Annotated in this window: 47 protein-coding genes; 31 read left to right on the forward strand and 16 right to left on the reverse strand. The window is 47.6% G+C overall.

Annotated features, from left to right (window positions below; translation table 11 throughout):
- A partial coding sequence (locus tag AC0J20_RS18010; protein WP_473021722.1) for an IS3 family transposase occupies positions 1 to 168 on the forward strand: 168 nt, incomplete at its 5' end.
- Positions 169 to 389: 221 nt separating this feature from the next.
- Here the strand turns inward: AC0J20_RS18010 and AC0J20_RS18015 are convergent.
- Positions 390 to 935, reverse strand: a complete 546-nt coding sequence (locus AC0J20_RS18015; protein ID WP_473022780.1) for a helix-turn-helix domain-containing protein — start codon at positions 933 to 935, stop codon at positions 390 to 392.
- A 145-nt stretch (positions 936 to 1,080) separates the two neighbouring features.
- Here AC0J20_RS18015 and AC0J20_RS18020 point away from each other — a divergent pair, with 145 nt between their 5' ends.
- The 4 genes from AC0J20_RS18020 (at position 1,081) to AC0J20_RS18035 (ending at position 3,642) form a co-directional block, all read left to right on the forward strand.
- Entirely contained in the window at positions 1,081 to 2,265 is a 1,185-nt protein-coding gene (locus AC0J20_RS18020) for a benzoate/H(+) symporter BenE family transporter (RefSeq protein ID WP_473022819.1), read from the forward strand.
- Between the two features lie 101 nt (positions 2,266 to 2,366).
- A complete protein-coding gene (locus AC0J20_RS18025; protein ID WP_473022782.1) occupies positions 2,367 to 2,888 on the forward strand; it encodes a DUF2975 domain-containing protein in 522 nt (173 codons plus the stop codon).
- 22 nt (positions 2,889 to 2,910) lie between these two features.
- On the forward strand, positions 2,911 to 3,120 hold the full coding sequence (locus tag AC0J20_RS18030; RefSeq protein WP_473022783.1) for a helix-turn-helix domain-containing protein: 210 nt from the start codon (positions 2,911 to 2,913) through the stop codon (positions 3,118 to 3,120).
- Positions 3,121 to 3,312: 192 nt separating this feature from the next.
- Positions 3,313 to 3,642 (forward strand): hypothetical protein, encoded by a 330-nt coding sequence (locus tag AC0J20_RS18035; RefSeq protein WP_473022784.1) that lies wholly within the window; start codon positions 3,313 to 3,315, stop codon positions 3,640 to 3,642.
- A gap of 112 nt (positions 3,643 to 3,754) precedes the next feature.
- On the opposite strand, the gene AC0J20_RS18040 is transcribed toward AC0J20_RS18035, so the two are convergent.
- Entirely contained in the window at positions 3,755 to 4,630 is an 876-nt protein-coding gene (locus tag AC0J20_RS18040; RefSeq protein ID WP_473022785.1) for an alpha-amylase family protein, read from the reverse strand.
- Between the two features lie 3 nt (positions 4,631 to 4,633).
- Positions 4,634 to 5,164: an alpha-amylase family glycosyl hydrolase gene (locus tag AC0J20_RS18045; RefSeq protein WP_473022786.1), complete on the reverse strand. Its 531-nt coding sequence runs from the start codon at positions 5,162 to 5,164 to the stop codon at positions 4,634 to 4,636.
- A 387-nt stretch (positions 5,165 to 5,551) separates the two neighbouring features.
- Here AC0J20_RS18045 and AC0J20_RS18050 point away from each other — a divergent pair, with 387 nt between their 5' ends.
- The 4 genes from AC0J20_RS18050 to AC0J20_RS18065 all read left to right on the forward strand — a co-directional run bounded on the left by AC0J20_RS18050 (position 5,552) and on the right by AC0J20_RS18065 (position 10,712).
- The gene (locus tag AC0J20_RS18050) at positions 5,552 to 7,369 is read left to right on the forward strand and encodes a family 31 carbohydrate-binding protein (protein WP_473022787.1); all 1,818 of its coding nucleotides are present in this window, start codon (positions 5,552 to 5,554) and stop codon (positions 7,367 to 7,369) included.
- 77 nt (positions 7,370 to 7,446) lie between these two features.
- Positions 7,447 to 8,523, forward strand: a complete 1,077-nt coding sequence (locus AC0J20_RS18055; RefSeq protein WP_473022788.1) for a hypothetical protein — start codon at positions 7,447 to 7,449, stop codon at positions 8,521 to 8,523.
- 64 nt (positions 8,524 to 8,587) lie between these two features.
- The gene (locus AC0J20_RS18060; protein WP_473022789.1) at positions 8,588 to 9,220 is read left to right on the forward strand and encodes a hypothetical protein; all 633 of its coding nucleotides are present in this window, start codon (positions 8,588 to 8,590) and stop codon (positions 9,218 to 9,220) included.
- Positions 9,204 to 10,712 (forward strand): hypothetical protein, encoded by a 1,509-nt coding sequence (locus AC0J20_RS18065; protein WP_473022790.1) that lies wholly within the window; start codon positions 9,204 to 9,206, stop codon positions 10,710 to 10,712. Before AC0J20_RS18060 ends, AC0J20_RS18065 begins: the two co-directional genes overlap by 17 nt.
- A gap of 16 nt (positions 10,713 to 10,728) precedes the next feature.
- Here the strand turns inward: AC0J20_RS18065 and AC0J20_RS18070 are convergent, their stop codons facing one another.
- The 6 genes from AC0J20_RS18070 to AC0J20_RS18095 form a co-directional block, all read right to left on the reverse strand.
- Positions 10,729 to 12,021, reverse strand: coding sequence for a sensor histidine kinase (locus AC0J20_RS18070; protein ID WP_473022791.1), 1,293 nt, complete (start codon positions 12,019 to 12,021; stop codon positions 10,729 to 10,731).
- Positions 12,022 to 12,051: 30 nt separating this feature from the next.
- Positions 12,052 to 13,419 (reverse strand): sigma-54-dependent transcriptional regulator, encoded by a 1,368-nt coding sequence (locus AC0J20_RS18075; RefSeq protein WP_473022792.1) that lies wholly within the window; start codon positions 13,417 to 13,419, stop codon positions 12,052 to 12,054.
- A gap of 73 nt (positions 13,420 to 13,492) precedes the next feature.
- Entirely contained in the window at positions 13,493 to 14,698 is a 1,206-nt protein-coding gene (locus AC0J20_RS18080) for an ABC transporter permease (protein WP_229527868.1), read from the reverse strand.
- Between the two features lie 10 nt (positions 14,699 to 14,708).
- Positions 14,709 to 16,025: an ABC transporter permease gene (locus tag AC0J20_RS18085; protein ID WP_473022793.1), complete on the reverse strand. Its 1,317-nt coding sequence runs from the start codon at positions 16,023 to 16,025 to the stop codon at positions 14,709 to 14,711.
- Between the two features lies 1 nt (position 16,026).
- Complete coding sequence (locus AC0J20_RS18090; RefSeq protein WP_229527866.1) at positions 16,027 to 16,743, reverse strand: ABC transporter ATP-binding protein; 717 nt, start codon at positions 16,741 to 16,743, stop codon at positions 16,027 to 16,029.
- Between the two features lie 41 nt (positions 16,744 to 16,784).
- Entirely contained in the window at positions 16,785 to 18,041 is a 1,257-nt protein-coding gene (locus AC0J20_RS18095; protein WP_473022794.1) for an efflux RND transporter periplasmic adaptor subunit, read from the reverse strand.
- Between the two features lie 437 nt (positions 18,042 to 18,478).
- On the opposite strand from AC0J20_RS18095, the gene AC0J20_RS18100 reads away from it, so the two are divergent.
- From AC0J20_RS18100 to AC0J20_RS18145, 10 genes are all read left to right on the forward strand, one after another.
- Positions 18,479 to 19,927 (forward strand): NAD-dependent succinate-semialdehyde dehydrogenase, encoded by a 1,449-nt coding sequence (locus AC0J20_RS18100; RefSeq protein ID WP_473022795.1) that lies wholly within the window; start codon positions 18,479 to 18,481, stop codon positions 19,925 to 19,927.
- A 17-nt stretch (positions 19,928 to 19,944) separates the two neighbouring features.
- On the forward strand, positions 19,945 to 21,231 hold the full coding sequence (gabT, locus tag AC0J20_RS18105; RefSeq protein ID WP_473022820.1) for a 4-aminobutyrate--2-oxoglutarate transaminase: 1,287 nt from the start codon (positions 19,945 to 19,947) through the stop codon (positions 21,229 to 21,231).
- Between the two features lie 36 nt (positions 21,232 to 21,267).
- Entirely contained in the window at positions 21,268 to 23,082 is a 1,815-nt protein-coding gene (gene pdxR, locus AC0J20_RS18110) for a MocR-like pyridoxine biosynthesis transcription factor PdxR (RefSeq protein ID WP_473022796.1), read from the forward strand.
- A 99-nt stretch (positions 23,083 to 23,181) separates the two neighbouring features.
- Positions 23,182 to 24,051 carry a carbon-nitrogen hydrolase family protein gene (locus AC0J20_RS18115; protein ID WP_473022798.1) on the forward strand — a complete coding sequence of 290 codons (870 nt, stop codon included), beginning with the start codon at positions 23,182 to 23,184 and terminating at the stop codon, positions 24,049 to 24,051.
- Positions 24,052 to 24,157: 106 nt separating this feature from the next.
- Positions 24,158 to 26,578 carry a TonB-dependent receptor gene (locus AC0J20_RS18120; protein WP_473022799.1) on the forward strand — a complete coding sequence of 807 codons (2,421 nt, stop codon included), beginning with the start codon at positions 24,158 to 24,160 and terminating at the stop codon, positions 26,576 to 26,578.
- 109 nt (positions 26,579 to 26,687) lie between these two features.
- Positions 26,688 to 28,331 (forward strand): tetratricopeptide repeat-containing sulfotransferase family protein, encoded by a 1,644-nt coding sequence (locus tag AC0J20_RS18125; protein ID WP_473022800.1) that lies wholly within the window; start codon positions 26,688 to 26,690, stop codon positions 28,329 to 28,331.
- A gap of 44 nt (positions 28,332 to 28,375) precedes the next feature.
- On the forward strand, positions 28,376 to 30,229 hold the full coding sequence (locus AC0J20_RS18130; RefSeq protein WP_473022821.1) for a serine hydrolase: 1,854 nt from the start codon (positions 28,376 to 28,378) through the stop codon (positions 30,227 to 30,229).
- A 32-nt stretch (positions 30,230 to 30,261) separates the two neighbouring features.
- Positions 30,262 to 31,449, forward strand: a complete 1,188-nt coding sequence (locus AC0J20_RS18135; RefSeq protein ID WP_473022801.1) for an MFS transporter — start codon at positions 30,262 to 30,264, stop codon at positions 31,447 to 31,449.
- A 137-nt stretch (positions 31,450 to 31,586) separates the two neighbouring features.
- Positions 31,587 to 33,764, forward strand: coding sequence for a serine hydrolase domain-containing protein (locus AC0J20_RS18140; RefSeq protein WP_473022802.1), 2,178 nt, complete (start codon positions 31,587 to 31,589; stop codon positions 33,762 to 33,764).
- Between the two features lie 514 nt (positions 33,765 to 34,278).
- Positions 34,279 to 35,196 (forward strand): LysR family transcriptional regulator, encoded by a 918-nt coding sequence (locus AC0J20_RS18145; protein WP_473022803.1) that lies wholly within the window; start codon positions 34,279 to 34,281, stop codon positions 35,194 to 35,196.
- A 15-nt stretch (positions 35,197 to 35,211) separates the two neighbouring features.
- On the opposite strand, the gene AC0J20_RS18150 is transcribed toward AC0J20_RS18145, so the two are convergent.
- Positions 35,212 to 36,090, reverse strand: coding sequence for a LysR substrate-binding domain-containing protein (locus AC0J20_RS18150; RefSeq protein WP_473022804.1), 879 nt, complete (start codon positions 36,088 to 36,090; stop codon positions 35,212 to 35,214).
- A 133-nt stretch (positions 36,091 to 36,223) separates the two neighbouring features.
- Here AC0J20_RS18150 and AC0J20_RS18155 point away from each other — a divergent pair, with 133 nt between their 5' ends.
- From AC0J20_RS18155 to AC0J20_RS18165, 3 genes are all read left to right on the forward strand, one after another.
- Positions 36,224 to 36,826, forward strand: a complete 603-nt coding sequence (locus tag AC0J20_RS18155) for a glutathione S-transferase family protein (RefSeq protein ID WP_473022805.1) — start codon at positions 36,224 to 36,226, stop codon at positions 36,824 to 36,826.
- 216 nt (positions 36,827 to 37,042) lie between these two features.
- Positions 37,043 to 37,474, forward strand: a complete 432-nt coding sequence (locus AC0J20_RS18160) for a nuclear transport factor 2 family protein (protein WP_473022806.1) — start codon at positions 37,043 to 37,045, stop codon at positions 37,472 to 37,474.
- Between the two features lie 12 nt (positions 37,475 to 37,486).
- Entirely contained in the window at positions 37,487 to 37,711 is a 225-nt protein-coding gene (locus AC0J20_RS18165; protein ID WP_473022807.1) for a tautomerase family protein, read from the forward strand.
- A gap of 91 nt (positions 37,712 to 37,802) precedes the next feature.
- On the opposite strand, the gene AC0J20_RS18170 is transcribed toward AC0J20_RS18165, so the two are convergent.
- On the reverse strand, positions 37,803 to 39,842 hold the full coding sequence (locus tag AC0J20_RS18170; RefSeq protein ID WP_473022808.1) for an SDR family oxidoreductase: 2,040 nt from the start codon (positions 39,840 to 39,842) through the stop codon (positions 37,803 to 37,805).
- 185 nt (positions 39,843 to 40,027) lie between these two features.
- Here AC0J20_RS18170 and AC0J20_RS18175 point away from each other — a divergent pair, with 185 nt between their 5' ends.
- Both AC0J20_RS18175 and AC0J20_RS18180 read left to right on the forward strand, forming a co-directional pair.
- A complete protein-coding gene (locus AC0J20_RS18175; RefSeq protein ID WP_473022809.1) occupies positions 40,028 to 41,260 on the forward strand; it encodes a hypothetical protein in 1,233 nt (410 codons plus the stop codon).
- A complete protein-coding gene (locus AC0J20_RS18180) occupies positions 41,257 to 42,042 on the forward strand; it encodes a transglutaminase-like domain-containing protein (protein ID WP_473022810.1) in 786 nt (261 codons plus the stop codon). The genes AC0J20_RS18175 and AC0J20_RS18180 overlap by 4 nt, the downstream gene beginning before the upstream one ends.
- Positions 42,043 to 42,119: 77 nt before the next feature.
- Here the strand turns inward: AC0J20_RS18180 and AC0J20_RS18185 are convergent, their stop codons facing one another.
- On the reverse strand, positions 42,120 to 43,163 hold the full coding sequence (locus AC0J20_RS18185) for an alkene reductase (protein WP_473022811.1): 1,044 nt from the start codon (positions 43,161 to 43,163) through the stop codon (positions 42,120 to 42,122).
- A 158-nt stretch (positions 43,164 to 43,321) separates the two neighbouring features.
- Here AC0J20_RS18185 and AC0J20_RS18190 point away from each other — a divergent pair, with 158 nt between their 5' ends.
- Positions 43,322 to 43,903 (forward strand): TetR/AcrR family transcriptional regulator, encoded by a 582-nt coding sequence (locus AC0J20_RS18190; protein ID WP_229527848.1) that lies wholly within the window; start codon positions 43,322 to 43,324, stop codon positions 43,901 to 43,903.
- Positions 43,904 to 44,033: 130 nt separating this feature from the next.
- Positions 44,034 to 45,068: a serine hydrolase domain-containing protein gene (locus tag AC0J20_RS18195; RefSeq protein ID WP_473022812.1), complete on the forward strand. Its 1,035-nt coding sequence runs from the start codon at positions 44,034 to 44,036 to the stop codon at positions 45,066 to 45,068.
- Here AC0J20_RS18195 and AC0J20_RS18200 read toward each other — a convergent pair.
- Positions 45,057 to 45,509 carry an Lrp/AsnC family transcriptional regulator gene (locus tag AC0J20_RS18200; protein ID WP_473022813.1) on the reverse strand — a complete coding sequence of 151 codons (453 nt, stop codon included), beginning with the start codon at positions 45,507 to 45,509 and terminating at the stop codon, positions 45,057 to 45,059. The genes AC0J20_RS18195 and AC0J20_RS18200 overlap by 12 nt on opposite strands.
- Positions 45,510 to 45,627: 118 nt before the next feature.
- On the opposite strand from AC0J20_RS18200, the gene AC0J20_RS18205 reads away from it, so the two are divergent.
- Positions 45,628 to 46,293: a glutathione S-transferase family protein gene (locus AC0J20_RS18205; protein WP_473022814.1), complete on the forward strand. Its 666-nt coding sequence runs from the start codon at positions 45,628 to 45,630 to the stop codon at positions 46,291 to 46,293.
- A 53-nt stretch (positions 46,294 to 46,346) separates the two neighbouring features.
- Here AC0J20_RS18205 and AC0J20_RS18210 read toward each other — a convergent pair whose 3' ends face one another.
- Complete coding sequence (locus tag AC0J20_RS18210) at positions 46,347 to 46,739, reverse strand: hypothetical protein (RefSeq protein ID WP_473022815.1); 393 nt, start codon at positions 46,737 to 46,739, stop codon at positions 46,347 to 46,349.
- 70 nt (positions 46,740 to 46,809) lie between these two features.
- On the opposite strand from AC0J20_RS18210, the gene AC0J20_RS18215 reads away from it, so the two are divergent.
- The 4 genes from AC0J20_RS18215 to AC0J20_RS18230 are packed head-to-tail and all read left to right on the forward strand — an operon-like array spanning position 46,810 to position 50,685.
- A complete protein-coding gene (locus AC0J20_RS18215) occupies positions 46,810 to 47,004 on the forward strand; it encodes a hypothetical protein (protein WP_229527843.1) in 195 nt (64 codons plus the stop codon).
- A 21-nt stretch (positions 47,005 to 47,025) separates the two neighbouring features.
- The gene (gene gshB, locus AC0J20_RS18220) at positions 47,026 to 48,054 is read left to right on the forward strand and encodes a glutathione synthase (protein ID WP_229527842.1); all 1,029 of its coding nucleotides are present in this window, start codon (positions 47,026 to 47,028) and stop codon (positions 48,052 to 48,054) included.
- Complete coding sequence (locus AC0J20_RS18225; RefSeq protein WP_229527841.1) at positions 48,038 to 50,020, forward strand: flavohemoglobin expression-modulating QEGLA motif protein; 1,983 nt, start codon at positions 48,038 to 48,040, stop codon at positions 50,018 to 50,020. The genes gshB and AC0J20_RS18225 overlap by 17 nt, the downstream gene beginning before the upstream one ends.
- The gene (locus AC0J20_RS18230) at positions 50,017 to 50,685 is read left to right on the forward strand and encodes a 2OG-Fe(II) oxygenase (protein WP_473022816.1); all 669 of its coding nucleotides are present in this window, start codon (positions 50,017 to 50,019) and stop codon (positions 50,683 to 50,685) included. The genes AC0J20_RS18225 and AC0J20_RS18230 overlap by 4 nt, the downstream gene beginning before the upstream one ends.
- Before the next feature lie 50 nt (positions 50,686 to 50,735).
- Here AC0J20_RS18230 and AC0J20_RS18235 read toward each other — a convergent pair whose 3' ends face one another.
- Together AC0J20_RS18235 and AC0J20_RS18240 are read right to left on the reverse strand one after the other, a co-directional pair.
- On the reverse strand, positions 50,736 to 51,428 hold the full coding sequence (locus AC0J20_RS18235; RefSeq protein ID WP_473022817.1) for a substrate-binding periplasmic protein: 693 nt from the start codon (positions 51,426 to 51,428) through the stop codon (positions 50,736 to 50,738).
- Positions 51,429 to 51,610: 182 nt separating this feature from the next.
- A partial coding sequence (locus tag AC0J20_RS18240) for a hypothetical protein (RefSeq protein WP_473022818.1) occupies positions 51,611 to 52,099 on the reverse strand: 489 nt, incomplete at its 5' end.

The raw sequence follows: 52,099 nt of genomic DNA on the forward strand, positions 1-52,099 counted from the left end.
ATCCACAAAGATGGCCCATGGAAAGGGCTGGAGCAAGTTGAACTTGCCACCCTAGATTGGGTTGACTGGTTCAACAATAAGAGACTGCTACAACCTATCGGTGATATTCCACCTGTTGAATATGAAGAAAACTATTATCGACAATTAGGCGAACATGCGGCAGCATAACTCAAACAAATCCGCCTTCGAATTTACCGGGGCGATTCAATTTCTGTTCCTCTATCCTGATTTCACTTTCCATTGTTACAAGCTGAGCGTGCCATCAGCGTTATTAAAGAATTAACATTATCCTTACAATGCATAAAGAATAATTACCCAAAAATATCCATACTCGATGATAACCCGATGATTTTTATGGTAATAAAGTTATGAAAAAGATTAAAAAACAATCAGCTGTTAACTGGATAACAAATGATATTTTGAAAAACCACGGTGTCTGAAAGTGCTTTGTAACCGTGTGCCTGATCACTGAAAAAGCGCACGCTGTTTCCGGTGTTAAACGTATGCCACTGATCATCAAAAAACAGGGCAAGTTCGCCTTGTAACACATGAACGTGTTCGATAACCCCTACGTTATGTGGACCAGAGCGTTGTTCGTGATACTGCGTCAGGGTGATTTCAAACATTTCCATACCGGAATCTGGCTGGTATGGGAACAGTGTTTTTACTCGCATGTTGCCGTCATTTGGAAAGGCACGTTCACTACTTCGCAATTCCATGGGGGTGGCAAAAAATGCAGAAAATGAGGACTCCAAACCGCTGGCAATTTTCCATAAAGTGGCGATGGTGGGGCTGGATTCCTGACGCTCAATTTGTCCCAGCATGGCTTTGGAAACACCAGTGAGTTTTGCCGTGGCATCAAGGCTCAAACCTTTCTGCTGACGCAGGGATTTTAAGTGTTGGGCAACTTCCTGCAAAAACTGTTTTTCTTTCATGATGCTTTTAAATTTGACTGATTTTTAAAATCTGCTGTTGTTATCGCTTGTGCGCTATAGCGTCCGGTGTTATTTTTGTTTGTGCGTAATAACGCACGAAGCATAGCATTATCCAACTCTTTTCAACATAGCAGCTTGCTTAAACATTGAGGTTTTGATGAACAATACAATCAGGAACAGTCACATCTCTGCTGGTTTTACCGCGGTACTGGTGGGCTATACCAGCTCTATCGTTATCATTATTCAGGCTGCGACAGCACTGGGAGCCAGCGCACAACAGACTGAAAGCTGGTTGTTGGCGCTGGGACTTGCCATGGGGCTAAGCTCCATTGGGTTGTCCTGGTATTATAAAACGCCCTTGCTGACCGCCTGGTCCACACCGGGAGCGGCTATGTTAGCGGGGGCCTCGTTTAATTATGAGATGCCGGTAATTTTGGGGGCATTCGTAACAACCGGGGCGATGGTGTTTCTGACCGGCTTGATTCGACCTTTGCGGGACCTCTTACAAAACGTACCACCCGCCATTGCAACGGCAATGTTGGCGGCCATTCTGTTACCTTTTTGTCTCAGTAGTTTCGCTATTGCTGAATCCGATACACTGAGTTTTGTTTTGATGTTCAGTGGCTTTTTACTGGCAAAACGCTTTGTTCCAAAATACGCAATGGCGATCCTGTTGCTGCTGGCGCTCATTATTACTTTTAACGGAGTAAATGGCTTCGGCATAGGGTTAGGCGGGCAGGGGATTAGCACCGAACTGGCTCAACCTGTCTGGATTACCCCTGAGTTTGACTGGTTAGCTGTGCTGAATTTATCTTTACCCTTATACCTGGTCACAATGCTTTCCCAAAATCTGCCAGGCATTGCTATGCTGAAAAGTTTTCAGTATCAGGCACCGGTTAAACCTGTTTTACTCGGAACCGGGTTAACTAACATGCTAACCGCACCTCTTGGGGGATTTAGTCTCAACCTGGCAGCAATATCGGCGGCTATCTGCATGACTTCTGATGTAGATACTGATGCAAAACAGCGTTATAAGGCTGTGCTTTGGGCCGGATTGTTTTATCTGTTAGCCGGAATTTTTGCTACAACCGTGGTAAACCTGTTTCTGGCCATGCCCGGTGAGGTGATCAAAATGCTGGCAGGTTTTGCATTGTTGGGCACCTTACTGATGTGTTTACAATCGAGTTTTAGTGATGTCACAGCAAGAGAGTCGGCCATTTTGACCTTCCTCATTACCTTATCCGGTATTCAATTGTTGGGCTTAAATTCGATATTATGGGGCTTAATTGTGGGGATTGTGCATTTAAAATTCATGAAGTCTTCCGGTTGAATTAAATTCATCTAGAACCTCTGATAACCTGATTTCGGGCTGTTTATTGTCATACTATCAGTTATTATTCATGGCATGATGATGCTATTGTTGAGAGTAAAATGACACAGAGATTGGCCGGGTTGGTTTCGTGGGGTTGTCAGATAATTTTGGTGCTTTCCCCCTTAATTGCCGCTTACCTGGTGATTGATATTCAGGCTTTTGCTTCGTTAGCACAGCAAACACTGAATCTGGCAATTCAATGGCACGGGGTTACGGATGTGCAATGGTATGCTGTGTGGGCGGCGACTTTCGCTTATTTTTGTGTTGGACTGGCGGGCCTTTATTATTTGCGCAAAGCATTTGTAAACTTTGCCAGAGGCGAGTTGTTCAATCTCGCCAACAGTCGCAATTTGCGTTTGTTTTCCCTGTTTTTACTGCTGCAGTCTTTGTTAAAGCCCCTTCATATTGCAATACTTAGCTTATTGTTATCCTGGCATCACCCTCCCGGGCAAAAGGTGTTATCGCTGATTCTGGGCAGTGATGAGTTTACCATGCTGGCGCTGGCGATTATTTTTTGGGTACTCAGTGATATGTTGGTGAAAGCCAACGCGCTGGAAGAAGAAAATAAGCAGTTTATATAGTGAGATGTGATAGAGAATCGTTATGCCAATCGTGGTAAATCTGGATGCCATGCTGGCAAAACGCAAATTTCGGGGCAAAGAGCTGGCGGCCAAAGTGGGTATCACCGAACAAAACTTATCTTTGCTGCGCACGGGTAAAGTCAAGGGCATTCGTTTTGGCACCCTGGAACAAATCTGCGCCGTCCTGGATTGCCAGCCAGGCGATATCCTGGAATACGTTGCTGAAGAGTAAGCAATTGCTGGTGACGCCTATTTAGGGGCGTAACAAGGTGTATTGTTAGCTAAAATACAGATTTCGGCTATCAATGTGAAAAACTGTACTTTGGTACAGGTTACTTATGATTTTCATCAAGGCATACTTTTTTCTGATAGTTACAATGCAATGTGTTTTTCTGTGGGTTTGGCTGAGAGGTAGGAAAGGCGAATGCACAAAATACTAATCTATTCATGCTCATTATTTAAAGACTGGACAGACGTTGAAGTTCGGAAATGGGAAGCTTACAAGCATCGGGGATTGATGCGATTTTTATTGGTAGAAGGCATGCTTAAATGGGGAGTTATTTCCTTTATTATATTTAGCCTCGCTACGTTTAAGTCTATCACCCTGGAAGCGGAAGAGCCTGTAACCTACTTCTTGTTGAGTTGTTTAGTCTGGGTTATTGCCTCTTTATGTTATGGTGCTTCAGTTTGGAGTGCTACCAACTATGCCTTTCATAGAAAAGCTAAACTTCCCATCGACAATTTAAACGAATAGTTACATGTACTTCAAAGCCAGGGCTTTTTTGCCCTGGTTTTGAATTAGCTATTCTGAAAACAAAAAAGCCCGGAGATAACCGGGCTTTTGGATCATTTCTTAAACAGAATCTTTATTCCATCAGCCACATTCTGGCACCGCGGCCAGGTAGGTAGAACTTATGCCATTGGCTGGTGATGTATTGCACATCGCTGCTTAAGGTGTCGCGGTAGTTGCGATACCACCACAGGTTGTCAGCCTGAGTATCTACCCAAACATCAATGCCATTACCGCACTTGTTGATACCGACTACGCCCTGATGATCGCGTTTAAACAGTATGTGGCAGTCGCTGTGGCTAGTCACCTGCATACCTGAGCCTTGCACACTGTTGTGGAAATCAATCATGCCGGCTATGTCACCGCGTTTGTACATGTCCTGCCAACGACCATTGTCGCCTTTGTCAGCACTTTCATTATGGTCTGAATAAATCATAGGTACACCGCCGTTGCGTCCCAGAATATAAGCATTGGCCAGGAATTCGTCGGTGGGATCTAATATCTGAAAGCGAAACCCGTCATTCAGCGGGATATCGTGGGTAATGCTAAAGGTAACGGCTTGCGAACCTGGCAGTGCCTGCCCATAAGCGCCTGGATCAACTAACTGGCTCATGGAACCACCAAAACCCAGAGCACTGCGCATTTGCGCAAATAGTGGGAAGTCGTATGCGGCGTGGCCCGTGCCACTCATATAAGGAACCAGAAAGTTGTCGTTGTCTGAGTTTCCGGCACCGCTAAAAGTAATCACTTCACCAAATACATGCACGCCATTTTTAATGTTTTGGTCGAATATCGCATTGATGTGATAGTTGGTCATGTGATTAACCGCATCTACCCGAAAGCCGGTTACTCCCATGTTTTTAAGGGTTTGCAGGTATTGTTTTTGTTGCGCCACAATCCAGTTATTTGGGTCCAGGTCCGGTAAGCCTGTATCACCGTTACCACCGCACAAGCGTCAGTATTGTACATGGCCCGGGTTGTTCCAGTCGGTAATACAGCCTGGATCGTGGAAATCCCAAGGGGCGATCAGGTTGTCGGTGAGATCACCAAACAGCTTGATAGAATTGTAATAACTTGCATTCTGAGCATATTCATCCAGCACCAGAGTGCCGGGGTAATTCAGGTCTGAGCGCAGCCAGGCTTCGTTAGCCATGTGGTTAAACACGATATCGGCATAGGTTTCAACACCGACAGACTGCAGCGCCTGTATCATGGCCTGAAAGTCATTGGTGTCCCCCAAAGGATTGTCGATAACACGGTAGTCTTGCGGCTGATATCGGCCCCACCATTCGTTCCCACTGGATTTATAGGCCGGAGATACCAGCACTTTTTTATAACCCAGATTGGCAATTTCCTGAGCTTTGGCGGCTACTTCGGAATATTCCCAGTTAAAGGCGTGGAGGATGACATCTGCCTGGGCGGCCGGCAAATAACATACGGCGGATATCACGATACCCGTGAGTAACTGTCTTAACTTTTTAATCATTTTCTAATCTCAATACTGTGATGTTTAATCCTGGTATCAAAAAAGCGAAGCCGCCGTGTGCACAAGGAAGCGGGACGTTTAATTTTTTGACCGGGTTAAGTCTGACCATTTCTGTACACTATTTGAACCGCATGCATACGTATTCATCACACAAAATTAACAATTAATTAACGTTTGTGTGAAGACAAGGATACTTAACCGTATGTTGTGATTCTTGATAAACATTGGTGGTGCCTGGCAGTCAAGCTGTGATCCGGGGAGGTTATAACGAAATTTTGTAAGTGCTTTATCAAAGTCACCAGTTCTGTTGAGGTGCAAAAAATTCGCCCTATAGTGTGTGCAAATGTTAATTAAATGTTTTTCAGGTGTTAATCGGAAGGGGGTGAAATGCATTGGTTTTACAATATCAGAAAAGTGCAACAAAGAACGGAAATGGTAGGGAAGTTAGGCAACCTCTCTGCGCCGGGACTATTGCTTTTGTGTTGTTTTTTATTTGGTCATAGTGTTAATGCGGCGCCGGAAGATGCAACTTTGGCACCGAACAACGGGGTACTCTTTTCCATCGGTCAGGATGTCGATAGCATCAATGATTATGTCGCTGATTTAGGGCAGCGCCCAGGCGGTGTTGCAAATTATGTTGGCATTGTGCAACTGGATGGGCTGTTTTCTGATGCGGATGCAGGAGCAGGGCGCAACAACGTTGCTGAGTTGGCTGCGGCGTTTCCTGATGCGGCATTAATTGTTGGTGTATCAATGAATAATCAGCTTGGCGCTGTTGTCGCCGGGAATTACAACGCCAATATTGATACCTTGCTGAATACGCTGGCAGGCTATGATCGCCCTGTATATTTGCGCTGGGCCTACGAGGTTGATGGTGTTCAGTGGAACACCAGTCATACCCCCGCGCGCATAAAAAGCTCCTTTCAGTATGTCCGAAATCGAATAGATGCCCTGGGGCACGCCGATAAAATAGCTTTGATATGGCAGGTTTCTTCCTATTGTTACAATCAGTACGAGGATCTGAATAACTGGTATCCGGGCGACAACATTGTTGACTGGATCGGACTGTCTTACTTCTCTCCACAAGACTGCACCAGTCTGAGCCGCGTTCAACAGGCGGCAGAGTTTGCCCGACAGAAAGGCAAGCCACTGTTTATCAATGAATCAACCCCACAGAGATATGACCTGGCGCAAGGCACCTATTCTGCAGACGGCGCAGGCGGCAGTAACCGGGTAAACAAGTCAGGGCAACAGATCTGGAACGAGTGGTTTTCAGGGTATTTTAATTTCATTTTGCAGGATTATGCTGATGTCGTTAAAGGAATAACCTACATCAATGCCGATTGGGATAGTCCGGAGCAATATCGCTGGGGCGGATACAGTAATGGTGTGTTTACCGGTTACACCGAAGGCTATTGGGGAGATAGTCGGGTACAGGCTAACAGCACAATACTGAGCAACTGGAACGCACAAATCAATCAAAGTACTTTTCTCAAAGCGGGAAGTAACCTGTTTACACAGTTAGGTTACGGGGAGAGTAGTGATGGTGGCAGCGATAATGGTGACAGTGGCAGCGGCGACAATGGCAATGGCAGCGGTGATAGCGGGAGTGGAAACCCGAATAGCGAATTTGGCATCAGTTACATCGATACCGATAGTTTTGTGGTATTTCACCGGGACAATGGGTGGACCGGAAACTGGCATTACCTTTGTGTCAACGGGGCATGTTACCCGGGGACACTCAGCAATGGCTATTATCAGTTGCAGTTCGACAACATGACCCTCGGCCAAAGTTACGATATTGAGTTTAAAGTTCAGGATGATGCGCTAAGTCAATTTATAACCAGTGATACTGTGACATTCACAGCCTCGGGGGATGCTGGCCAACCGGGGAATGGCGATAGCGGTAGTGGTTCAGGTTCCGGCGATAACGGTGAAAACCCCGCGACTGAAAGTGATTTTGGCATACGTTATCTGTCTGACAGCCGTTTTCAGATATTTCACAAAGACAATGGCTGGTCAGCCGCCTGGCATTACCTGTGTAGTGATGGCTATTGTGTACCAGGTGCGCAAAGTAATGGTGAATATGTCCGTACGGTAACGAATGCCATCCTGGGGCAATCTTACAGTATTGAATTCAAAGTCGAGGATGCTACGCAGGGGCAATACCTGATTTCTGATGTAGTGACATTTACATCACCCTGATAACCAGGGACAGAGTTTCAATTCATGGGGAAGCTAATTGCTCCCCGCTGTCTAAGTTAACATTAAAAAGGTTTTTTATGAGATTGCTTAAATTTGCAAGATATGGTGCTGCTTACGCCCTGGTATCGCTTGGCGTTTTGTTGAGTTTCAATTTAAATGCGGCGCAATGCCCACCCATTGAACTGGGGGAAAAACATCCCGCTGCCGCAGGTAAAGATATGTCTACTGAGCACACACAACCTTGGTGTGATGCAGTGTGCGTGAATGTGTTGGCCAATGGCACTGCCTGTAGCAATGCTGCAGGTCAGATAGTGACTACCATGGGGGTCTGTAATGATCCTTTGCAGGTGCGTGAATCTATCCTGGATATTGAATACAACCTGTGCATCGACATTGATCAGCAATTCATTGATCAGTCAGGCTATACCGGTCAACCGCCGGGAGTTAATTACACGATATCTGCGGCTGATGCAGCCCTGTATTTTGCCGCTTTATTTGCTGAAGATACGAATAATAATGGTGTCATTGACGGCAATGAGGTGACCACTGCTAAAAATCGAGGTTTAGGTCTGGTGGCAGAGCTGAACACGAATGGTGATCAGATCATTGATCGCAACGAAGCCAGTCAGGCAAAAGGAGCTGATCCTTGTCAGCTATTATCCACCGGATTTAGTTCTGGTTTGGCAACGGACGATATTTTGTCCTATATCGGACTTTATTTGGGGGATCCCATGGTGGACAAGTACGCCGGCGATCTCGAAGAACATGTTAAGAACAATATGCTGGCATTCACCCGCACATGGCAACCCAGTTATTGGAAAACCACAGCAGGCTCAACAATTGGTTCAAACCCCTCTGCGGTAACCGCCTGGTACGATGGACAATACAATGGCAGCCAACGGGTATGCGATCCTGGTTACAATGGCAAATTCAGTCAACTGGTTTCGGCAATGTCCGGAGGCAGTACTGGCGGTGGCAATAATGGCGGCGATACCGGTGGTGGTAGCAACGGAGATAGCGGCAATGGCGATAACGGCAATGGCGGCGATGGCGATTTTCCGGTGAGCAATAATTGCCCCTCTTCACATCCTCATTATTGCGCCAGCACAAACCAATGCTTTACACCGCAGCAAATGACTGACTATTGCTCATAAAGCCTCGAAAGCGTGCAAACAAGGACGTTTGTGCCCGATTGGCTTGGCCTTTTGTTGGTATTAAATGATGCCGCGATCAACTTCTAATCGGCGATTACTGACCATTGTAGGTTCCTCGTTGGGTTTGACCCTTGGCATTTGGTTGGCTGTCGGGTCACTAAAATCTTCCTGTTGCACGGCTGAAACAAGTTCCGTTAGTGCGCCTTTGCCGCTCAAAAGAGCGCAAGTCAATGATGCGGTTAATGTTCAGCGGCCCAGAGCTGATCTTGTGAAAACACCGCGGCATCAGCCTGAGCCTGTTGTGGATATCCGTACCGACGTTGAGGTGCCAATGGTGGACATGGATAAATTCGGTAATTACATCGCAACGCTGGCTGATTCCGGCGATGGTTTACAGCGATTTCTGATTTCAGACTGGCCAGTAGAATTTCCTGGTGTGGTCGTTGCAAATGGTCACGTGGTGGAAGGATGTATGTCTTATCAGTATTTTGTCCGCTGGCCGGGGAGCATCAGTCTGTTGGTTTTAGAAAACAATATTATGCGGCTGTATCATTGGGATTGCCGGTTTAATGTTGAGCTTCAGTCTTACGAACTGGAACCCGGGCCGCTTCCTTCGCAATGGATCAGGCGCAGTGTACGACAAATTCTTGAACACAGTAAATTTACCCGGGTGAATTTAAATGATGAATCGATTTAACTGGCAGGGTTTGGCACTATGCTTTGCATTGGCTTTTATCCAGGTTAGCAGTTCTATGGCGGCTGGTGAGCTTGATTATGCACCGGCTAGTGAGGCTGTCGTACAGAAACAACTGTACCATTCCGGTGGACATTTTTCTGGCGCTGAGCTTTGTCCTGCATCGGCCTTTGATACCATTACTCCGATAGCTTCGCTGCATTCGGTTAATGCAGAGCAGGCGCTGCCGATGACTATCACCGGAGTGGCAGAATTCATTGAACGCCATGACATCATCAGCGTAACAGGCTTGCTCGCACACTTACCCCGGCATTACCGCACACACTTTTCGTTGCTGGAACATACCCGGGCCACTGGGCAAGCTAATCTTGAGTTTCCGCGTATTGTTTTGTTTGGCACTGACGGGCAGTTTTTAATGAATGTAGGTACCAAACCCGATGACCCTACTTATCACCTGTTGGACGTGGCGCAATTACACAGTGAAACAGGTCATTGGGAGTTTTCAGTGTTTGACTTTTCAGGGAGTAAACCAACCTTGAAACGCAATGATCCCAGCTGTCAGGAATGTCATGGCAGCAGCAATGCGCGGCCTGTCTGGGGCTCTTTCTTGGAATGGCCCGGCGTGTTTGGTGACAGCATCATTGATGGGCCGAGGCCGGAAGCTATGCATCACACTCATGCTGAAAAAATCAATCGTTTAATTCAGGGAGACAGCAATTCAGAGCGTTTTTCATTCCTGGTTTGGCGACCGGAATCAATGCGTCGCGGTGGTGTTCGTTTTATTGCTGAACACGATTTCGGACCAGAGTTATTGGTATCCAATCTGGCGATGGGCAGCGCGACAGCCAAGGGGGCATTCAGACGTTTGACTCAGCATCAGGAAACGGCTTACCGCCAGGCAAGAAAAGCACTTTTACTGTCTTATTATCAGTTTCGTGATGCACATCCTCTTCGATTTAGTAAAGTGAATCGGGTTGAGGGCCTGCATGACTGGTTGCAACAGCGAAGGCAGTTAGTAGCGGATTTATTGCCCGCATCCCCACAATCTATTGTACCGCTGGATTTGCAACTTGCAACGTTGGGTCTGAATACTCAGGAGGCTTTTTCACTGGCCACCTTGCACAATAAGGAGCAACCAGCGCCTCTGTGGCAGACTGCATCGGCAGATCTATACGATTTATTGATGTTGCAGGTACTCGATGATTTGCGTCGTGTTGACCCGGAAATTATGGAAATACTGCAACAAGTTGAACCCTTTTATGGTGTTTTCCAATGTCCGGAAACGGTGCAAAATCTGGCGCAACTTATTGATTTTAAAATGTTGCACCTGTTCCAGTTGCAGGGCGAAGCGCGATATCAGGTACATCGGGTGTATTTCCCAAAAGACGTTGATGATGTTTATCAGCAGGTATTTTTACCTGTCGCTGATAAGTTAATTCCGTTACTACAAGAAGCAACTGGGCACCCTCAACAACAAGTAGCAGGTCTTAACTAAAACCATGCTCCACTAACTATATGCAAGGCAGGCTCACCCTGACGCAAAGTCCGCCTTCCTGGCGGTTTTGCAGCGCAATGTGACCGTGATGGGCTTCAGCAATTTCCCGGCACAGCGCCAGACCCAGGCCGCTGCCACTATTTTTGGTGGAATAAAACGGGATCAGGGCCTGAGAAAGCACTGATTCAGACATGCCTTTGCCTTTGTCTAACACTTCAATGACCACGCGGTTCAGCTTTTTCTCCAGACGCAGCGTAATGTCACCAGCTTCAGAACCAGATTCATGAGCATTTTTTAACAGATTTATCAGCAATTGCTCCAGTTGGATTGGGTCGGCGTGAAATACTAATCCTTCGGGGAAGTCAGCATTAAAAGACCATTGTTGTGACAATTGTTCCGCCAGCTTCTCAAATTCAACAAATTGCAATTTGGGCTCCGGCAGTTTGGCAAATTTGCCATAACCCTGCACGAAAGTGACCAGGTGTTTAATGCGCTCTTCGATGGTATTAAATACCCGGTTAAGGCGCTCATCCTGCACTTGCTCAGTGAGTAACTTACCGCTGTTCAACATAGAAGAGATCGGGCCAAGGGAGTTGTTTAACTCATGACTGATAATGCGGATCACCTTTTTCCAGACGGCCACTTCCTGGCGGCTAAGCTCCCGGGTCATTTGTTTTAAGATGTACAACTGATGTTGTTGGTTATTCAGTAAAAACTGGCCTGTGGCCAGATGCCAGGTTTGCTGTTCGTCAGAGTCATTGTTAATACTGAATAACCCCTCCTGCGCCTGGAGTATGACATTGCTGACTGCTTCCGGAGCATTGTTCAGTAGTTCTTCCAATACTAAACCTTCCAGTTTGGTATTGTTGATTTGGAAAAAGTGACGGGCGGCCCAGTTGCTGAAAACCACCTGCTGGCGGTCGTTGATCAGCAATAAAACTTCCGGGGAGTTTTGCAGTACTTTATCCAGCATTAATTCTCGCTGGTAAATCCAGTGTTTTTCGGCTCGGAGTTTTTCGGCGGTTTGATTGTATAATCGGCTCAGATTGCCCAATTCGTCGTTATCATTGTAGGACAACAAAGACGCATATTCGCCATCCAGAAAATTGAGTAACCCGGTTTCAAGTCCTGCCATACCCTGATTAAAACGACGCAGTGCATAGCCGCTTACTTGCCAACAAAAAAACACAATGCCAGTTAACAACAACAGCTTGTTGACAACTTGAGTCTGTAACAGATAAAGCGTCGGAATACAGGCGAACAGAGTGCAACAAAGTACTACCTTTTGCAGTTTTAGTTGTAAATTCATGTGCTGATTTTTACATCCTGAAGTACGGCGTTAATAGTCTATGTCAAATTTTTGCAGGCGGCGATATAAGGCCTGGCGGCTCATTCCAAACTGCTTAGCCACTCTGGCGACAATACCCTGATGCGCTTTCATGGCATCCAGTAAGTCCTGTTTGCCAGGCTCGGCCTGAGCGGCTACAGAAGTTGTCGTCTGATGGGTACTAAGCGGTGAATTCACGGTTTGAGTTGCAGGTTTTGACAGGGCAAAATCCTCAGCTTCTAATACACCGTCTGGTTTTAACACATCCACCCGTTTACAGGCGTTTTCCAGCTCTCTGACATTACCTGGCCAGTCGTAATCTGTGAGCTGCTTTTGCGCCGTCTTACTGATTTCCCGCCCGGGCAAAAAGTGGTTTATCAGGGGTAACACATCGTCGCGCCTGTCGCACAGGGCAGGCACATTTAGCTCAATTACGTTGAGGCGATAGTACAAATCTTCGCGAAAGTCGCCACTGGCTATCATACTGAGTAAATTGGCATTGGTGGCTGAAATCACCCGAACCTTAACATGTCGGGTTACCACTGAGCCTAAGCGTTCAAAATCGCCAGTTTGCAAGACTCTGAGCAGTTTAGTTTGCCCATCCAGTGGTAGGTTACCGATTTCATCTAAAAATAACGTGCCGCCATCCGCGGCTTCAAAACGGCCGATACGGGCTTTATTGGCGCCGGTATAAGCTCCGGCTTCTGCGCCAAACAACTCTGCTTCGATGAGTTCTTTGGGCAACGCGCCGGCATTGACTTTTATAAAGGGCTGCTGTTTCAGGGGGGATTGTGATTGTATCAGCTCAGCAATTTTTTCTTTACCGGTACCATTGGGGCCAGTGATAAGTACCGATACATCAGAGCGGGCCACCTGAATAGCCATATCGACAGTGCGTTGCATGGGTTCACTGGCGTAAATTAAGCCAATATCTTGTGCCGCCTGAACGGCATTTTGCTGTGCCTGTTTAACCCGGGCCAGTTGCGCCGATTGCGCTTTGGCTTTGCCCAGTTCAATCAGGTTGGCCACGCTGGTTAATAATTTACTGTCATCCCATGGCTTGGCGATATAGTCGGCCGCACCGGCTTTCACTAGTCCTATTGCCTGCTCCAGCTCGGTCCAGGCGGTGATCAAAATGATAGGCAAATGAGGGTTTAGCTCCCGCAATTGATAAAACAATGCAACACCTTCTTCGCCTGATGTTGTATCAGCGGAGAAGTTCATGTCCTGAATCACCAGTGTAATGCTTTGGTGATCCACGGCCTGAATGGCTTCTGCGGGACTGGCAGCGGTCACAGGTTGATAACCGTGCAGTTCCAGCATCAGTGACAGGGCATCCAGCACGGCGGGATTGTCGTCAACAATCAGTATCTTATCCATATTTCCCGGTGTTTACGTCTTTGTTTGTTGCCTGGCAGCGCCAGTGGCGTCTGGCGCTGCTTTTGAGGGCGGCTTAGATGCTACGAGTGGCGATGCTGGGCGAGATATTGGCAGCTCTTCTGGCGGGTACAATAACCGCTAAGAGACTGATCAGCAATACAAACAACGCGGTACCAACAACATAGGCATAATCTAGCGCAGGCAGGGAATAATGTGCCATTAACTGATGCGCTACCAATATTGCACCGATACAGCCAAGGACTAAGCCCGCCAGACACACCATGGTATTTTCCAGTAAGAAATAACGAATGATGTCTGATTTTCTGGCGCCGATGGCACGGCGGGTACCAATTTGTTTAGTGCGCTTGCTGATATTAAACAGGGTTAATCCAAAGATCCCCAGTGCTGTCACAGACACTAAAACGACTATTAACACAACCAGCATTCTCAACATCAGTGTATCAGACGCATTGTATTCTGCTTTGGCCTCATCTAATCCCTGTAGTGAAGTGATAACCCGTTGATTGTTTTCCTGCAGCATCAAATCTTCAATCTGTCGCATTATGGCGGCCCGCTCACCGGCATGAGCACGGACAATGAATTTTTGTCTGGCTGTTCCGTTAATCAGTGGAAAAATAACCACTTTTTCTGCCACGTTGCTACTTGGCCAGGGGGCGGTCATTTGCTCTACAATACCAATAATTTTAGCCGGAGCATTGCGCACGTAAAATACCTTGCCCAAAGCGTCTTCATCGGGAAACAGTTCTTCCGCCCAGGCCTTGCTGACAATCGCTACCGTAGGGAGCTTGTCGTAATTTTGGGCAAACACCACATCCTCTTCAGTAAAGTCCCGACCTGCTATGAGTTTGACACCCAAAGTTTCTATGGCGTTGTGATCCGACATGCTATAGGCGGCATTGGCAGAGCGGCCTTCTTCGGGCTCTGGCACAACACTAAAGCTGGAGCTTGAGCCACTACCGGTTAATGGCACCGCTGTGAAGTTCGCGGCATTGATCACACCCGGTATATTGCGTAGCAGGGCTTCGTCCAGTTCAATTTGTTGATTGTAATCGGCGTTTTCCTCAAAACTGGTGACCCGAAAATAGAACAGTTCTTCCTCCGGATAGCCTGTTTCTTTGTTCAGATAAGTCATCCGGTCATAAATGATGAATGCCGCATTACTGACTATCGCTGTGGTAATCGCGATTTGAAACAGCAGCATCAGTGCGCCTGCTTTGGAGCGCAACAGGGCATTAAAAATAGGCTTTAATTCAGACATGTTGGCTCTCCTATTGAGTTTTCAGGTAAGTGGCAGGCGTGGTTCTGCACACCAGCCAGGCTGGATACAAACCGGCTATGACGCAGGATGTAATGGCAATAGCCGGGGCGGCTATGAGCATGGTGATATCCATGGTGGCGAGTTCGGTGTAATAGTCCTGAGTCAAACGTACACCCCATAAACCCAGTTGCGAAATGCCAATGCCAACGATGCCACCCATCAGTCCCAGTAACGAGACTTCCACTAAGTGTTGATAGAAAACCTGGGTTTTACTGGCTCCCAGGGCACGGCGAACGCCTACTTCCGGAGCGCGACGTAAAAATTTAGCCAGTAGTAGTCCTAAAATATTGGCCAGACATACGGCCAGGAACATAAAGCTTAATCCGACTAAAATACGGTTATCTTCAGATACCACACCACGGTAATCCATAGTCTCCAACACATCCCGCAGAGCGTATTCCAGCTGGTCACGGTCAAAGCGACCTGATTTTTGTTGTTCCTGCATATAACTCATCAGGAATTCGCCATACTCGCGCTCTTCCTGTTCGCTGTTTAACTCAGCCCAAAACTGAATCCACAGATCCTCAGAGCGCATTTTTTGCTGAAAGGTGTTAGTTTCTTCACTTTTCCAGCCATTGGTGTTGCCCCAGGTGTCTATTTCAAAGGGAGCGATTAATGAAAAGGGCAGGAACAACTGCTCGGCATCGTGGAATGCGCCGTTATTGACATCATAAAACTTGATATTGAGTTTCCATTGCTTCATGACACCGACAACCAGATAACTGCGGTTATCCAGATAGATCATGTTGCCAACAGAGTTAGCGCCTCCAAATAAACGATTGTTGATTTCTTCGTTTATTACCACTACCGGTGTGGCATTGTCTTGTTGTTCCAGTGTCCAGGGGCCACCATGCACAAACGACAGGTTGAACATGTCAAAGAAGTCGCGATTGGTCATGCGCGCAGTTTCAATAAAGGGTTTAACCTCCGGTGTATTCATATGAACCGAGAAACCGGCTTTCATACTGGGTACTTTGCGTGCAGGAATGGGCGCATTGCTCAATGCCACGGCATCCTGATAGGTCATCTGGTAGGGTAAACCATCTGGCGAGCCGCGACGGGTTTGTTCGCCTTCCATGGTTTGTAACTGCAGGTGGAATAATTTATCACTTTTTTCAGGAATGGGATCCATCGACATCATGTGATACACCGACAAACTGGTCATGGTGATACCGATACCCACAGCGACGGCAAATACCATCAGTACACTGACCACCGGAGTACGCTTAAAGCTGCGCCAGCTTAAATCCAGATAGTGTAAAAACATCTCAGGCTCCTGCTATTTTTTGCATAGGTTCAACACCATTGCGTTGATACAGAGTAATGTCTGCCATCTGGCCATCGACGATTTGTACATTGCGAGGTGCCCGACGAGCCAGCTCAGGATCGTGAGTTACCATGATGATAGTGGCACCATCGCGATTGATTTGTTCCAGCAGCTCCATCACCTGACGGGCCATCAGGCTGTCCAGGTTGCCGGTGGGTTCGTCGGCCAGCAAAAAGCGCGGCTCGCCCGCCAGGGCACGGGCAATCGCCACGCGTTGTTGCTGACCGCCGGACAACTGCTGCGGCAAATGTTTGGCACGACTGGCCAGGCCTACCTGCTCCAGGCAGCTTTCAATGCGGCGCTTGCGCTCTGCGGATTTAATTCCGCGATAGCGCAACGGCACTTCAACGTTTTCATAAAGGTTTAAATCGGGGATCAGGTTAAAGCCTTGAAAGATGAAACCAATTTTCTGATTGCGCAAATCAGCACGGGCGTTATCTGACAGACTGCCCACATCCACACCATCCAGAGAATAGGTACCACCGGTAAATGGCTCTAACATGCCGGCGATGTTTAAGAAGGTGGTTTTACCTGAACCTGACGGGCCGGTTACGGCGATAAATTCACCTTCATCCACTTCCAGGTTAAAGTCTTTTAGGGCGTGAGTTTGTACCATTTCAGTCTGATACATTTTGCTGATGTTTTGCATACTTAACATAGTGGATTCCTTGTTTATTCTGTCTTGTAATAGTTAATGGCTTAGCGCAACAAAATTGAGTTGGCTTGCGCAAATTCTTCGTAGTTTGAAATAATTAACTGATCGCCGGGTTGTACCCCACTGAGTATTTCTACTTCCCGCATGCTGGTAGCACCCAGTTGTATATCGATGCGTCGGGCGATATCGCCTTCCAGACGATAAGCCACAAAACCGCCAGACTGGGTAAAGCTGCCGCGTCGGACTTTTAATACATCTTGTTTTTGTTCCAGTAATACCCGTGCTGATAACTGCTGGTTTTGGCGTATGCCCATGTTGTTATCGTGGCTGAATTTAACCCGGGCTGTGACTTCGCGGTTGGTTACTTCAGGTGAAATAGCGGACAGCGTGCCGGTAACGGTTTTATTCGCTAATTTCAGCTCAACATCCATCCCTAAGCCCAAATCATTGGCATAGCTTTCGGGTACATTGATTTCAGCTTCATAAGCACTGAGATCCACCAGGGTCATCAATGAGTCATTGGCTGCTACGAGAGTACGGTCCTGCACAAACAGACTCCCAACCATGCCATTCACGGTAGCCTTAATCGTGAGAGCTTCTACCTGACGTTCCAGTTCAGATACCACCAGTTTTTGTCGTTCAATGGTATTGCGCACCGATTCCAGTTCGAAGGCAAGGGTATCTTTAGCCAGTGCCACTTCCTGCTCTGCGTGTTTAAAAGTAACCTGCGCACGCGCCAGTTCATCTTTGGCTTTTTCCAGATCAATCTGATTAATCAAATGATCTTTAATGGATATTTGTGCTCTGCGGTTTTCCCTTTCGGCAGCCACCAGATCCAGTTTTGCTAAATCCGCCTGTTTGGATATGGTGAGTGACTGGCGTCGGGTGTCCAGCTCTTTACGCGCCAGCTCACCTTCCAGGCGTGCCAGCTCAGAGCGCTCCTGTTTGAGTTGGTTATCTAACTCCGGGCTGTCCACTGTAGCGACCACCTGACCGGTCTTAACATCCTCACCGGCTTTTACCTGCAGGTTTACAAACCCTTTCTCAGGACTGTATAGCTGGGGGGCATTGGCTGCTACAACGCGTCCGGTAGCCACGATGTCTCGCATCAATTCGCCTTTTTCTACTGTGGCAATTTGTACCGTCGCGCGTTCGATCGATAAACTGGCGTCACTGCTGTTTATCAATGCATTGGCGGATACGGCTCCGATCACCAATACCGCAGCTGCGACTATCCACTTTATTTTGCCCTTGCGGGGTGTCGCCATCACTACATCTTGTGCGCCTGTATCCCGTATCATTGTTGGCCCCTTTTTAATGCTGAATAGTCGTCATACAAAGCGACACAAAATGCAAAGGCCAGGATGGTCAATGGCGTAGTAAAAAACTGTAATAGCAACATAGTGGCATTCCTTCGATAAATTTACAGAAAAAATAGCCAGTACCGTGCCAATTTATAAGTCATTGAAAATAAAAGAATAAATATTTTTTGTCTCACTGGAAAAGTGTCCGCGGACAGAAAAAGTGTCCGCAGCGGACACTTTTAATACTCCAAATCCAGGGCTATTTAGCCATATATGGAAGTTTTTTAAGCTAGGGTATTTTTGCCCTGGTATGTCATGCGGAGTGATATAAAGTTTTAATGATATAAAACATTAGATTGGAAGTTTTGTATTTTATCTGTTGCCTGATCCCGCTCTAATTCACCTATTCGCAATGACATGACAGGTGAAACACAATGCGTTTGCATGATGATGCATTACTCAAACACTTTTCTTATATCAACGGCAGCTGGCACAGCAGCAATACTCAGCTCCCGGTAACCAATCCGGCTTCCGGTGAAGTTATCGCCCGGGTACACAACGCTGACGTTGAACAAACTGAACTGGCAGTAAAAAGCGCCAAAGCAGCCTTTGCTGACTGGTCAAAAACCTCTGCTAATGAGCGTGCTGCTTTGATGCAAAAATGGTACGCCCTGATGATGCAGCATCAGGACGATTTGGCGCAGATTCTGACTGCTGAGCAGGGTAAACCTCTGGCTGAAGCTCGCGGCGAAATCGCTTATGGTGCGGCATTTATTCAATGGTTTGCTGAAGAAGCTAAGCGGGTTTATGGCGACACTATTCCGGCGCCCTCCGGTGACAAGCGCATCCTGGTGATTAAGCAGCCGGTGGGTGTGGTGGCAGCTATTACTCCCTGGAACTTCCCGAATGCCATGATTTCCCGTAAAGCCGCTGCAGCGCTGGCGGCTGGTTGTACCTTTGTGGTGCGTCCGGCAACACAAACACCTTTGTCGGCGCTAGCCATGGCTGAATTGGCCGAAAGGGCAGGCATTCCTGCGGGCGTATTTAACGTGGTGGTGGGCGATGATGCCAGAGGCATGGGCAAAGTGCTGACCCAGCATCCCGATGTGGCCAAATTTACTTTTACCGGTTCTACCCAGGTGGGTCGTCAGTTGATATCCCAATGTGCCGAAGGCATTAAAAAGGTCTCCATGGAGCTGGGCGGCAATGCGCCGTTTATTGTCTTTGATGATGCCGATATTGACGCGGCGGTACAGGGCGCACTGGATTCAAAATACCGTAATGCCGGGCAAACCTGTGTCTGTACTAATCGTATTTTTGTACAAAACAAGGTTCTTGAGGCTTTCACTGAAAAGTTTGTAAAGGCGGTTAAAGCTTTAAAAGTTGGCGATGGCATGTCTGAAGGCACACAAATTGGTCCCATGATTTCTTCGCAGGCGGCGGAGCAGGTGCAGGATTTGGTCATTCAGTCGGTGGCGCAAGGGGCGAAAGTGGTTGCCGGTGGAACCACGCCGCAACGCAATTTTTACCAGCCTACAGTGTTAACGCAGGTGCGCAATGACATGCCAATTGCCTGTAACGAAATATTCGGCCCGGTATCGCCCATTATTGCCTTTGAAAATGAAGTCGATGTGCTCGCCATGGCGAACGACACTGAATATGGCCTAGCAGCCTATTTTTACGCGCGCGATATCGGCCGTATCTGGCGTGTCGCGGAAGGGCTGGAATTTGGCATGGTGGGTATCAATGAAGGGCTCATCTCTAATGCCGCTGCGCCATTTGGTGGTGTAAAGCAATCAGGCAATGGCCGTGAAGGCTCCCGATATGGCCTGGATGATTATCTGGAAATTAAGTATTTGTGTCTTGGAGGAATCAACCTATGAACCCGCTAAATGAAACAGTGACAAATCAGTCATTACAACAACGCAAAAGTAAGGTATTTGCCCGTGGTCAGGGCAATGTTTATCCGGTGTATGTTGAGCGTGCGAAAAATGCCGAAGTCTGGGATGTGGAAGGCAATCGCTATATTGATTTTGCTACCGGTATCGCTGTGTGTAACACCGGTCACAGTCATCCTGATGTAGTGGCGGCGGTAAAGGCACAAAGCGAAAAGTTTAGTCATACCTGTATTATGGTTAACCCTTATCAGGTGGGTGTTGAGCTGGCAGAAAAACTGGTGGAAATAGCGCCTGGCGATTCGGAGAAAAAAGCCATTTTTGTCTCAACCGGCGCTGAAGCAGTAGAAAACTGCATCAAGATTGCCCGGGCCTATACAGGTCGCAGAGGCGTGATTGCCTTTAACGGTGGTTTTCACGGCCGTACCAACCTGGCGATGGCACTGACCGGAAAAATCACGCCTTATAAAAACCTGTTTGGTCCCTATATGGCGGAAGTGTTTCACGCACCATTCCCCTGTGATTTACACGGTGTCAGCACAGAGCAGGCGGTGAAAGCGTTACGCACCCTGTTTAAGGTAGATATCGCCCCTCAGGACTTAGCAGCAATAATTATTGAGCCAGTACAAGGCGAGGGCGGTTTTTACGCTGCACCGCCGGCATTTTTGCAGGCGCTGCGCAACCTGTGTGATGAGGAAGGAATTGTACTGATTGCCGATGAAATTCAGTCGGGCTTTGGCCGTACCGGCACTATGTTCAGCATTGAAAAGGCCGAAGTTGAGCCGGATCTGATCACCATGGCAAAAGGCATTGCGGGTGGTTTTCCGTTGGCCGCAGTGGTCGGTAAAGCCGAGATTATGGATGCGCCACTACCCGGTGGTTTAGGGGGCACTTATGGCGGGTCGCCGGTAGGTTGTGCGGCGGCACTGGCGGTATTGGATGTGATTGCAAAAGAAAACCTGATCGCCAGAGCGAACCTAATTGGTGAGCAGTTCGCTACTCGCCTTAAGGTACTGCAAAATGAATTTCCGGCGCTGATCTCTGATGTACGTCATCAGGGCGCTATGATTGCTATGGAGCTTTGCCTTGACGGAGACGCTGAGCAACCCAACGTTGCACTAACTCAGGCGCTCATCGCAGGGGCTGCGCAGCAAGGATTGATATTGTTGGCCTGTGGTTTTTATGGCAATGTTATCCGGTTTTTGCCTGCCCTGACCATCTCAGATGAGGTGCTACAGGAAGGACTGGATGAGTTTGACAGCCTGTTTTGCAGGTTGGCTAAGGAAATTTAAATCAAAAGATCACCGTGGGGGAGATAGCAAAACATTATGATCAGTCGTTTGATTCATATCGACCCCACCAGTGATGAAAGTCTGCAGGGGCAGATTAGACAAAAGCTGGTGGAAGGGATACTAGTTGGATCTTTTCGACCTGGTGCCAAATTACCTTCCAGTCGCAAACTGGCGGAACAACTGGGGGTGTCCCGCAATACCGTGGTTCTGGTCTATCAGACCCTGATGGAAGAAGGCTATATCGTCACCCGGGACCGCAGCGGTATCTTTGTCAGTGAAGATATCGCCAGGCGTAATGTGTTGGCAACACCGCCTTCTTTATTTAATCATCAGTCGCGAGACAATGCGCATCGCTTTAAAGGCGCCATTGCCAGTACGACGTCGGTATCCAGTCCACAAAACTGGCAAAGCTATAGCTATCCCTTTATTGATGGCAAATACGACTCATCGTTATATCCGGTCAAAGAGTGGCGGGAGGCTAACAGTAAAGCCAACGCCACCAAAGAAATTGTGCAGTGGTCAAAGTTGCAGGGGTTTGAAGATGATCCTATGTTACTGGATGAGATCCGCAGCAAAATCTTGCCCCGGCGCGGTATACAGGCAGAGCGGGAAGAAATTCTAATTACCACGGGGGCACAACAGGCTTTGCATCTGGTCACTGAACTGTTTGTCGACAGTAGCATCACAGTGGCCGTAGAGGAGCCTGGCTACCCCAAAATGCGCGACTTGCTGTTGAAAAATAACGCCTCGCTTGTTTATCAGCCTGTGGATGAAAACGGTATCCTGGTGGATGACCGACTCAATAATTGCGACATTTTATACACAACGCCCAGCCACCAGACTCCCACCAGTGTGACTATGTCAATGGACCGTCGGGATGCCCTGTTAAACAAGGCGTCGGAGCAGGATTTACTGATCATCGAAGACGACTTTGAGTTTGAAAGTAATTTTCTGGGGCAACCTCATCCGGCATTGCGCAGTCTGGACAGAGATAATCGGGTGGTTTACGTATCCTGTTTGTCTAAGGTATTAGTATCCGCCTCGCAAATTGGCTTTATTGTGGCGGACTCTGGCGTGATTGCTGAACTTAAAAAATTGCGGCGTCTGTTTACCCGCAATCCGCCGTTATCCAGTCAGCGCACTGTGGCCTATTTCCTGGCATTAGGTCATTACGATGCCTACATGATGCATTTGCACAAACTGTTTTTTGAACGTTGGCTGACCCTGAGAGAGGCCCTGAATATTTATTTGCCTAACTGTGTCAATACCGGTCCCACCCAAGGCGGCACAGCCTGGTGGATCACTGGCCCTGAAACCCTGGACGGTGAGCACTTGCGGCAAAAAGCTGCGGAAGAAGGCATACTCATTGAGCCGGTTAAACGCTATTTTGCGCAACAGCAGGCGCCTGAAAACTGTTTTCGCATGGGCATTACCAGTATTGAAAATAACAAGATCCGCGCCGGTGTGGAAAAGCTGGCCGATCTGATCCATCAACTCACCGCTAAACACGAAGAAAAACTCAGCAATGCCAAAGGTAAGCTGCTGGACGAAGCCGCATTGCACAAGGTGCTGCCCGGCGTGCAACTGGAATGTGAAATGGTGTATGGCGTGCTATGTGAGATTGAACTCTGGCCAGATGGCAATATGACGGGCCGTACCGGTGGACTGGACCCGGAAGTGGATTCCGGTGTCTGGTGGATAGAAAATGGGATGTATTATCGTCGCTGGGAATTGTGGGGCTATGGTGAAACCAAAGGCTATTATGTCATTCTGGATGGCGATGAAATGAAATGGTTTGATCAGCACTATTGTTTCGTCAGGCAGTTGCAGGTGAAAGGTTATCCGGCATAACTGGCACCATACTCAGAATGCAACTGGTACTATTGTTTTTGTCAGGATGCCCCTAAAGTGGACCCATAGTCTTGATGAAAACCGCTCTGAGAAGAACTTATGACTCATTTTTCTGTTGCAGGATTGCAACTGGCCCTATCCAACGGCAATAACCTGGCACATATACAACAACAGGTGGTACTGACCAAAAAACGCTTCCCCTGGCTGGATATGATGGTGTTACCTGAACTGGCCGTCCACGGCACAGATCCCGCGAATGCGGAAGCCTTGCCAGGCAATACCGAAGCGCAATTATGCCAACTGGCCCTGGAGCAAGATGTATGGCTGGTGGCTGGCTCGTTATTCGAGCGGGATGAGCAAAAGATATACAACACCTGTTCAGTGATCAATCGCAATGGTGACGTGGTGGCTCGTTATCGCAAAATATTTCCGTTTTATCCTTACGAAAAAGGCGTTAGCTGTGGCGAGCAGTTTGTGGTGGTGGATGTTCCTCAGGGGCGCATCGGTATTGCCATTTGTTACGACCTGTGGTTTCCCGAAATGGCCAGAACCCTGGCAAGTATGGGCGCAGAATGCCTGATATATCCCACCTTAACTGGCACCATCGACCGACATCTGGAAGTGGCTATGAGCCAAACCACAGCTGTGCAGCAGCAAAGCTATGTGTTATCGATAAATTGTGCCGGTGAGCTGGGCAACGGGCGCTCAGTCGCTGTAGGGCCCGAAGGCGATATTTTGCATCAGGCCGGTGAAAATCCGGAAATTATGCCAATTGAAATTGATTTTGAGCGGGTACGCCGTTGCCGCGAACGCGGTGTTCTGGGGCTGGGCCAGCCGCTAAAGAGCTTTCGTGACAATACGGTTCGCTTTGCTCCTTATCAGGCTGAAAAAGCGGCGTTGTCCGGATTAAATGAGTTGGGCAAATTGCAAATGCCCGGCGAAAAGCAAAATACAGTTGAGAAAAAATAACACCTTACTGGACCAATTTGTCATCGCAAACTGGTACTAGTGAGATTTTTAACTCTGTTCTAGGCTGCGAGTGACTGTACAAAAATAACACCAATGGGATAACACTATGAAAACCGTCACATTCAAAAAATCACTACTGACCAGCGCAGTTTCCTCCGCGCTTCTGCTGGCAGGTACACCTGCAGCCTTTGCTCAGGAAGCCGAGGCTGAAAAAGGAAAACTTGAAGTTATCGAAGTGACAGCAAACCGTCGTGCGCAATCAATTCAGGATATTCCTTACAATATTTCTGCAGTATCCGGCGAAGAACTGGCCAATGCACAAATTGTCGATGCCTCTGAAATGATGCGTGGTGTAGCGGGGATTACCGTCGTTGATCGCGGTTATCGTAATTCCGGCACGGTGAACGGTGTGATTATCCGTGGTGTTAACGTGGATAATGGCGCGAACGGTGATGTGCCCTTATCTGCGGTGCCTACCGTGGCGACATATGTTAACGAGACACCTTTATACGCCAACTTTATCCTGAAAGATGTGGAACAGGTAGAGGTGTTACGCGGTCCGCAGGGCACCCTGTACGGTTCCGGTGCGTTGGCCGGCACGGTGAAATACCGCATGAACAAACCGGATACCTCGGAGTTTTCTGGCTCAGTAGGCCTGAATTACGGTCAGACAGATGGCTCAGATGGCCATAATTTGGGCGCTGATGTGTTGGTGAATATTCCCATTAGCGACAAAGTCGCAGTGAGAGCGAACTTTGGCAAAATCGATAACGATGGCATCGTGGATTACACCACCTTGTACCAACTGGACCAAAATAATTACGCACCAGCTGCACAGAATGGCGATATTGCCGCGGGTGGACCTATATTCACCAGTAAAAAAGATGCTGACACCGTTGATATTGATTACGGCCGGGTTTCAGCTTTGTTTGAAATCAGTGATAACGCTACCTTACTGGCGTCACACCAATTTCAGGAAGATAAGATCGGCGGGCGTCGTCAGGTAACGCGCGGCACTCACTGGACCACAGGCACAGAACAAGCTTATGGTGAATATGAAAATGGTGCGGTGCAACTGGAACCGTCAGAGCGTGATGTGTCATTGTCAGCACTGGAACTGGAGTGGAACCTCGGGTTTGCCACGCTGACTTCCAGCGTATCTCGCTATGATCACAGCGGTGAGGCGGTCAGTGATAACACCGGTTTTTATGCTAAAAACGCCTGGTTTACCGGCCTGTATTACGGCTCACCCCGACCTATGGCCCAGGCTGTGCGTGGTTATGATGAAGAAGCGACAGTAATGGAAGTCCGCCTGGTGTCAAACGAGCGGGTCAACAATATTGACTGGGTGGCTGGCGTTTATCGCATGGACCAGGATGCTACCGTGTACCAGGACAGCTATATGCCAGGCTATCAGGAGTGGGCTGGCGCAGCATTTAGCTGGTGGGACACCATGGGCGATTTTGGCATGGTTTACACCGACAATGATTTTCATTATGTGCGCAATGTCGAATTTAAAGATAGTGCCTTGTTTGGCGAGCTGACTTATCACTTCTCTGATGAGTTTCGCATGGTAGGTGGTTTGCGCTACTTTAAGACTGAAACCCAAAATGACACAGAGCTGTCCTTACCTATCTGGCCATTTTTGGGGGGCGATCCCAGTTTCTCTGATGATGAAAATGGCACGCTGTTCAAGGTCAATGCGTCCTATGATTTAAGTCAGGATACCATGTTGTACGCGACTATTTCTGAAGGTTTCAGACGGGGTGGTGCTAACGCTGTACCCCTGTCAGGCAGTCTGGAAGAGCGTGCAGAATGGCAAAGTTACGACTCTGACAGTACCACTAACTATGAAATCGGTCTGAAAGGCACATTACTGGACAATCAACACAGCTACACCTTGTCTGCCTTTATGATGGACTGGCAGGATCCGCAATTAAACACGGCGTCCTACTGGGGCTTCTTTACTGTCGCCAACGGTGAATCGGCGGAGACCCGTGGGCTGGAATTAGAATTACAAGGCTACCTGAGTCCAGAGTGGCACTACGTGTTAGGTTATGCCTTTGTGAAAGGCGAACTGACCGATGATTTTTATGCGCCATCAGGAATTTCCAGCGAATCGCCCACCTATCTGGTGGCAGCCGATGGCGCTGAGCTACCCTTAACACCGGAGCACACCTTAAGTTTTGCCATCGATCATACTTACACACTGGATAACGGTATGTATCTGGTTTCCAGAGCCAATATGTATTATCAGTCTGATTCGGTGAACTGGTTGGGTGATAGTCCTAAACATCAGGCCGACATTGATGGTTTTGCACTATTTAATGCCAGTATGAGTTTGATGGCGGATGACTGGAGCGTGTCTTTGTACGTGAAGAATATCACTAACGAAGAGGGTGTTACCGGTTTAATCACAGAATCGCATATGGGTACGGAGCCCTCAGAGGCTTTCCTGGCAAATTCCTCGAAAGACTATATTAGTTTGCCCAGAACCATTGGTTTGAGTGCCACTTATCGGTTTTAATTGAGCATTTTCTTCATGTGTCGTGCGTGGGAGCAGGAGGTCAGTGGCAACACTGGCTTTCCTGTTTTTTATCGCGAATAATATGAATTCTCAAAGCAGGCGGTTTATATTGCAGTTTTCATCAACTTCAGAATCTCTTTTACCAAATACGCCAGCGCTTGAAGCGGCGCTGGATGATGTCTGGGAAATCATAAATCGACAGCAAGCGAAACCTGCGCGTCAGGCCTGTGATCAGCTTATCGCACGTTGCTCTGGTTCAGCAGACGTTTGGTTTGCCAGCAGCTTTTTAGCCTTTCAGATGCAACAGTTTGAACTGGCATTACAGCACATTGAACCCGCCATTGAAATTGAACCGGAAAATGAACGCTGGCAATTGCACAAAGCTCATACTTTGTTGCGTATGCAGCGTCGCGCAGACGCCAATCACTTACTGGATGAGTTGTTACATGTTCAATCATCTTCTTTGGATTTCTACACTGAATTAGCATTAATACTCAATGGCCTGCAACGCTACAACGAAGCAAAGGCACGGTATCAGAAAGCGTTAGCATTAGTGGATTCTGAATCGCCAGAAAATACCGGAATACGGGCGCAGCTGTTGTTTAACCTGGCGTCGGTGCAGCGTTATTTGGGGGATATTGATGCTGCTGAAGCATCGCTGGACGAAGCTCTGCAACTGAATCCTCTGGATACGGAAGCGCAATTATTGCGTTCGGGGTTGCGCAAGCAAACTCATGAGAATAATCATATTACTGAGTTAGAGTCGGTACTGGCTAAAACGTCAGGCCAATTTTTACCTGCGGCTCAGGTGTGTTATGCACTGGCGAAAGAGCTGGAGGATATGGGGGAATATGACGACAGCTTTACAGCCTTGCAACAAGGGGCCAACGCCCGGCGCAGTATCATGCAATATGATGTCACCAGAGACGAAGCAATTCTAACGCAATTAGCCACCCAGTTTGATGCTGATTGGTTTGATTACACCGCAGATACCGTTGCCGGTTACGAAAATGACGAAGCTATTTTTATTCTGGGTTTGCCCAGAACCGGCTCTACGCTGGTGGAGCGTTTGTTAAGTCAGGACCCTCAGGTGTACATTGCCGGTGAGCTGAATAACTTTGCATTGCAAATGATGCAGCAGGTTAAAGCACAGGGACACCAGGCCAGAAGCCCCCAGGAACTGATACGGCAAACTGGGAGCATCGATTTTGCTACATTGGGACAGTCGTACATCGACAGTACCCGACCTGAAACCGGCCACACCCGGCACTTTATTGATAAGTTGCCGTTGAATTCATTGAACATGCCGTTGATCCATCGGGCATTACCCGGCGCGAAAATTGTTTATGTGCAACGCTCTCCGATGGATACCTGCTATGCCATCTATAAGAGCCTCTTTACCCATGGCTACCCCTTCTCCTATCAACTGGATGAACTGGCCCGATACTATGCGGCACATTACCGGTTAATGCAGCAGTGGCTGGCCTCAATGGGTAAAGCGGTTTATACCCTTAACTATGAAAAACTGGTGACTGAGCCTGAGCAGGAAGGGCACAAGCTATTTACCTATTGTAATCTGACCTGGCGCCAGGCTTATGCGCAAACTCACCAGAACCAGGCTCCTTCAAGTACCGCCAGTGCAGCACAAGTTCGACAGCCTATTCATCAAGGCTCTGTGGATAAATGGCGTCGATATGAAGCGCACCTGCATCCTCTGCAACAGCAGTTACAAGCACTGGGAGTGCCTTGTTGATGCGGTTTTGGGTGTTGCTGATAAGGTCACTGTTTGTGCATAAAATGGCCCTGGCCGGGATTGGGATAGCATGGCTCTCGCTAAGCGTTTACAGCGCCGCGGCTTTCGCGGCTGATAATCCGCTTGCAGCAAATAAGGCAGGCAGGCTTGTTGCAGAAAACTTGTTATTAGCGGATATCACAGACTCTGCGCCTCGTACTATGGCCATGTTTAATTTGCCAGTACACAGCAACGTCCCGGTTACGCTAAAAAGCGGTAGCATCAGGCTTCAGCCCGATGTCAGCAAGGCAAATATTAACATTCATTCACAGCCAGAAGACTACCTGTATTCACAAAACACTTCTCCGCCCAGCTTTGGTGACAAGCGCCATGTGTTGCCGGAAATGCAATTGGATTTTCGTATCCTGGCAGAAGATGCGCCGCAACCCGCAGGCGGTGTTCATGCCAATCGGCGTTACCACATAGTACCGGTTAACCGCCAATTACAGGAAACTCAGCACCCTACATGGGATTATATTTTGGGTGTAGGAAATGTGGTGCAATTGTCTGAGCAAAGTCCGCAGTTACAGATTGCCCTGCCTTTTGCTCTGGTAGAAAAAAATCAAAATTGTGTGCACAACGGGGCGCTGTTTCTGGATATTACGCCGGGCACTGAACTAAGCACTTTTTATTATCAAATTAGCTCAGAAACCTGTGGTTACTTTCAGGCTGATTTTTGGGGAAAAGGTCAGGTTGTTCTGCAGCACAGCGAGTTCAGCACAGAAATACCCTCCATGGCTGATAGCCCTGTGTTAGCGGAAACCAATCCAAAAATCAGGCCATTGCAGCATTTGGCAAACCATGCCCAGGAAATGGATTTTGCTCGATTGCAGCTACAGCATCTTATTCCAGAGCAGGCCTTATCTGCGCTGGGCGTGATTTATCAGAGGGAGCATTATGCCACACCTTGTATGACGCGGGCCGGTGCGTATCCGTTTTGTGAACAGTTGGTATTGCCCTCCTATTCACTGGCTAAATCCATATTTGCTGGTTTATTAGTGATGAGTTTAGAACAGAGCTACGGTGATATTTTGTCTATCCCGGTGACACAGTGGATTGCACAGTGCCGCACGGCAGCCAATATCGACAAATGGCAGGGAGTTACCGTTGGCCATTTGCTGGATATGAGTACCGGGAATTATCAGTCACGCCAACACGGTGTCGATGAAGGTGGCAGTGATAGCTCTGGGTTTTTTAGCGTTGCCAGCCATGAACAAAAGTTACAATATGCCTGCAATCAATTTCCTCGCCAATCCACGCCAGGCACTGAGTTTGTCTACCACACCAGCGATACCTATTTGTTAGGCGCTGTACTACAGGCCTGGTGGCAGGATAAAAGCGCTAATGCAGACAATGCAGACGCAGATGTGTTTCGCGATGTGCTGGTAAAGCGCATTTTTGCTTCGGCGCAGCTGAGTGAGTTGGCCCGAAAAAGCCGACGCACTCAGGGAAGTACTGAGCAACCTTTTGCCGGATATGGCTTATTCCTTCTGCCCGGCGATTTTCACAAACTGGCGGGTTTTATACAGCAACAGTGGCAAAACCCCGGTACTTCCGCAGCGCTGCTGCATTCAGACATGCTAGCCGACACATTTCAGCCCCACGTTCACAACAGCCTGGCCACTGAGTTTGCCAATATCCGTTATAACAACAGTTTTTGGGCTTACAACCTGAAACCCATTTTGGGCTGTGAGCAAGATAATTATGTGCCCTACATGATGGGCTATGGTGGATTGGCGCTGGTGTTTCTGCGCCCGGATTTGCAGTTTTATTATGTCAGTGATGGGCATCAATACAATTGGCGTGACGCCGCCATCGAACTCAACAAGTTAGCGGATATTTGCCGCATTAACATATAACAATAACAGGAGAGACAAGGGTGGAGCAGACATTGACAGAAAATCAGAATCCCGACAAACCCTGGTATGTGGCAGCCAATGGCATTGCCGCCAGTGTATTTTTGGCCTTTCTCACCACTGCCGGTATTTTTTATATCAATATCATGCCTGCCGTTGTTAGTGGTCTGGTGGATGGACTAGGTTTTACCAGTCAGCAGGCGGGCTATGTCAGTTCGGCGAATCTCTATGGTGCATCAGTAGGCGCATTGGCGGCGGTGTTTGCTATTAAGCACATTCGCTGGCGGTTGTGGTCATTCGGGCTGATGTTGGCGATTTTGTTAATTGATTTTAGCTCCACTTTTATTGCTCAACCGCTGGCTATGATTGCCCTGCGGGGCTTACATGGCTTGTTGGGCGGTTTATTGGTGGGGATCGGGTTTGGCATTATTTCCCGCACTACTGATCCGGATAAAACCTTTGGATATCTGCTGTTTATTCAGTGGGGGTTGGGCGGCCTGGGGCTGATGTATTTGCCCGGTCTGGTGCCTGAATACGGCACCAGCGTATTGTTTTATGCACTTATGATGTTTACTGCGGTCAGTCTGGTGATGTTGATTTTTCTGCCGGATTATCCGGTTAACAGCCAAATTAAATCCGAACATAAGGAACCCAAGTTAGCCCTGATTAAGCTGCCCAACTTGTCATTGTTAGTATTGGTATTGACCGCAATCTTTTTATTTCAGGCCGCCAATATGGGCTTATTTGCCTACATGATCGCCATTGGCAGAGAAGAAGGCTTGGCCATTGAATTTATGAGCCCTTCACTAGGAGCTGCCAGTTGGGTGGCGCTGGTGGGCGCGTTTCTGGTTATGATTTTAGGCTCCCGATACGGACGAATGCTGCCCCTTACCGTTGGTATTCTGGTGACGGCTGCGTGTACCTGGGCATTGCATTTTAGCGAGATCGCTTCGGTGTATTTGTATGGCAACATCATTATCGGGGTGGGCTGGGCGTTTGTCTTGCCTTACTTGTTTGGCATTTGCTCGGAACTGGACAAGGCCGGACAATATGCGGCGATGGGCGGTTTTGCTTCCAAAATGGGCCTCGCCTCAGGACCTTTGGTGGGGGCTTTATTGTTACACAATGAAGTCTATGGCCCGCTCATCAATGCCGCCACTGTAGGGCTGCTGCTTTGTCTGGTGTTTGCCTTTAGACCCGCCATTTCATTGGATAGGAAGTAATCTACCAACTTCGATCATTCCGCCCTGTGAAAACCAGGGCACCTTTCTGGTCCAATCGAAACGCTTAATCTGGCTCTATTTGATTTCGTCTTTGTGATTAATATTTGTTCAGGCATAAAATGAACAAAGGTAAGAAAATGAAAGCAACGATAAAATACCTTGTGCTGGCTTCGGCATTCGTGTCACTGTCAGCGACCGCTGAACAAGTGTTTCTGGAAGACTTTCAGGATGGCAATGCCAACGGCTGGACAATGTCTGGCAATGGCGGCAATCTGGTGACAGTCTATGCAGGTAACTATTCCTTGCGCCTAACCCGAGCCCGTACCGCCACTCAAAGTGTTTCCACAGCAGGCTACAGCAACGTCAATGTCAGTATCGAAATGGCTGCCAGTTCGTTGGAAGGCAGCGACAAATGCATTGGTGAAGTCAGCAGTAATGGCGGTACTAGTTGGCAAACAGTAGTACAGGTGGTGGACGGTCAGGATAATGGCGTGACCTTATACTCCGGCAGTTACAGCAATGTGGCACTGGATGATAATAGTGCGTTACAGGTGAGAGTGCGGGCCGCCGGTAACTGGACCAACGATTATTGCTGGGCTGACAACATCAGTATTACCGGTGAGCAACAAACCAGCCTCTACGACAGCCTGAATGGCACTGGCAATGTCAGTCGCAGCGCCATGACCTATAGTACTTTATTTTCTGGTTACACCAGCTTAACTGACTTCTCTGCCTTTGCCGTTCCGGCGCAAGCTAAAAATCCTACTCATCAGTTTTCCGGTGAGCTGGAATTGTTGAACGAAAGTACCACTGGCAATTTGGTAGAGCAGGGAACAAGTCTGGCGGGCTCCTATACAGATCCGGAGCATTTACCTGAATTCAGTTTTGAGTTTGTTCAGCACGGAACTCACATAATTCCGGTAGAGCGAGGTTTGATTGCCACTAATCATCCGGCCTGGTCTTATATTATTGAGCCTGGTCGCGTTTGGCAGGAAAACAGTGACAATAATTATTCACGGGTCGCCTTGCCATTTGCATTACAGGAAAACGGCGCAAACTGTACCCACAACGGGGTCATGACCTTTCTGTTTAAAGACGATGGCTCGGTATCTAATGTAGCCTATCAAATTGCTTCAGAAACCTGTGCTTATTTTAAATTTAATAGTTGGGGGATTTTAGGTGCGCAGTATTCGCCATACGCAGTTACCGGCGCACAGCAACTGCAGGTGGATTACGAAGCTGAAGTCGCCAGTCGTATGCCGGTTAAGCCTGTATCCGAGCTGGACAACGATTATCCTACTGCAAACCTGCAGGTATCTGTGATTGGTAGTGAACAATCAGCCACCCATAGCAGCGCCTTTGGTGTTGTGGTGGATGGTACGCATTACACCGGCGGATGTGAAACCCGTTACGGCAGTTATCCCTATTGCGACGTTATGGCACTGCCGTCTTATTCCACCGCGAAATCGGTAGTGGGTGGTATTGGGCTTATGCGCCTGGAACACAAATACGCCGGAAGTCAGAAAGATGTCTCGGTGGCTAACTGGGTGTCTTCCTGTGGCGGCTCTCAGTGGAGTGATGTTACCCTGGAGGATACATTGGATATGGCTACCGGTAATTACGATTCAGATGCATTTCAGGCAGATGAAGCCTCTACCGCTATGTTGAATGGATTCTTTTTAACCTATACCGACAATCAGAAATCCAGTTTCTCCTGCAGTTACAGCCGCAAAGCCACGCCCGGCACTAAATGGGTGTATCACACTACAGACACCTACATATTGGGCAAGGGGATCAATGCGCTTTATCAGGCCTGGGAGGGCAGTGGTGCGGAATTTTATGCGGACATGCTGGTGGAAGAATTGTGGAAACCATTGGATTTGAGTCCGGTTACCTATACCACGTTACGCACTTTTGATACTGCGGCACAGGCCTACACTGGCTATGGCTTAACCTATCATCGCGATGATGTCGTAAAGCTGGCTGAGTTCCTGAACAAGGACGATGGCAAAATTAACAGCGTCACTATGTTGGATCCCACATTGCTGGCTGATGCGATGCAGCAAACCACAAACCGAGGACTGGATGCTGGCAGCAGTATAGATAAGTATCAGAATGGATTTTGGGGCTGGAATGCGAAGCAGGCTCTGGGTTGCAGCAATGATACATGGATCCCATACATGTCCGGTTATGGTGGTATTGGTATTGTGATGTTGCCCGGTGATATCAGCTATTATTTCTTCAGCGATAATCATGAGCATACTTTTGTGAACACGGTGATTGAATTAAATAAGATTTATAACTTCTGTAGTTAATCAACATCAGCTTCATGTTGTAAGTTATGGCGGCCTGCGGGTCGCCTTTTGTTTGTGGTTTCAGATAACCTATTTTGGTTGATGGCAAATTAAAAGAATGTTGTTTGCAGAAAGTGCTAACTTCAACTTCTTTTGTTGTAATGTCGGAGCGCCGACAGCGCCTCAAGGGATGTTGTCTGCGACACCCCTTAAGAACCCCCCCGCAGCCCTTGACGCGCAAAAGCATAACCCCAGCTTTCAGAACAACAGTGACCATCAATGACACTGGCATTGATTGAGATATCTTCCCTGATATCTCTCACTGTTGTTGCTTCTGAAAGCGGAAGTTATAGCGCGTAAAAGGGAACCCCGGAAAGGCACTTCGATCATAGAATTGTAGTGATTTTTAGAACGAACTAATTGCAAGTTGATTTAATTTCAACTTGATTCAAGGAAAACCTCTCACCTCCTTGATTTATGGGGCGACTGGCTTCAAAATCAAACTAAGCATATTCAGTTTTAAGATGTTAAAACATTGAAACGTTCTTCGGTTATTCCTAAACCCATCACAGAGTACGATTTACGGCTGCTGCGTATCTTTAAAACCGTGGTTGAAAGCGGTGGTTTTGCTGCGGCAGAGTCCAGTCTGAATGTCACGCGTTCCACCATCAGTGTTCATATGTCGAATCTGGAAACCCGAATGGGTCTGACCTTGTGTCGTCGTGGGCGAGGGGGCTTTGCGCTGACTGAAGAAGGACAGCAGGTGTATCACGCGGCATTGACGCTGTTTGACTCCATGACGGATTTTTCGTTTCTCGTGAGTAATCTGGGCAAAGCCATGAGTGGCGAGCTGGTGATACTCTGTTCGGATCAGCTGTCCGGTGAATACCAGAAAAAGCTCGCCAGAGTCATCGCTAAAATTAATCAACAAGCTGGTAATTTGCATCTGGTGCTGGACATCGAATCATTGGCTAACATTGAACAAGCCTTGTTGGCTGATAAAGCCCATGTTGGCCTGATCCCGCCGTATCACAATATCGACGGACTGGAGTATGCGCCGCTGGTATCTGAGCCCATTTTCCTGTGTTGCGGCAAAGATCATCCACTGTTTTCAGTGTTGGATTCGGATATTACTGAATCGGCATTGGAGCAACAACAGGCTATTCATCCTGGGATTGAAATTGATCACATGGGGCAAGAGCAGTTGCGACATCTCAATTTGTCTGCGAGGGCTTATCAGTTTGAGACCCGAAAGGTGATGGTGATGTCAGGTTGTTATCTGGGTTATTTACCACAAAGCCAAATCCAACAGGAGCTAAATCGCGGTGAAATTCGACTGATAAAACCAGATAAGCTCAACTATGACTTTAACCTGTCACTGGTAACGAAAAAATCTGCCAGGGAAAAGAAAAAAGTGCAGTTTGCTAAAGAGAGCTTTGCAGCTGAGTTTTAAGTAAATTAAGTCCTGTTAACCTGATTTGGCGAACCAGTTTTGAATAAATTCAATAAATTTAGACAGCGCTGGCGGCAAGTGTTTTCTGTTGGGGTAAAGGGCGTAAAGGGTGAGCTTAGGTTTAGGTTGTTCTTTTAACACTTCCTGCAAGCGACCACTGTCTAATCCCGGTTTGGCCACAAAGCCGGGCAAAAAGGCCAGACCTATCCCGGCTTCCACGGCGTCGCGAATCATAAGCGTGTTATTGGCCTTTAGGTTGCCCTTGATTTTGATGCCTTGTGCCACTGGCCATACCTTACCACCTTTGAAATAACTGTATTCAAAGCAGTTGTGCTGAGTGAGATCCTGGACAGTTTTAATCGGGGCGTGGGTTTTTAAATATTGCGGTGCAGCACAAATATGATAATCAAACGCCTTTAAAGGTTTGCCAACATATCCCGAATCCAGTAACTGACTACTGGCGCGAAAACCAAGATCAAAACCGCCTTCCAATAAATCCACACTTTCGTCTCCCAAATGAATGTCCAGCTCAACATCGGGGTAAGTGCGCATATAGTCGGCGATGACCAGGCTCAGGTCCGTCAGACCTAATACCATGGGCATATTGATGCGTAATTTTCCGCGCATACTATTTTGACTTTGCTGCACATAGGCATCAGCTTCATTAACCTGAGCTAAAATCTGTCGGCAACGCTCCAGATAACCTTCTCCCACAGGCGTTAACTGAATCTTTCGGGTAGAGCGATGCAGCAGGCGGGCACCAATGTCCTGCTCCAGTTTCTGAATTTCTTTGCTCACCATTGAAGCGGTGGAGTCAATTTCTTCTGCCACTGCAACAAAGCTGCCCAGTTCGGCCAGACGACTAAACAGAAACATGCCTCGTAATTTATTCATTAGCCTTGTGCGATAGATTTTATTAATTCCATTTTGGCACTAATGCAATTCCATTTGTAGTGTTTTTGTTGTTGGATTTACAGCGCAAACTGTCCTTACAGCGATTAAGCTGATTAACCTGGAGAGTAATGCAATGTATACCCTTTACTATGTGCCTGATTCCTGTTCATTGGCGACCCATACCATTCTGAAATTACTGGGGCAAACACCCAGACTCAAGTCTGCAAAATCACTATCAGATTATGAAACCGTTAATCCCACGAAAATGGTGCCAGCTTTGGCAACAGGCGAGCGACTTTACACCGAGGGTGCGGCCATTATCTTGCATTTGCTGGATAATCATCCAAACCCATTGATGCCAGTGAGTGGTGAAGCGAGACAGACGGCAATTGAGCACATGATGTTGGCAAACGCCAGTATGCATCCGGCTTACAGCCGATTATTTTTTGCGGCAAATCACATTCAGGATGAACAGGTACGCCTTGAATTTTTCAATGCTGCCGCCCAGGCCATCAATCAATTGTGGCAAGTAGTGGAAGCTAAGCTGGGTGAAGGGCCTTATTTGCGGGGAACTGAATTATCTCCGGCAGATGTGCTACTGGCAGTGTATTCCCGCTGGGGGCAGTTCTTCCCGGTGGATATTCGCATCGGTGAAAAAGCGCAGCGCATGATTCAAAAGGTAATACCAGTTCCACTATATATTTACCCATCTCAGTGGGTGATGAAAAGCATTTAGACAAGGCGGATGTTTGCCGGTCTAGTGGGCCTAAATCAAAAACATCCAACACAGTATAAATGCTTTTCAGCCCCATCGTAGACGCGCCTCAGGAACATTATTTCTTTGTTGTGCGAAGTTCACAAGACCACCAGTATTCTTTCATTCGCACGCCTCGAACTAATGTCCCTGAGGCTGCGCTGAGAGGGTAAATATATAATGGAACTGGTATAGATCATGAAGCATTCCAGACGGCGTTGGCAGAGCAAAATAAGGATGCTGAAAGTGTTGGCTGAACAATCTGAAGCTTTATCAATGCCTGAAGCTGAAAGCCAGATCCGAGAGATTGTTCAGCACTATTTCGAAGGACTGCATTTTGCCAATACCGGGTTGCTACGCACTCTGTTTAGTGAAGACTGTGTGCTCAAGGCACCGGGCATTCGCCGGGACCTCAATCAGTGGTTGGCGCGGGTGGAAGATCGTCCGGTTCCGGCTGAAACAGGTGCGGCCTTTGATTATCAAATACTGACGCTGGAAATTATTGGTGAACAGGCAATGGTTAAGGTGTTATGTCCTTTGCTGGATGATGTGTTTATCGATTTTCTGGGGTTACTAAGGGAAGACGGACAGTGGCGTATCGTCAATAAAATGTACGCAGATAAACCTTAAAGGAGGTAAAAAATGCCATACGTAAATATTCAAATTACCAAAGAAGGTGGAGAAAATGGGCAAGGGATCAGCGCGGTGCAAAAAGCGAATCTGATCAAAGGCGTCACCGAGTTGTTACAGCGGGAGATTCAAAAAGATCCGGCTACTACCCATGTGGTGATCAGCGAAGTGGAGCTGGCCAATTGGGGTGTTGGTGGATTGCCGGTAGAGGCTTATCGACAAGCAATGAAAGGGTGATTCTCATAATAAAAAAGGTGCGGCTCTTTCGAGCAGCACCTTTTTAATTTTAAGTAGAATATCTGTGGGGGTAGCCTGTGCAGGCATTCCGTCAGGTATGGTAACCGCGCAGCAGGTTGTCCACGGCTTCCAGTGTCTCCTTGTCCAGTTTCAGGCGTTGCAATGCGTCCATCGCTTTATCGGCGATAGCATGCTTATCATCTTCAACCGGTTTGGCCGATGCTGAGGCTTTGGCGGCTTCTGAGTCATCAGTCAACTGATACAGAGTGGAGAATACCAGGTGATTCAATTGCGGAGCCAGGATACCCAACTGTCTGATGATGGTGCCCGTCATGGTGTTAACCTCTGCTGGGCGATTGATCAGCGCGCTATTAACCAGTTTTCCGGCCTGTTCAGTGGTTAACACATTAACACTTTGATATTGCGTTGTTGCGGCAATCATCTTAGTGCGTACCAGCGGCATGTGAACATTGGTAAACTGAATGTTGTCAGAGGCATATTCAAAGGCCGCAGTATTGGACCAGGCATCCAACGCGCTTTTTGATGCAGTATAAGATGAGAATCTCGGGCTACCGGAACTCATGGCGGCAATGGTTGAAATATTGACGACGTGACCCGTTTTGCGCTCAACCATGGAAGGTAGCAGGTTCATAGTCAGACGAATAGCAGAGAAATAGTTGATTTGCATCACCCGTTCGAAGTCGTGGAAGCGCTCGTAGGTGAGTCTTAATGAGCGACGAATAGAACGGCCAGCGTTGTTGATTAAGATATCCACATGACCATGATCTTTCAGTACTTTCTCTGTTAGATCATCCAGGGCGTTGAGATCCGACAGGTCGCAGGAGTAACTCACTGCATCACCACCCGCTGCCCTGATTTCTTCTACTGCGGCATCCAGTTTTTCCTGAGTTCTGGCCACCAGAATCACTTTGGCTCCAGCCTTGGCACAGTTGTCTGCCACTTCGCGCCCAATACCTTCAGAACCGCCGGTAATTAATATGTGTTTTCCTTTAACCACGTCAGGCAGGTAGTGGGGTTTCAGGTACTCAGGGTTGAGGTGCTGTTCCCAATAATTCCACAAGCGGCGGGCATAGGTTTTAAGTTGAGGACAGCGGATGTCACTGTCTTCGAGGGCGGCGAGGGTATTACTACAGTCGTATTCGGTAGTGAGGTATTCCGTTAGCATCACCTCTTTGGGAATTTTCAGGTTTTCCAATACCTGCATTTTCACGCCCTGAACAATGGCCTTGTTTTTCAGGAACATTCTGGGACCCGCAGGCAGAAAATCCAGTAGTCGCTCGGCTGGAATATCCAGCTTCATCGTTGGGCCTTTAGCAGCTTTCAGGAAGTTGTTGATTACCTTGCCGAAAGTCATGGGTTCTGGATTGGTTAAATGAAAGCACTTACTGTCCAGACCTGGCTTGTGGCTGATGTGGTCCAGAGCGTCAGCGACGAAATCAACCGGCACTATATTGGTGGGATTGCCGCGATAAACTGGCAAAGGCACCCAACGTGGCAGCATTTCAGCGATGGTATTAATCAGGTTAAAGAAGTAGTAAGGGCCATCAATCTTGTTAATCCAACCGGTCTTCGAGTTACCTACCACAATACCGGGGCGATAAATACGCCATGGCACGTTACACTCGGTACGCACCAGAGCTTCTGATTCATGTTTAGTTTGGAAGTAAGGGTTTTGCTCGACGCCCACGGCTTCTTCAAACATATTTTCTTTGAATACACCCGGATAGAAACCCGCGGCAACAATAGAGCTGATGTGGTGGAAGCATTTTACATTGAGCTTTTCGGCCAGGGCGATGGCCTCTTTGGTGCCTGTTACATTGGCTTCTTTTTGCTGTGCCTGGTCGGCAGTTAAATCGTAAACGGCACCCAGGTGATAAAAGTGCTCTACACTGTCAAGTTGTGCTGGGTCAACACCACACAACTTCTCGCCCAGGTCGCCGGTCACCGCAACTAACTTGTCTGCTGAGAGTCCATGCTCAAAGCGCATTTTCTCTATTTTTTTCACTGATCCGGGTCGCACGAGCGCGAATATTTTTCCTTCTCGCTTGCTTAATGACGCTAAAAATTGCTGTCCTACAAAACCGGTGATTCCGGTAACAAAATAGTTCATGCCGCCTCTCATCTGATTACTTAGTATTATCGTTGTGTGTACGAGCTTAGCCCACTGAATTTAGTGTAGTTGGGAAACCCTGCATGTCCATTTTTACATTGAGTTAACAATAATTGCCAGTTTCTTCTGTGGCGGTTAGTGTGTATCCTCTGAAACACTTCAATAATGATTCAAGGAATGACTGTATGAAATCCCTATTTTATACCGCTGTACTCTTGTCTGTTGTCAGCAGCAGTGCGTTTGGCAAAGACCTGATTGATATCAATACCTTTCCCGAATGGTTTCAAAACGATATGCAACGAGAGCTGACAATCAGCGACAGTTCAACCATTACCATTGACGCGCTGGAAGTGATTGGCAAAGTGCCTGGTAAGGCGACATTGGCGGAGTCGGGAGACGGCTATTGGTACTACTTAATTGATATCGGTACCGGCTCGCCATTGGAGTGTTACAGTTTTACCAGTTTTGATGGTCCGGCTAATTCATTGTATGCGGTGGTCGAAGTGGGATTGTCTGGTGTCGAGGAACTAAACAAAAAGACCTTGTCTGGTCAATACAACATGGCCATAGATACCGGCGTTATCAACAACACCCCTTTTTTATCACTGGATACCCTGTACATTCTTGATGGTGAAAATAAGGAACGGGTTACCGGATTAATTAAGGGCTTATCCGCTGAGACGGAGCAAAGCCTGCAAGTGTGTATGCATAATGAGTTGGGGTACAGAGACAGTTTTTACCGGGTTTTTGAGTCCTTTGTGAAACTTTTCCAGAAATCGCACCCAGGCAGTACCTTTTTTGAACCGGTATTCAGGTTGAGCTTTAACGGAATCCCCATCGGGTTTGGTTACGAAAGCCACTCAGTTGACCAGGACGGCGACATTAAAACCCACACCAAAACAGCACTGCTGACCCCTGTAGACGCTTCGAATGTTTCGCGCACTGACGGTGTCGATATCTCCTGGAGTACGGCGGAAGGTGCACTGATCAATGCCTCTACCCACACCATAGAAAACAGCACTCTGAACTCTCAGTTTGACCTCAGCCAATCCGAGGGTAAATGGCAAGTGGCAGGGGAAATGCAGGGCAAACCTGTCTCGGCGGTGTTATCCCATGAAGGCGCTTTGTTGTCAGACTATGGCAGTTACCTGGTATCACTGGATTTGCTGGACTCTGAACAGGGCCAGGTGTCACAGAGTATGTGGGTGGCAGAAGCGGACCCGGTAACAGTTACCGAAGTGAGCTTCAGTAAGATAACCGATAATGAAGAGGCGAATTTGAAAATGGATATGGGGCCATTTGCCTTACAATTCTTGTCCGACAACAAGGGGATATTGCGCAAAGGCTCAATGGCACAAGGACCGGTGACACTGGACATTGAATTAATTTCGGTTGTTGGTGAGCCCGTGTTGCCATGAAGCGGATTCTGTTGATACTCGTTAGTTTGCTTGTCGGTACTGTTCATGCGGACACGCCGCCATTGCACCAGGTTCCGCTGCAGTTGGCACAAGGGTTATCTTTGCCGCTGCACAATCAGATACAGTTTGAAATCGAAGTCAGTAACCTTGATAAAACGCTGTCCAGCTTCGATGGTTGGCAGCATGTGGTTGCCAGCAAAGGACAACACAATGTGCTGCAGATACGATTATCCAGCACACCACAGTACACCGGACCCGTTACCGACAGGTACTTACTGAACAGTTTTGTGGTGGATTTTGATGAACCTGAAGTCAACACGCTTGTGGCACAATTTAAAACGGAGCACAGCGAGGCCGGATGGCAATTGGTGGATATAACCCGATTTGTAAGCCGTTATATTGACAACCCAACCTATGTACACAACTTTAATATTGCGTCTAAAGTTGCCGCTTCCCGCAGTGGTGATTGCACTGAATTTGCGGTGCTGACCGCGGCCCTGGCTCGTGCGCTGGGTATTCCTGCCAGAGTGGTACTGGGCACCGTCGTTATGGAAGAAGACGATTCGGTGAACTCCTTTGGTCACGCCTGGGTGGAAGCTCATCATCAAAACACCTGGCATACACTGGATGCTGCATTGTACCCGTCTGCTTCACAAACCATATTTTATTTGCCCTCGGGGGTACTGGAAAACGAGGGGCCAGGCTTCACTATGTCTGTGATCAACAGCATTAGTCAGATGCCGGTGAAAATCGCAAATCTGGGCAACGTGAATGCCGGATAAACCCAATTATTTCCCTTCTCAGAAACGAAAAACCAGGGCTAAATAGCCCTGGTTTGTTATTTTCGAACCTGTTCAGGTTAGTACAACTCGGCCAGCATGGCTTCGTTATACTCGGTGAGTGCTTCACCGGTTTTTACCTTAGCAATATAATCCGGGTTGGCAATAAACGGGCGTCCAATGGCCAGCAAATCAAAGCGCTCTTCTTCAATTGCCTTGCTGCCCGTTTCGGCACTATAACCGCCAACGCCCATCAGGGTATTTTTGTAGTGTTTGCGCACAAAGTCGGTGGCTGAACCGCCCAGATATTCAAATTCCATACTGTCATCAAATAAGCCCAGGTGCAGATAGGCAAGGTTGCGCTTTTCCAGCTCGGTCAACAGGTATTCAAATACGCCCCGATCATCTGGGTGACCCTGCATATTAAAGTAGGCACCCGGCGACACCCGCAAGGCTGTGCGTTCATGACCGATTTTAGCTACGATAGCGTCGACGACCTGTAATGGGAAGCGCGCCATGTTTTCTGGCGAGCCGCCAAATTCGTCTTCGCGCTTGTTAGCGTCATGGTGTAAAAACTGATCCAGCAGATAACCGTTAGCACCGTGAATTTCTACCCCATCAAAGCCTGCTTCAATGGCGTTCTCAGCAGCTTTGGCAAAATCCGACACCAGTTGTGCGATTTCAACAGTAGAAGCGGGTTTAGGTACCTGATATTCCAGCTCTCTCATACGCGGTACGGTACCTTCAACTTTCTCGGCTGACGGGGCTAACACAACTTCGCCATCAAAGAAGTAAGGATGGGAAACCCGGCCACAATGCCAGAGTTGCAGGAATATCTTGCCGCCTTTGGCGTGAACCGCTTCAGTGACCTTTTTCCAGCCGGCAATTTGCGCATCAGTAAATATGCCTGGTGTATTGGGGTAGCCCTGACCATCGGCGCGGATAATCGTGGCTTCGGTAATGATCAAACCCGTTTCAGCACGGCGGGCATAATAATCTACTGATAATTGAGTGGGTACCAGATCATCATCAGCCATACAGCGGGTAAGTGGCGCCATGGCAATTCGGTTTTGAAGCGCAATGGTTTGGTTTAATGCAAAGGGGTGAAATAAGTTTTCAGTCATCTCGGTTCCGTCAGTTAATTTTGAATGCTCATTCAAGATACGCTTATATGAATGGGCATTCAAGTAATATTTTGAATGTCCATTCAAATAAGAATACAATGTCACCTGGAAGTAGGGTAAATTGGCCTGAAATGGGTGTTGTAGCGAGTTGATTTGGTATGAGAAGTGCGGAGTTTGATAAAGAGCAGGTGTTAAGGGCCGCCATTGTGGCGTTTGCTACCAAGGGCTACAGTCAAACCAGTATGCTGGATTTAAAGAAAGCTACCGGCCTGCACCCTGGTTCTATTTATTGTGCTTTTGAAAACAAACAGGGCCTGTTGCTTTGTGCTTTGCAACAATACAGTGATGATCGCAGTAAAGAGTTTGTGCAACTCTTTGAAAATGCACCTTCTGTCAAAGAAGGGTTGCGCCGGTATCTCAATAAAACCGTACAGGATCTAACGCAACAGGGCCATCAGTGTGTTTGTTTATCGCAAAAAGCGCTCAGTGAAATGGCGCAGGTGAATCCTGTGGTGGAAAAAGCGGTAGCGGAAAATATCGCCGGGTGGCACCAGGGGTTTGTGAACGTGTTGCAAACAGCAATACAGCATAATGAAATTGACAGCAGCCGCTCAGCAGAGCAACGTGGTCGTTATCTGGCGATGGGTATCACCGGCCTGAGAATTTATGCTCAATCAAACAATGATCCCGGGCATTTAGCTGAACTGGCGCAACAGTTGTTGGAAGATGTATATCGCTGAAACTTCCTCCGGCCAGGCTATTTGGTCAGGAGCATCCGGGCAGAAACGCTGGCGAAATAGCCTAATGATGAGCAAGCTGTTAAGTTTGGCATACCGAATGGCGCAGCTTTAGTTTCTTCAGTCAGCTACAATGAAAAATCAAAAATTTATCACAAACATCATGAGAGTCGTCGCTGCCATGGTGACATTTGTGAGTATCTACCTATTTGCCCCCTGGGAGTATGCCTGGTATTACCTTCAGCCGCTTCCGGCTACAGTGCAGCAGGAGCTGAACAACGCAGTTGAGCAAGGGATTGATGGTGTGCTTGTGTACGTTGATAAAAAGGGATCTGAGCCCGCTTATTTTGTCAGTGGAGTCGATAACCGTGTCAGTCAACAGCCGGTTCGCCCTGATGCCTTATTTAAAATCGGCAGTATAGCCAAGCTCTATGACGCTGCGGCCATCACGAAACTTGCGGCAGCGGGACAGTTGGTGTTGGACAAGCATTTAGCCGACTATCTGCCTTTTACCCGAGGACGTATTGAACATGCTGAGCAAATTACTGTTCGGATGATGGTGCAACATCGCAGTGGCATCCCCAATTTTACCGATCACAAACGATTTCATTGGGGGGAATTGGATTTTGATATCCAGGAGCTGATCCTGGATCAGCCCGCTGATTTTGCTCCGGATACTGACTACGCCTATTCCAACAGCAATTACCTGTTGCTGCAGTTGATTATCGCCGCAATAACGGGCGCTCCCCATGGTGAATATATTGAACGCACTTTGTTAGCACCATTGGGGTTAACCCGCACGTTTTTCTCTGTAGGGGAGGTCAATAAAACTGAATTAATGAGTGGTTATCACCTGGGCTATGACGATGATCTGCGGCACCTGGACCAGGGGTATGTAGCTACTGCTAAAGAGGTGGCAATCTTTTTGCGCGCTTTGAACGAAGGCGCTTTCTTTACTGAACAGGAGCGGCAGCTGTATGCCTCTCTCTATGGCTACAATCACAATGGTTGGGTACTGGGTTATCAAAGTATTGCCAGATACCATCCGCAGGAAGATATGGTGGTGATTCAGTTTGTCAGTACCACGGGCAACGATTTGGTGATGTTAACCGGTATTCTCTATGACCGGGTGCTCAGGATTTTGCGAAAGGCACCATCACAGCATTAGCGCCAGGCTTTGTTTTTTTGTGCCGATAACCACATTGGAGGTAAATTTCGCTACGTTTTCATTGTCCATAAATAATCCTTGTGACAATTGTTCAAAGTGCGCCATATCCTGACAAACCATAATGATCATAAAGTCAGCCTGGCCTGCAATATAAAAAACCTGTTGTACGGCATCAGTGTTATTTAGTTTTTCTGAAAAGCGATTAATAGCGGCGGTTCCGCCTTTGTGTAAAACCACTTCTACTATCACGGTGACCAGCCCTTTAAAACTGTCCGGATTCAGAACGGCAATTTCTGATTTGATGGCGCCAGTTTCTTTGAGTTTTTTTATTCTTCGTTGTACAGATGAGGCCGACAGGCCTATTTCTGCCCCAATCTCAAGACTGTTTTGGCTGCAGTCAGTTTGCAGGCGTTTGAGAATAGCGATGTCAAAATCATCCATGGGGATTATCTGCATAGAAGTGGGTAATATGACTAATAATAGTCAATATGCTGCCGGTTTTGAACCACAAACTGCACTGCAGCACTCTATAATAGTGGTGTCAGTTAAGGAGTTGAAAATGAAAAGAGTTTTGTATTCAGGTAATCGCAATGCCTCTAGCTGGGCATTTCGGGCCTGGCTAGCATTGAAAGAACAGGCAATAGATTTTGATGAGGTGATGGTAGATATCCGTCGTCCTCAACGATGGGACAACCTGGCCAGAATTGGGGAATTCTCACCACCCGCTGCTGTGCCGGTACTGGATGATGACGGATTTATTATTTTTGATTCGATGGCGATAATGGAATACGCCAATGAGATAGGGAATGGCAGTTTATTACCATCAGATGCCAAACAACGTGCTAAGGCCAGAAGTTTTGCCGCCTGGCAGCATTCTACGTTTGGTCGGGTGTGTTCGTGTTTGTTTTTTGAGAGCGCCTTCTATAAAGAAAAGCGGGCATTAACTCAGGACGAAATTGCCACACTCAATCAGGTATACGATACCTGGCAGCACACCATCGCCTCATTTTCAGGAGACTATCTGATTGGTGACTTTTCGCTGGCGGATATTATGCTGTTGCCTTCTGTTATCCGCTTTAATGCCCATTATCCGCCTGACGGACGCTGGCCACTGGTACAAAAGTGGTTCGAACAATTACAGAGTCGGCCCTTTGTAGTGGAATGGATGGATGAAGCTCATTCTCTTGAACCCATTTATTTACCGGGGTATCACAATGATCCGTAAAGGATAAGCGAAAACCAGGGCTATTTAGCCCTGGAAAAGAAACTATCAAATTCTCATGGGAAGTGTTTTTTCATTGTCTCGGTTCGCTGTGTTGTGGCCCGACCCAATATGTTGTTGAGTTGACCGGCTGTTTCTTCCAACCAACCGGTCGTTGTGTGTACTTCGGAATCAGCCAATGTTTTGGCGAAACCTGCAGTAAGTCTGATATCGATTAAAAAGCTAACTCGCTGTTCTTCACTCTGGGTTATGGGAATAGCGGCCTGTTGCCAGGTACCATAAAGCCGGGAATTGATGCCATTACTCAGCAAAATGCCTTTAAAGGCGGGCTGTAATCGCATCGCAGTGAAACCGCAATACCGGTTATTAAAATTATTTGTCGTCACCATCATTATAATTCGTTGTTCAACGCCGCCATTTCCATCTACTTTTCGCGCAATTTCCTGCATTTATTCAACCGCCGACTCAGGCTTAATTGCAGGGCTTTTGTGAACAACCAACAACGTATTTTTGAAGACAATGACACGAGAAAAACCTGACGTAGAAATCGTTCGAGACGCATATGACTACTGTATGGACGCCATGCAGGATACCGATGCCAGCGACAAAGAAATTTTACGCGCCATTAATGACGAAATGAGCTCCGAAGGTTATGCGCCATTTCCCAGCCTCAAGGCGGTTAAATCTTACATCAAAGCAGCACGCAAAGATTAGTTTGCTGACTTCGGAAGTTTAATGAAAATTTGTTTTTTAATGTATCCGTGGGAAAAGATCTCCCACGATTCTGATTCTACTTTGCGTCTGATTCATGAGGCGGTGTCTCGTGGTCATACTGTTGCAGTAACCACCCCCAATAATTTAACGATGCGGGACAGTATCGCCAGCGCATTTTGCCGTGTGCTAAAAAAAGGTGTGGTGTCCAATAATATCGCAGCCTTTTACAAAAATGCTCAATTCCGCAAAGTGCAATTGCCGCTGGCCGGGTTTGATGTGATTTTTATGCGCGCCAACCCACCTCTGGATACCATGGCACTTAACTTCCTGGACTCAGTGCGCTCTGATACCTTTATCATGAATGATATCGACGGTTTGCGTCTGGCGAATAACAAGCTGTATACCGCGTCGTTGCACGATCCGCACAATGAGTTTATCCCGGTCACTCACGTTTCTAAAAATATCGATTACCTGTTGCGGGTACTGAAAGAAAACCCCAATGAGCGCATGATCATGAAACCCCTGAACGGTTACGGTGGCAGTGGCGTCATTATGGTGGAAAAGTCAGCTCACAGTTCGGTGAAGTCATTGCTGGAATTCTATGTCGCTGATGATAAGAACTACGTGATCCTACAGGATTATGTGGAGGGGGCTGAAAAAGGAGATGTGCGCATCTTGATGCTCAATGGTGAACCCATTGGCGCGATGCGTCGTGTGCCGTCTGAGAATGACATGCGCTCTAATATTCACGCCGGTGGTCAGGAAGTCAAACACGCGCTCACTAAACAGGAAAAACGCCTGTGTAAGCACATTGGACCGAAACTGGTGCGTGATGGTTTGTACTTTGTGGGGCTGGATGTCATTAACGGCAAACTCATTGAAGTCAATGTCCTGAGCCCAGGTGGTATCACCCGTATCAACCGTTTAAACCGCGTCAAACTGCAAAAGCAAATCATAGACTTTGCGGAAAGTGTCGTGAGTGCCAAAGAGTTGGTGATCAGTCGTAAAAGTGAATTTCGCAAGGTAATCGAAGATGCAGACGCTATCTGAACAGCAGGTTATCAACAAAATCAATCATGGTGAGAGTTTCGTTGCGCAGTTGCTTGACGGCAGCCTGACTATACACATCAGTGATTATCAGCCATTTATTGCTACGGCCATTCACAACGGTTCGCGTATGGCGGAATCGCTATTGGCAAAATGCGCCTTAAGCAATGCTGAGCGGTATTACGAAGAAGATCCACTGACCGGTGAATTTATCTCTTCGTTGCCCATAGTATTGCAGGCCGAAGATTCTCGTTATGAGTACGATCTGAATCGCGTACCGGAACATTGCATTTACTCTGTTGCCTGGGGCAAAAATGTCTGGAATGAGCCGTTGGCTAAATCCGAAATTGCCACCATTACGGCAAAGCACGACACCTACTATCGCATTTTACGGGCATTACTTAAAAAGTTGGAAGCCCTGCACGGTTTTGCCGTGCTGTACGATATCCATTCCTACAATTATCAACGCCGTGATCAACCCACACCGGTATTTAACATTGGCACTGAGCAAATCAACATGCGCAAATGGCGCAATGACATTGGTCGATTAGTGGGGCTTTTGGAAGGCGTTTCTCTGCCTAATGTGGAAAATCTGGTGGCAGTGAATGACGTTTTTTCTGGTTTAGGTTATCAGGCCAGCTTTGTAAAACAGTTTTTCCCCAATTGCCTGTGTATTCCGTTGGAACTGAAAAAGGTTTATATGGATGAACTGACCGGTGAACATTTTCCACTGGTGATTGAGCAGTTAAAAACCGAGCTAAAACGGGTGATTACCCAGCATATTTCTGTGATGATCGAAAAGCGTAAACGTCGTTCCCGTGTTAAAGCCGCAACGGTCTTGTCTTCCGCGCTACCCAAAGAAGTTCAGGTACTGGATAACGAGCTGTATAAATTAGCCAGAAACATGGACACCCTGGACTATATCAACCCGTTAAATCTGAAGCAGGAAAAGGCCGCATTTATGCGCCGTCCTCATCAGTATCGTCCGGCGTTTCGCTATCGCCAGTTGGACCTGGACCCATTTTTGTTCAAAGAGGCGTTATATCGGTTGCCGGTGGATGAAGTCCGCGATGCCAGTATTCAGCTGATGTATCGTCGGGTTATCGACCAGCTGGCAAAGCGCATTGATTTGCTGACCAGTATCGGCACCGAAGAGTTTTTATATAATTCCCTGCGGTATTATGGCCAACCCAGTGACGATGATATCAATAACGCGCAGTTTATATTGCACGCCAGAGTACACGACGAAGAACCAATGCTCAGCTACGAGCCGGAGCAAATTGTGCAGCGTTTTACCGATGCTGCACAGAGCTACGGCATTGATTGCAAAATCATTGTCACCGATAAAATCGTGGCTGGTGCGCTGGTCAGCGGTAAAACCCTGAAAATCAATCCAACCCGACGATTTGGTGAAAAAGAGCTCCAGGCACTTATTGATCACGAATTAGGTGTGCATATTGTAACCAGTGCCAATGCTGATATTCAGCCGTTAAAAGTACTGAAGATCGGTTTACCAGGCAATACTTACACGCAGGAAGGCCTGGCAATTTTGTCTGAGCATCTGGGGGGCAATATTTTGGTTTCCCGTCTGCACACCCTGGCATTGCGGGTAATAGCGGTGAATCGCATGATCCACGGAGACAACTTCAATGATGTTTATCACGAGTTGACCGAGCGCTATGAAATAAATCCGGACAGGGCGTTTACCATTACCGCACGGGTATTTCGCGGTGGCGGTTTTACCAAAGACTATTTGTATCTGAGCGGTTTAAGTCAGGCGATACGATTACATCAGCAGCGTAATCTTGACCCATTACTAATCGGAAAAACCTCATTTGAATTTATCGATATTCTGGATGAACTGATTTCCCGGGAAATCTTCCTGCCACCAAAATACCGACCGGCGCCATTTTGCCAAAGTGGTCCCCGTGACCAGGTGGTAGATTATTTGTTGTCGAGTATCCGATGAGTGCGATTGCCGAATTACGACATTTTGATGCTGAAGATGACGCACTCTTGTTTGAGCAGATCGCACAGGACATTCAGGAAAAAGGCTTCAGTATCAATCCCTGCGCGTTACCTGCAGCGCTGACAGAAAACCTGTATCAGCAAGTGGTGCATATGCATCATGCAGAGTTTGAAGTTGCCGGGATTGGCAGGGCCAACGAGCACAATTTGAATGAATTTGTGCGCCGGGATGAAATATGCTGGATAAACGGTGATTCAGCAGCAGGCCAGCAATGGTTGCAATGGACATCTGCCATGCAGACCTATTTAAATCGCCGATTGTTTTTGGGGTTATTTTCATTTGAAAGCCACTTTGCCATTTACGGCAAACAGGACTTTTATAAACGTCATCGGGACGCCTTTGCGGGCGAATCTAACCGGGTGTTATCGGTGGTGGCTTACCTGAATCACCAGTGGACCCATCAGGATGGCGGTGAACTGGTGTTATATAAAGATGACCATGACATGGAGGGGATCAGAGTGCTACCAACCTTTGGCACGGTTGCAGTGTTTCTCAGTGAGGAATTTCCCCACGAAGTTTTACCGGCTAATCGCGAGCGAATATCTATTGCCGGATGGTTCAGGGTCAACGGCTCACATCACGAACGGGTGGATCCGCCGCGTTAGGCCATTGCACAATAATAAACTGAAAACCAGGGCAAATTTACCCTGGTTTTTTATTTGTTTGCCAGGGCAGCATTGAAGCGATCCATAATGCCCCTGGCATCTGTGACGCTGTTGTGGATAACAAAGTAAATCGGGATTTCTGAAATCTTTTTATTGTTGAGTTGCACATCCGGCATATTCTTTTGCAGATAATCCATCAGCGCCCAGTAGCCCAATACATAATCAGCTTCGCCGTTGAGAAGAAGTTCAATCGCTTCAGGTTTAGTGTTTGCTACTACAAAATGTTGTTGTTGCTCTGTGGTCAGCGCTTCTTCGAGAAAACCCCCATAATTATATCCACGAGTCAGAATAACTTTTTGATTGGCCAGTTGTGAAACCCCTGAAATATCCGGTCGATCGTCCAACCAGAACACACGCAAATCAAATCGCGCAAACGGCAAGTCACTATATATCACGTTGTCCATACCGGGTACGCCTTTGGGTAACGCGCTCAACTGCACTTTTCCGGTGGCGATAGAGGAGTAGAATCTGGCCATTGGGGTATTAATGGCTTTGAATTCAATCTCTGCAATCTGCAATACCGGCTTGAGTTGCTTGATCCAAAGTCCGTCCAGTTTCCCGTCAATATCAAAGTAAGTATAAGGTGGGAAAAACGGCGCAGCCAGGCGCATTTTGTCTTCGGCTAATGTACCCGTTGAGCACATTATTAACGTCACTATAAACAGATAACGGCGTAGCGGCATATTGTTAGTTCCGGTGGTTTTTTATACTATCAAGAACAGCTTAGCTTAAAATTTATCCATATGACAACCGTCATGACTTGCTTTTGATTTTCAAACTTATCCGGGACCGGAAGGGGACTACACCGCCTTGCGGCAGGCGCTGTCAGCTGCTGGAGCTGTCTTACAGGGTATTCAGGAGTGACTTACTGGACGGTATACAATGTTGGTTTGTTTGGCAGCTCATGCTCGAGTTTTAGTTTCCACTGCTGGTAGTAATCATCGGAATAGCCGTATTCAGCAAACAGAAATTGCACATCCTGGGACAGATAAAGCTTCGCCAGTCCCTGATTAATACGCTCTAAAGTACCGGCAGCATGGGTTCCTTGTTTTGCCATAACCCGGCTGTAGTTAACCGAAAGAGGATCACCAACCTGTTGCAGGCATGGTGCCTTGTATTCACAATAGTGGACGGTGACACCGTGGCTTTGCAATATATAGTTGATCCGGCCCGACTGCAGCAGCCTGACGAGGTGTTGTCTTTCCCGCGCCGAATAGATGTGTTCAAAGCCAAACTCATGAGCCAGATCCTCCTGGACCGAATTGGAGATGACACCTACCCCCTGTGTCAGGATAGTTGTCGCCTCAGTTTTTCGTATTGTTAGACAGGGGGTGGATGACAGGTTTGAGTGAAA

This window comes from Planctobacterium sp. R6, from assembly GCF_055755215.1.

Coding starts and splice junctions, on each gene's coding strand:
- AC0J20_RS18015 (WP_473022780.1), bottom strand. CDS start 935: ATGAAAGAAAAACAGTTTTTGCAGGAAGTTGCCCAACACTTAAAATCC.
- AC0J20_RS18025 (WP_473022782.1), top strand. CDS start 2,367: ATGACACAGAGATTGGCCGGGTTGGTTTCGTGGGGTTGTCAGATAATT.
- AC0J20_RS18030 (WP_473022783.1), top strand. CDS start 2,911: ATGCCAATCGTGGTAAATCTGGATGCCATGCTGGCAAAACGCAAATTT.
- AC0J20_RS18035 (WP_473022784.1), top strand. CDS start 3,313: ATGCACAAAATACTAATCTATTCATGCTCATTATTTAAAGACTGGACA.
- AC0J20_RS18045 (WP_473022786.1), bottom strand. CDS start 5,164: ATGATTAAAAAGTTAAGACAGTTACTCACGGGTATCGTGATATCCGCC.
- AC0J20_RS18050 (WP_473022787.1), top strand. CDS start 5,552: ATGCATTGGTTTTACAATATCAGAAAAGTGCAACAAAGAACGGAAATG.
- AC0J20_RS18055 (WP_473022788.1), top strand. CDS start 7,447: ATGAGATTGCTTAAATTTGCAAGATATGGTGCTGCTTACGCCCTGGTA.
- AC0J20_RS18060 (WP_473022789.1), top strand. CDS start 8,588: ATGATGCCGCGATCAACTTCTAATCGGCGATTACTGACCATTGTAGGT.
- AC0J20_RS18065 (WP_473022790.1), top strand. CDS start 9,204: ATGATGAATCGATTTAACTGGCAGGGTTTGGCACTATGCTTTGCATTG.
- AC0J20_RS18070 (WP_473022791.1), bottom strand. CDS start 12,021: ATGAATTTACAACTAAAACTGCAAAAGGTAGTACTTTGTTGCACTCTG.
- AC0J20_RS18075 (WP_473022792.1), bottom strand. CDS start 13,419: ATGGATAAGATACTGATTGTTGACGACAATCCCGCCGTGCTGGATGCC.
- AC0J20_RS18080 (WP_229527868.1), bottom strand. CDS start 14,698: ATGTCTGAATTAAAGCCTATTTTTAATGCCCTGTTGCGCTCCAAAGCA.
- AC0J20_RS18085 (WP_473022793.1), bottom strand. CDS start 16,025: ATGTTTTTACACTATCTGGATTTAAGCTGGCGCAGCTTTAAGCGTACT.
- AC0J20_RS18090 (WP_229527866.1), bottom strand. CDS start 16,743: ATGTTAAGTATGCAAAACATCAGCAAAATGTATCAGACTGAAATGGTA.
- AC0J20_RS18095 (WP_473022794.1), bottom strand. CDS start 18,041: ATGATACGGGATACAGGCGCACAAGATGTAGTGATGGCGACACCCCGC.
- AC0J20_RS18100 (WP_473022795.1), top strand. CDS start 18,479: ATGCGTTTGCATGATGATGCATTACTCAAACACTTTTCTTATATCAAC.
- pdxR (WP_473022796.1), top strand. CDS start 21,268: ATGATCAGTCGTTTGATTCATATCGACCCCACCAGTGATGAAAGTCTG.
- AC0J20_RS18115 (WP_473022798.1), top strand. CDS start 23,182: ATGACTCATTTTTCTGTTGCAGGATTGCAACTGGCCCTATCCAACGGC.
- AC0J20_RS18120 (WP_473022799.1), top strand. CDS start 24,158: ATGAAAACCGTCACATTCAAAAAATCACTACTGACCAGCGCAGTTTCC.
- AC0J20_RS18130 (WP_473022821.1), top strand. CDS start 28,376: ATGGCCCTGGCCGGGATTGGGATAGCATGGCTCTCGCTAAGCGTTTAC.
- AC0J20_RS18140 (WP_473022802.1), top strand. CDS start 31,587: ATGAAAGCAACGATAAAATACCTTGTGCTGGCTTCGGCATTCGTGTCA.
- AC0J20_RS18150 (WP_473022804.1), bottom strand. CDS start 36,090: ATGAATAAATTACGAGGCATGTTTCTGTTTAGTCGTCTGGCCGAACTG.
- AC0J20_RS18155 (WP_473022805.1), top strand. CDS start 36,224: ATGTATACCCTTTACTATGTGCCTGATTCCTGTTCATTGGCGACCCAT.
- AC0J20_RS18160 (WP_473022806.1), top strand. CDS start 37,043: ATGAAGCATTCCAGACGGCGTTGGCAGAGCAAAATAAGGATGCTGAAA.
- AC0J20_RS18165 (WP_473022807.1), top strand. CDS start 37,487: ATGCCATACGTAAATATTCAAATTACCAAAGAAGGTGGAGAAAATGGG.
- AC0J20_RS18170 (WP_473022808.1), bottom strand. CDS start 39,842: ATGAACTATTTTGTTACCGGAATCACCGGTTTTGTAGGACAGCAATTT.
- AC0J20_RS18175 (WP_473022809.1), top strand. CDS start 40,028: ATGAAATCCCTATTTTATACCGCTGTACTCTTGTCTGTTGTCAGCAGC.
- AC0J20_RS18180 (WP_473022810.1), top strand. CDS start 41,257: ATGAAGCGGATTCTGTTGATACTCGTTAGTTTGCTTGTCGGTACTGTT.
- AC0J20_RS18185 (WP_473022811.1), bottom strand. CDS start 43,163: ATGACTGAAAACTTATTTCACCCCTTTGCATTAAACCAAACCATTGCG.
- AC0J20_RS18190 (WP_229527848.1), top strand. CDS start 43,322: ATGAGAAGTGCGGAGTTTGATAAAGAGCAGGTGTTAAGGGCCGCCATT.
- AC0J20_RS18195 (WP_473022812.1), top strand. CDS start 44,034: ATGAAAAATCAAAAATTTATCACAAACATCATGAGAGTCGTCGCTGCC.
- AC0J20_RS18200 (WP_473022813.1), bottom strand. CDS start 45,509: ATGGATGATTTTGACATCGCTATTCTCAAACGCCTGCAAACTGACTGC.
- AC0J20_RS18205 (WP_473022814.1), top strand. CDS start 45,628: ATGAAAAGAGTTTTGTATTCAGGTAATCGCAATGCCTCTAGCTGGGCA.
- AC0J20_RS18210 (WP_473022815.1), bottom strand. CDS start 46,739: ATGCAGGAAATTGCGCGAAAAGTAGATGGAAATGGCGGCGTTGAACAA.
- AC0J20_RS18215 (WP_229527843.1), top strand. CDS start 46,810: ATGACACGAGAAAAACCTGACGTAGAAATCGTTCGAGACGCATATGAC.
- gshB (WP_229527842.1), top strand. CDS start 47,026: ATGAAAATTTGTTTTTTAATGTATCCGTGGGAAAAGATCTCCCACGAT.
- AC0J20_RS18225 (WP_229527841.1), top strand. CDS start 48,038: ATGCAGACGCTATCTGAACAGCAGGTTATCAACAAAATCAATCATGGT.
- AC0J20_RS18230 (WP_473022816.1), top strand. CDS start 50,017: ATGAGTGCGATTGCCGAATTACGACATTTTGATGCTGAAGATGACGCA.
- AC0J20_RS18235 (WP_473022817.1), bottom strand. CDS start 51,428: ATGCCGCTACGCCGTTATCTGTTTATAGTGACGTTAATAATGTGCTCA.